At 45.1% G+C, this 57,671-nt stretch carries 49 protein-coding genes (2 of these 49 cut by a window edge); 46 read left to right on the top strand and 3 right to left on the bottom strand.

Annotated elements, in window-relative coordinates; all coding sequences use genetic code 11:
• The 22 genes from MKY95_RS14735 to MKY95_RS14840 all read left to right on the top strand — a co-directional run.
• On the top strand, nucleotides 1–1,899 hold the 3' end of the coding sequence (locus MKY95_RS14735) for a S8 family serine peptidase (RefSeq protein ID WP_339199406.1). The gene continues 3,348 nt to the left of window position 1, outside the view; 1,899 of the gene's 5,247 nt are visible here — the last part of the coding sequence; its start codon lies off the left edge, out of view; it ends in the stop codon at nucleotides 1,897–1,899.
• A 257-nt stretch (nucleotides 1,900–2,156) separates the two neighbouring features.
• The gene (locus tag MKY95_RS14740) at nucleotides 2,157–3,329 is read left to right on the top strand and encodes a GntR family transcriptional regulator (RefSeq protein WP_339199976.1); all 1,173 of its coding nucleotides are present in this window, start codon (nucleotides 2,157–2,159) and stop codon (nucleotides 3,327–3,329) included.
• A gap of 223 nt (nucleotides 3,330–3,552) precedes the next feature.
• On the top strand, nucleotides 3,553–4,854 hold the full coding sequence (locus tag MKY95_RS14745; RefSeq protein ID WP_339199410.1) for a glycoside hydrolase family 125 protein: 1,302 nt from the start codon (nucleotides 3,553–3,555) through the stop codon (nucleotides 4,852–4,854).
• Nucleotides 4,855–4,932: 78 nt separating this feature from the next.
• Complete coding sequence (locus MKY95_RS14750; protein WP_339199413.1) at nucleotides 4,933–6,312, top strand: extracellular solute-binding protein; 1,380 nt, start codon at nucleotides 4,933–4,935, stop codon at nucleotides 6,310–6,312.
• 67 nt (nucleotides 6,313–6,379) lie between these two features.
• Nucleotides 6,380–7,246, top strand: a complete 867-nt coding sequence (locus MKY95_RS14755) for a sugar ABC transporter permease (RefSeq protein WP_101314027.1) — start codon at nucleotides 6,380–6,382, stop codon at nucleotides 7,244–7,246.
• Nucleotides 7,247–7,268: 22 nt separating this feature from the next.
• Nucleotides 7,269–8,093 carry a carbohydrate ABC transporter permease gene (locus tag MKY95_RS14760; RefSeq protein WP_036608291.1) on the top strand — a complete coding sequence of 275 codons (825 nt, stop codon included), beginning with the start codon at nucleotides 7,269–7,271 and terminating at the stop codon, nucleotides 8,091–8,093.
• A gap of 18 nt (nucleotides 8,094–8,111) precedes the next feature.
• Nucleotides 8,112–10,904, top strand: coding sequence for an alpha-mannosidase (locus MKY95_RS14765; RefSeq protein WP_339199418.1), 2,793 nt, complete (start codon nucleotides 8,112–8,114; stop codon nucleotides 10,902–10,904).
• 244 nt (nucleotides 10,905–11,148) lie between these two features.
• Entirely contained in the window at nucleotides 11,149–12,153 is a 1,005-nt protein-coding gene (locus MKY95_RS14770) for a Gfo/Idh/MocA family oxidoreductase (RefSeq protein ID WP_339199420.1), read from the top strand.
• Between the two features lie 24 nt (nucleotides 12,154–12,177).
• Complete coding sequence (locus MKY95_RS14775; protein ID WP_245838080.1) at nucleotides 12,178–13,101, top strand: helix-turn-helix domain-containing protein; 924 nt, start codon at nucleotides 12,178–12,180, stop codon at nucleotides 13,099–13,101.
• Nucleotides 13,102–13,113: 12 nt separating this feature from the next.
• Nucleotides 13,114–14,211 carry a Gfo/Idh/MocA family oxidoreductase gene (locus tag MKY95_RS14780; RefSeq protein ID WP_339199423.1) on the top strand — a complete coding sequence of 366 codons (1,098 nt, stop codon included), beginning with the start codon at nucleotides 13,114–13,116 and terminating at the stop codon, nucleotides 14,209–14,211.
• A 150-nt stretch (nucleotides 14,212–14,361) separates the two neighbouring features.
• Nucleotides 14,362–15,075 (top strand): glycosyltransferase, encoded by a 714-nt coding sequence (locus tag MKY95_RS14785; RefSeq protein ID WP_339199426.1) that lies wholly within the window; start codon nucleotides 14,362–14,364, stop codon nucleotides 15,073–15,075.
• 188 nt (nucleotides 15,076–15,263) lie between these two features.
• Complete coding sequence (locus MKY95_RS14790) at nucleotides 15,264–16,016, top strand: FadR/GntR family transcriptional regulator (RefSeq protein ID WP_339199429.1); 753 nt, start codon at nucleotides 15,264–15,266, stop codon at nucleotides 16,014–16,016.
• Nucleotides 16,013–17,224 (top strand): M20 family metallopeptidase, encoded by a 1,212-nt coding sequence (locus MKY95_RS14795; protein ID WP_076317980.1) that lies wholly within the window; start codon nucleotides 16,013–16,015, stop codon nucleotides 17,222–17,224. The genes MKY95_RS14790 and MKY95_RS14795 overlap by 4 nt, the downstream gene beginning before the upstream one ends.
• Nucleotides 17,221–18,786: an ABC transporter substrate-binding protein gene (locus MKY95_RS14800; protein ID WP_339199432.1), complete on the top strand. Its 1,566-nt coding sequence runs from the start codon at nucleotides 17,221–17,223 to the stop codon at nucleotides 18,784–18,786. Before MKY95_RS14795 ends, MKY95_RS14800 begins: the two co-directional genes overlap by 4 nt.
• A 102-nt stretch (nucleotides 18,787–18,888) precedes the next feature.
• The gene (locus tag MKY95_RS14805; RefSeq protein WP_017688654.1) at nucleotides 18,889–19,806 is read left to right on the top strand and encodes an ABC transporter permease; all 918 of its coding nucleotides are present in this window, start codon (nucleotides 18,889–18,891) and stop codon (nucleotides 19,804–19,806) included.
• 16 nt (nucleotides 19,807–19,822) lie between these two features.
• Nucleotides 19,823–20,752 (top strand): ABC transporter permease, encoded by a 930-nt coding sequence (locus MKY95_RS14810; RefSeq protein ID WP_017688653.1) that lies wholly within the window; start codon nucleotides 19,823–19,825, stop codon nucleotides 20,750–20,752.
• 21 nt (nucleotides 20,753–20,773) lie between these two features.
• Complete coding sequence (locus tag MKY95_RS14815) at nucleotides 20,774–22,792, top strand: S9 family peptidase (RefSeq protein WP_076317978.1); 2,019 nt, start codon at nucleotides 20,774–20,776, stop codon at nucleotides 22,790–22,792.
• Nucleotides 22,789–23,265, top strand: a complete 477-nt coding sequence (locus MKY95_RS14820) for a hypothetical protein (RefSeq protein WP_339199436.1) — start codon at nucleotides 22,789–22,791, stop codon at nucleotides 23,263–23,265. The genes MKY95_RS14815 and MKY95_RS14820 overlap by 4 nt, the downstream gene beginning before the upstream one ends.
• Nucleotides 23,266–23,429: 164 nt before the next feature.
• On the top strand, nucleotides 23,430–23,792 hold the full coding sequence (locus MKY95_RS14825; RefSeq protein ID WP_339199439.1) for an Asp23/Gls24 family envelope stress response protein: 363 nt from the start codon (nucleotides 23,430–23,432) through the stop codon (nucleotides 23,790–23,792).
• Nucleotides 23,793–23,824: 32 nt separating this feature from the next.
• Nucleotides 23,825–24,433 (top strand): N-acetyltransferase, encoded by a 609-nt coding sequence (locus MKY95_RS14830; RefSeq protein ID WP_339199442.1) that lies wholly within the window; start codon nucleotides 23,825–23,827, stop codon nucleotides 24,431–24,433.
• Between the two features lie 250 nt (nucleotides 24,434–24,683).
• Nucleotides 24,684–25,289 carry a pentapeptide repeat-containing protein gene (locus MKY95_RS14835; protein WP_339199445.1) on the top strand — a complete coding sequence of 202 codons (606 nt, stop codon included), beginning with the start codon at nucleotides 24,684–24,686 and terminating at the stop codon, nucleotides 25,287–25,289.
• A 143-nt stretch (nucleotides 25,290–25,432) separates the two neighbouring features.
• The gene (locus MKY95_RS14840) at nucleotides 25,433–25,816 is read left to right on the top strand and encodes a hypothetical protein (protein ID WP_036608246.1); all 384 of its coding nucleotides are present in this window, start codon (nucleotides 25,433–25,435) and stop codon (nucleotides 25,814–25,816) included.
• A gap of 157 nt (nucleotides 25,817–25,973) precedes the next feature.
• Here the strand turns inward: MKY95_RS14840 and MKY95_RS14845 are convergent, their stop codons facing one another.
• The gene (locus MKY95_RS14845) at nucleotides 25,974–27,479 is read right to left on the bottom strand and encodes an MFS transporter (protein WP_339199448.1); all 1,506 of its coding nucleotides are present in this window, start codon (nucleotides 27,477–27,479) and stop codon (nucleotides 25,974–25,976) included.
• Nucleotides 27,480–27,618: 139 nt separating this feature from the next.
• Between MKY95_RS14845 and MKY95_RS14850 the strand changes: the two genes are divergently transcribed.
• The 9 genes from MKY95_RS14850 to MKY95_RS14890 all read left to right on the top strand — a co-directional run bounded on the left by MKY95_RS14850 (nucleotide 27,619) and on the right by MKY95_RS14890 (nucleotide 37,721).
• A complete protein-coding gene (locus MKY95_RS14850; RefSeq protein ID WP_339199451.1) occupies nucleotides 27,619–28,458 on the top strand; it encodes a MerR family transcriptional regulator in 840 nt (279 codons plus the stop codon).
• 383 nt (nucleotides 28,459–28,841) lie between these two features.
• A complete protein-coding gene (abc-f, locus tag MKY95_RS14855) occupies nucleotides 28,842–30,320 on the top strand; it encodes an ABC-F type ribosomal protection protein (RefSeq protein WP_339199454.1) in 1,479 nt (492 codons plus the stop codon).
• A gap of 201 nt (nucleotides 30,321–30,521) precedes the next feature.
• Nucleotides 30,522–31,088, top strand: coding sequence for a helix-turn-helix domain-containing protein (locus MKY95_RS14860; protein ID WP_036608234.1), 567 nt, complete (start codon nucleotides 30,522–30,524; stop codon nucleotides 31,086–31,088).
• 354 nt (nucleotides 31,089–31,442) lie between these two features.
• On the top strand, nucleotides 31,443–32,597 hold the full coding sequence (locus MKY95_RS14865; protein ID WP_076249421.1) for a glycosyltransferase: 1,155 nt from the start codon (nucleotides 31,443–31,445) through the stop codon (nucleotides 32,595–32,597).
• Between the two features lie 37 nt (nucleotides 32,598–32,634).
• The gene (locus tag MKY95_RS14870) at nucleotides 32,635–33,942 is read left to right on the top strand and encodes an aminotransferase class III-fold pyridoxal phosphate-dependent enzyme (RefSeq protein WP_338708741.1); all 1,308 of its coding nucleotides are present in this window, start codon (nucleotides 32,635–32,637) and stop codon (nucleotides 33,940–33,942) included.
• A 42-nt stretch (nucleotides 33,943–33,984) separates the two neighbouring features.
• On the top strand, nucleotides 33,985–35,016 hold the full coding sequence (locus tag MKY95_RS14875; RefSeq protein WP_036608226.1) for an alcohol dehydrogenase catalytic domain-containing protein: 1,032 nt from the start codon (nucleotides 33,985–33,987) through the stop codon (nucleotides 35,014–35,016).
• Between the two features lie 92 nt (nucleotides 35,017–35,108).
• Complete coding sequence (locus MKY95_RS14880; RefSeq protein ID WP_051449724.1) at nucleotides 35,109–36,353, top strand: MFS transporter; 1,245 nt, start codon at nucleotides 35,109–35,111, stop codon at nucleotides 36,351–36,353.
• Nucleotides 36,354–36,446: 93 nt separating this feature from the next.
• Complete coding sequence (locus MKY95_RS14885) at nucleotides 36,447–37,040, top strand: DUF1349 domain-containing protein (protein WP_339199459.1); 594 nt, start codon at nucleotides 36,447–36,449, stop codon at nucleotides 37,038–37,040.
• A 39-nt stretch (nucleotides 37,041–37,079) separates the two neighbouring features.
• Complete coding sequence (locus MKY95_RS14890; protein WP_339199461.1) at nucleotides 37,080–37,721, top strand: HAD family hydrolase; 642 nt, start codon at nucleotides 37,080–37,082, stop codon at nucleotides 37,719–37,721.
• On the opposite strand, the gene MKY95_RS14895 is transcribed toward MKY95_RS14890, so the two are convergent.
• Nucleotides 37,718–38,533, bottom strand: coding sequence for an AraC family transcriptional regulator (locus tag MKY95_RS14895; protein ID WP_339199463.1), 816 nt, complete (start codon nucleotides 38,531–38,533; stop codon nucleotides 37,718–37,720). The two genes, MKY95_RS14890 and MKY95_RS14895, sit on opposite strands and share 4 nt — an antisense overlap.
• 295 nt (nucleotides 38,534–38,828) lie before the next feature.
• Between MKY95_RS14895 and MKY95_RS14900 the strand changes: the two genes are divergently transcribed.
• The 3 genes from MKY95_RS14900 to MKY95_RS14910 all read left to right on the top strand — a co-directional run bounded on the left by MKY95_RS14900 (nucleotide 38,829) and on the right by MKY95_RS14910 (nucleotide 41,706).
• On the top strand, nucleotides 38,829–39,971 hold the full coding sequence (locus MKY95_RS14900) for an FAD-binding oxidoreductase (RefSeq protein ID WP_339199466.1): 1,143 nt from the start codon (nucleotides 38,829–38,831) through the stop codon (nucleotides 39,969–39,971).
• On the top strand, nucleotides 39,968–40,255 hold the full coding sequence (locus MKY95_RS14905; protein ID WP_339199469.1) for a hypothetical protein: 288 nt from the start codon (nucleotides 39,968–39,970) through the stop codon (nucleotides 40,253–40,255). The genes MKY95_RS14900 and MKY95_RS14905 overlap by 4 nt, the downstream gene beginning before the upstream one ends.
• Before the next feature lie 215 nt (nucleotides 40,256–40,470).
• Nucleotides 40,471–41,706 (top strand): cytochrome P450, encoded by a 1,236-nt coding sequence (locus MKY95_RS14910; RefSeq protein WP_339199472.1) that lies wholly within the window; start codon nucleotides 40,471–40,473, stop codon nucleotides 41,704–41,706.
• A 98-nt stretch (nucleotides 41,707–41,804) separates the two neighbouring features.
• On the opposite strand, the gene MKY95_RS14915 is transcribed toward MKY95_RS14910, so the two are convergent.
• Nucleotides 41,805–43,244 (bottom strand): DHA2 family efflux MFS transporter permease subunit, encoded by a 1,440-nt coding sequence (locus tag MKY95_RS14915; protein ID WP_339199978.1) that lies wholly within the window; start codon nucleotides 43,242–43,244, stop codon nucleotides 41,805–41,807.
• A gap of 282 nt (nucleotides 43,245–43,526) precedes the next feature.
• Between MKY95_RS14915 and MKY95_RS14920 the strand changes: the two genes are divergently transcribed.
• From MKY95_RS14920 to MKY95_RS14975, 12 genes are all read left to right on the top strand, one after another.
• Nucleotides 43,527–44,132, top strand: a complete 606-nt coding sequence (locus tag MKY95_RS14920; protein WP_047842851.1) for a TetR/AcrR family transcriptional regulator — start codon at nucleotides 43,527–43,529, stop codon at nucleotides 44,130–44,132.
• A gap of 45 nt (nucleotides 44,133–44,177) precedes the next feature.
• Entirely contained in the window at nucleotides 44,178–44,711 is a 534-nt protein-coding gene (locus tag MKY95_RS14925) for a GNAT family N-acetyltransferase (RefSeq protein ID WP_339199475.1), read from the top strand.
• 73 nt (nucleotides 44,712–44,784) lie between these two features.
• Nucleotides 44,785–45,459 carry a response regulator transcription factor gene (locus tag MKY95_RS14930; RefSeq protein ID WP_282321525.1) on the top strand — a complete coding sequence of 225 codons (675 nt, stop codon included), beginning with the start codon at nucleotides 44,785–44,787 and terminating at the stop codon, nucleotides 45,457–45,459.
• A complete protein-coding gene (locus tag MKY95_RS14935; RefSeq protein ID WP_339199478.1) occupies nucleotides 45,456–46,826 on the top strand; it encodes a HAMP domain-containing sensor histidine kinase in 1,371 nt (456 codons plus the stop codon). Before MKY95_RS14930 ends, MKY95_RS14935 begins: the two co-directional genes overlap by 4 nt.
• Nucleotides 46,827–47,043: 217 nt before the next feature.
• Nucleotides 47,044–48,033 (top strand): alpha/beta hydrolase, encoded by a 990-nt coding sequence (locus MKY95_RS14940; RefSeq protein WP_051447071.1) that lies wholly within the window; start codon nucleotides 47,044–47,046, stop codon nucleotides 48,031–48,033.
• A gap of 232 nt (nucleotides 48,034–48,265) precedes the next feature.
• Nucleotides 48,266–49,186: an alpha/beta hydrolase gene (locus tag MKY95_RS14945; RefSeq protein ID WP_051447070.1), complete on the top strand. Its 921-nt coding sequence runs from the start codon at nucleotides 48,266–48,268 to the stop codon at nucleotides 49,184–49,186.
• 165 nt (nucleotides 49,187–49,351) lie between these two features.
• The gene (locus tag MKY95_RS14950) at nucleotides 49,352–50,683 is read left to right on the top strand and encodes an alpha/beta fold hydrolase (protein WP_339199483.1); all 1,332 of its coding nucleotides are present in this window, start codon (nucleotides 49,352–49,354) and stop codon (nucleotides 50,681–50,683) included.
• Nucleotides 50,684–50,715: 32 nt separating this feature from the next.
• Nucleotides 50,716–52,803 (top strand): serine hydrolase domain-containing protein, encoded by a 2,088-nt coding sequence (locus MKY95_RS14955; protein ID WP_339199486.1) that lies wholly within the window; start codon nucleotides 50,716–50,718, stop codon nucleotides 52,801–52,803.
• A gap of 162 nt (nucleotides 52,804–52,965) precedes the next feature.
• On the top strand, nucleotides 52,966–53,640 hold the full coding sequence (locus MKY95_RS14960; protein WP_339199489.1) for a response regulator transcription factor: 675 nt from the start codon (nucleotides 52,966–52,968) through the stop codon (nucleotides 53,638–53,640).
• On the top strand, nucleotides 53,637–54,998 hold the full coding sequence (locus MKY95_RS14965; RefSeq protein ID WP_339199492.1) for a HAMP domain-containing sensor histidine kinase: 1,362 nt from the start codon (nucleotides 53,637–53,639) through the stop codon (nucleotides 54,996–54,998). Before MKY95_RS14960 ends, MKY95_RS14965 begins: the two co-directional genes overlap by 4 nt.
• Nucleotides 54,999–55,192: 194 nt before the next feature.
• Nucleotides 55,193–57,319 (top strand): serine hydrolase domain-containing protein, encoded by a 2,127-nt coding sequence (locus tag MKY95_RS14970; protein WP_339199979.1) that lies wholly within the window; start codon nucleotides 55,193–55,195, stop codon nucleotides 57,317–57,319.
• Between the two features lie 25 nt (nucleotides 57,320–57,344).
• Nucleotides 57,345–57,671: the start of an alpha/beta hydrolase gene (locus tag MKY95_RS14975; RefSeq protein ID WP_339199494.1), read on the top strand. It continues 615 nt past the right edge of the window; 327 of the gene's 942 nt are visible here — the first part of the coding sequence; the start codon lies at nucleotides 57,345–57,347; the stop codon falls past the right edge of the window.

The following is a 57,671-nucleotide window of genomic DNA, read 5'->3' on the forward strand; positions in this document are numbered from 1 at the left end:
GAAGTTGAAAAACCAGGAACAGGTTCGGTTAATCCACAAAGCCTGCCTGCAAGTGCAACGGTTACCGTACTGGAAACCGGACGTTCGGTGAAGACAGATCCAGCTACAGGCAAGTATAACTTCACACACGTAGCAGGTGATTACACGTTAAAAGCTGAAGCATATGGATATTATCCTCGAACTCAGCAGGTGACGATTACAGATGGCAATGGAGCCAAAGCCAACTTTAATCTGGAAGCAATTCCGCATGGGCAGATTGAAGGTGTAGTAACGGATGAGCGGACAGGACAACCACTGGCTGATGCTTCCGTTCTCGTGGTGGAAGATGCGAATGTAGGTGAAGTTCGCACAGGTTCAGATGGCAGCTTCGATATTCAGGTATTGGAAGGAAGTTATACCCTATCCATCCGGGCTGCAGATTATTACAGTAAAACCGTTACTGTGACAGTCCCTGGTAATGGTACGGCTGAGGCAAATGTTGCCTTAAAACCATTCATCGGTTTCCCTGGGGAAATTGCTTATGATGATGGAACAGCAGAGAACGCACGAGCTTTTAATGCTGCGGATAACGCTTGGGCAGTTCGAATGACACCAGAGCTGGAGAGCGCTCAACTGACAGGTGCATCGTTCCGATTCTGGAACACAGAATGGCCTGTACCTGGAGGCACAGCGTTCCAATATGCCGTATATGATGCATCGGGTGCGGGCGGAGCTCCGGGACGACAACTGGCTGGACCATTTGACGGTACTGCACTTCGTAACGATCAATGGACAACTGTTGAATTCCCGGAACCGGTCATTGTAACGGGTGATTTCTATATCGTGTATGTACAAAGCGTAGCCGGAACAAGTGCTCCGGGACTCGCTACCGATGAGAATGGTACGAATGCTGGTCGAAGCTGGCAGCGTGTAAGCGGAGCATGGAGTACTTCACCGGTAGAAGAAGGCAATTACATGATTCGTGCGGTCGTGAGATATCCGGTAAATGCACCTGTGCTCACAGTACCTGCAAACACGTATACGAATCAATCGACCTTCACTGTGTCGGGAACGTCTCCGGCATCTGGAGCTCAGATCAAGATCTACAACGGCAAGGATCTGGCTGGCACCACAACGGTGGCAAATGGGAAGTTCTCATACGGTGTGAAGCTCCGTTCTGGCATTAATGCGATTACTGCGGAGGCAGTGGTAGACGGTAAAACAACGGACCGTTCACTTCCCGTAGTCATTATTCTGGATCAGACCAAACCACAATTGACGATTCTCACGCCAGCTCAAGGGGATCGCATCAATGCAGAAGTGGTTCACGTAACGGGTAATGTCGTGGAACAATTCCTCGATAAGGTAACCGTTAACGGACAAACCGTACAAGTGGGTAAAGACAGAAGTTTCAGTCACCGTGTATTGGTCAATGAAGGCGAGAACACAATTACCATTACAGCAACCGATATCGCTGGCAACAAAACAACCGTAACCCGCACCGTCTATGTGGAAACGGCGTTGCCAGAACTTACGAATATTACTCCGGCTGAGGATGTTCGAATCACATCAGGGCAGAGTGTTACCGTTTCATTTGACAGTAAACCTGGTCTGCAAGCATCTTTCCGTATTCAGTTACCGCTGAATCTGAATGACCAGGGGGCAGGAGAGGTTCCGTTGGTGGAGACTGAACCTGGTCGTTACACAGGTACGTACACAACACCTTCATCCCTTGTTCTGGAGGGTGGAGTCATTGTGATTCGTGCTCAGGATGCAGCAGGCAACAAAGTAGAGGCGGAAGCAGCTGGACGATTGTTCGTCAGCGCAGCACAAGAACAATCAGTTCCAGAACCAGATTCGAGCCCTGAAGAGAATGGAACGGAAGTGAGTCCACCGTCCGCTGAGGGTCTGCAACCTTAATTATGCAAAGTATGACTTGGACGTTAACTGCATTTTGACCATCTAAGCAAGAAGCCGATAAGCCGAGGTATCCGGGCTTGTCGGCTTTTTGTTGTATCTCGATTCACATCTGACGCCTAAGATTAATGAAGCATCCATTGGGATGTTTTTTCTTTTGCTCTCATATGACAGCAGGTGAGTTGTCTCCTTTCTTCACATTAATGATATAACATGATATATTAGGATGTAGAACATGAGAAGTATGGGTATTTATGGAGGTGCTTGTATTGGGGAAAGACTCGGCATCCAAGCCGATGTATGAACAGATCTTTGAATCCTTGCGCGAACGGATACAGCTTCATCAATATCAAGTGGGTGAGCGTGTTCCTTCGGAGAAGGAATTATGTGATGAATTCGGAGTGAGCCGGATTACAACTAAAAAAGCACTTGAGATGCTGGCGAGTGAACAATTAATTGTTCGTCAGCCGGGACGGGGTTCCTTTGTAGCCGACACAGCAGATATGTTACAGGAAAGACCTAACAGACCTGCTCCGCGTGCTTCGGTTAAAGATCCAGAGAAGAAGCTGCTCATTGGTCTGGTCATTACTAATTTCAGTGATATGTATGGTACAGAACTGTTATATGGTATGGAAGAAGCTTCGCGAGAGCATGATTGTTTTCTTGTACTTAGACGTTCCTTCGGGATTCCCGAGCAGGAGGAACAGAGCATTCAGGAACTGCTGGAACTGGGTGTGGATGGATTGATTATTTTCCCGGCACAGGGTGAATATTTCAGCGATGAGATTCTTAAACTGGTCGTTAACAAATTCCCGTTTGTCCTGATTGACCGGTACTTGAAAGGAATTCCGGCTTCATCTGTCAGTACGGATAATGTAGGCGCCGCGCGAGAAGGGACGAATTATCTGTTCAACCTCGGTCACCGACACATCGCTTTTCTGACGCAGCCTCCGGCGAACACTACACCGATTGAAGAACGAATTGAAGGAATCATTGAGGCTCATCATGATCAAGGGGTGCTGGTGAACAGGGAACTGTGGTTAGAATCTTTTCTTTCGACACTGCCAAGTGTGTTTGATCCTCAAGTCGAGGTCCGTGATGTGGAGACATTGGTGGAACATTTACAGAAATACCCCCAGATTACTGCACTCTTTGCTGCGGAGTATCATATTGCTTTACTTGCAGAACAGGCAGCGGATCGGCTTGGTCTGAGAATCCCGGAAGATATGTCCATCATTTGCTTTGACAGTCCAAACGCTGCCGAAGGAAGCCGTGTAACCCATATGAGACAAAGTCAGTTTGATATGGGAAAACAGGCATTCGAGATGGTGCTTCAAAGTATGCAGAACAACGAAATGACAGTGAACAGAGTTGTTTTACCTGCCCGATTGGTGAAGGGTAAGTCAACGAGTATGGTGAAACAAAAGGGTTAATTATAACAACTTAATATTCATTGTGTTCAATCAGGGGCTTCGTATAAACGAGGCCTCTTTTTGGTGCGGATAAAATGGGGAGAATTGCTTTAAATGGTATATTATTTGGTGTCTTCAAATTAAAATAACATGCTAATATACAAATAAATATATTGACATAACATTATATTCGTTTTAGGATGATGAAAGCGGTTAACAAACTGGATTACATAAGGAGGACAACATGCTGACACCTAGAGATAATCAAGAAATTTCCCCCTCGATATACGACATGATTGATCAGGTTAACAAACGTATGCCGGACCATCCGGAACTCAACCAAATGTTCAAAAATTGTTTTACCAATACGATGGCAACCACAATACAGCGCAAAGAAGATGGAACAACTTTTGTGATTACGGGAGATATTCCTGCCATGTGGTTACGTGATTCTGCTGCTCAGGTGAGACCATATTTGGTTCTCGCTTCAGAGGATGAAGATATCGCCGACATGATCGCTGGACTGGTTGAACGTCAACTGAATTATATTCTCCTGGACCCTTATGCAAACGCTTTTAATGAGACGGAGAGTGGGAAAGGACATCAGGAAGACCTGACGCAAATGAATGATTGGATCTGGGAACGGAAGTATGAGATCGACTCATTGGCTTATCCGATTCAGCTCAGTTATCTCTTGTGGAAGAACACAGGAAGAACAACTCAATTCAATGATACGTTCCGTAAAGCAGCCCAGATCATCATGCAGTTATGGCAAGTGGAACAGCATCATGAGACGAAATCACCCTACACGTTCCAACGTCTGGATGCTCCCGAAACCGATACGCTCACCCGAGAGGGACGAGGTACTGAAACAGTTTACACAGGCATGACTTGGTCGGGATTCCGTCCCAGCGACGATCGTTGTGAATATGGTTATCTGATTCCATCCAATATGTTCGCTGTTGTGGCGCTTCGATATCTTCAGGAAATTGCTGAAGCGGTGTTCGAGGATGAAACGCTGGCAGCGACTGCTAAGCAGTTGGAGCAAGAGATCAACAAAGGTATTCAGGATTATGGCACCGTTGAACATCCGGAATATGGAACCATATATGCGTACGAAACGGATGGGAAAGGCAATCACAATCTGATGGATGATGCCAATGTGCCAAGTCTGCTGTCTTTACCTTATCTCGGATATGTCGAGGAGAACGACGAGGTGTATCAGAATACACGCCGTTTCATTCTTTCCTCGCACAACCCGTATTTTTATGAGGGAACAGCAGCAGCAGGAATCGGTAGTCCGCATACACCGGAAGGGTACATCTGGCATATCGCTTTATCGATGCAGGGGCTGACTACAGAGGATCGCAATGAAAAACTACGATTGCTTCAGCTTATCCATAAGACGGATGCGGATACCGGACTGACCCATGAAGGTTTTTCGGCCAACAATCCACATGAATATACACGTCCATGGTTTTCATGGTCCAACATGCTCTTTAGTGAACTGATTATGGATTATTGCGGATTCCGCGTACAGAAATAGATAGGGAAGCAAGAGATAACCTGCGAGTACATTATAACGTTCGGAGTTCGTTGAATTCCGACAAGAGGAGAGCGAATCATGAGAAAAATATCATTGAAAATGCCGGTAGCAGCAGTTATGACATCCTTGCTCATTCTTACTACAGCCTGTTCGGGCGGAAGCTCAAGCACAGGCACAACCAGTGATGGCAAGAAGGAAGTAACTGTATCGTTCCGTTCTTCAGGATCTGAAGATACACTTACGAAATTCTTCCAATCAGGCTTGGTGGATCAATTCGAGAAAGAAAACCCGGATATCAAAATCAACATTGCGCCTGTACTGGCAAGTGAAGGCGATTATACGTCCAAAATGGTTCTGCAAATGAAATCCCCGGATACGGCACCGGATGTCATTGCTGAAGATACATCCATCATCAAATCCGATGCTGCTGCGGGATATCTGGAGCCGCTGGATACACAGGTTCAGGGATGGCCCGATTGGGAAGAACACATCATCGACAACCTGAAGGCAGGGGTTACCGGAGAAGACGGCAAAGTGTACGGCGTTCCGGCTACCTCGGATACACGCGGAATCTGGTACAACAAGGAACTGTTTCAACAGGCAGGACTTGAAGTTCCGTTCAAACCTGCAAGCTGGGCAGAAGTGCTCGAAGCAGCACGTACGATCAAGCAAAAACTGCCGGGTGTGACACCACTTAATATGATCGTGGGCAAAGCAAACGGTGAAGGTGTCACCATGCAAACACTGGAAATGCTGCTCTATGGTACGGCGGACACGCTGTATAACGACACCAGCAAGAAATGGGTCGTGAACAGCCCGGGGCTGCTGGATTCCTTCAAATTCATAGATCAAGTGTTTAACACGGATAAAACAGGTCCAACCATGCAGGTTGCCCTGAATGGACAAGCTGGCAGTATTGCATTCCAGCAACAGTTCCCGCAAGACAAACTGGCGATGGCTGTAGATGGTAGCTGGGCAGGTTCGACATGGGCCGAGAACGGTGCTGCTCCAATCGCCAACGTTGAAGAGAAAATAGGTTTTGCACCATTCCCGACACAAAATGGGGAAGAACCTGGAGCAACTACGATGTCTGGCGGATGGGCTTGGTCTGTTCCTGCACAAGCGAAAAACAAGGAAGAAGCTTGGAAATTTATCGAGTTTCTGATGAATAAGGAAAATGCGACTGCTCGTGTAGTGGCGGAAGGCAGCCTCAGCCCACGTAATGATTCCACAGAAGTTGAAGGTTATACGGATCGTCCATATACCAAAGAAGCACAGGAACTCTTGAATGTGGCTCACTTCCATCCAGCGAACGATCAATATGCAGCGGTATCCGCACAATTGCAAAGCATTGTTGAGAGTATTGCCTCTGGCAAGCTGACGCCGGAAGAGGGAGTTACACAATTGAAGGACAACGTATCCCGTTCCCTTGGCGCTGACAGCATCGAAGAGAAATAAGGATATCGATATATTCGGAGGGGGAGGCATAATCTCCCCTTTTTCCGGTTCGAATGGAGAGTGACTTATGAAAAGGAAAGCACCAGGTTCATTTCTGTTTCTCATGCCTTCCGTACTGTTATTACTTGTGTTTTTCATTGTTCCCATCATTCTGACTATCTGTTTTGCCTTTACGAATATGGCTCTGACTGGGGCGGCAGCCAAGAGTTTGGAGTTTGTCGGATTCCAGAATTTCATTAATATGTTCCATGATCCGGACTTCCGGATTAGTGTCTGGCGTACGCTGGTCTTTCTCATCTTCTCCGCAGTGATTGGTCAGGTATTGCTTGGATTCATTCTGGCCCTTCTAATGAAGGAGAAAAATGTGACCTTCCGCCGGGTCATCGGCATCATCGTCATTGCCGGTTGGGTGACACCCGAGATTGTTGTGGCATTCTGTATGGTCGCCTTTTTCAGTGACAATGGTTCATTGAATCAGATCCTCGGCTGGTTTGGAGCGAATCCAGTCTCCTGGTTGTTCAGTTTCCCTATGGTGAGTGTCATTATCGCGAATATCTGGCACGGCACAGCCTTTTCAATGATGGTCTATCAGTCGGCACTGGATGATATCCCGAAGGAAGTTGAAGAAGCTGCGATTATTGACAGTGCCACCGGGTTCCAGATTGTCAGACACATTACGATCCCAATGGTAAAAGGGTCAATCGTGACCAACATGATGTTGGTTACTCTACAGACACTGGGTGTGTTCACGCTGATCTATACGATGACCGGTGGTGGCCCGGGTACTTCGACACAAACCTTGCCGATCTTCATGTACAATCAGGCCTTTGTGAACTATCAGTTTGGATACGGCACAGCCATATCTCTGGTTCTGTTGTTCATCGGTATTGTCGCCAGCCTGTTCTACATGCGATCCATGAAAGTGAAAGTGTAACCATGAAGGAGGTTCGATCCCTATGGTCAAACATGGGCTTCAACGCAAAATCCAGTACGGGATTCTAGTTTTTCTAGGGCTCTGTTTTTTATTGCCACTGCTCTGGATCATTCTGGCTTCATTTGACCCGAACGCGCAACAGGGTATCAAAATGCCCAGTACCTGGACCATTCAAAATTTCAAGGATGTACTCGGGGATTCGAGCAATCTTCGTTCATTCGGTGTGGGCCTGATTCTGTCGGGAGGGCAAGCGATATTGGTTGTTCTGGTATCGGTCCTTGCTGCTTATCCATTATCCCGTTATGAAATGAGATTCAAAAAAAGCTTCTTGTTATCGATTCTGTTCATGACAGCTCTTCCGATTACTGCCGTGATGGTTCCGGTATTTCAAATGTTTCTGTTCTTCAAAATGCAAAATAGCATCATTGCCACGATGCTGTTCCTGACCGCATCCTCACTTCCTTACGGCATCTGGATGATGAAAAACTTCATGGATTCGGTGCCAATCGATTTGGAAGAATCGGCATGGATTGACGGAGCGTCCGTGTGGAGTAGTTTGAGACGAATCGTGGCGCCATTGATGTTGCCGGGTATTGCAACGATAGCGATATTTACCTTTTCGGGAAGTTGGGGCAACTTCTTCGTGCCATACATCCTGCTCCAGACACCGGAGAAACTTCCGGCATCGGTCACGATTTATCAATTTTTCGGCAGCCACGGTATGGTTGAATACGGCAGGTTGGCTGCATTTTCACTACTTTATACAATGCCTTCGGTTGTGCTATATATCTTCTCCCAGCGTTACATGTCCAAAGGATTCAGCATGGGCGGGGCAACCAAAGGTTAATGACAGGAGGTACGTAACATGACAACCAAAAAGACGGCACATCTCATCTCGCATACCCATTGGGACCGCGAATGGTATATGCCTTATGAACACCATCATGTACTGCTCATTGAGCTGATGGATAAACTGCTGGATACGCTCGATCAGGACCCGGAATATCGCTATTTCCATCTGGATGGTCAGACGATTATTCGTGAAGATTATTTGCAGGTTCGGCCCGAACAACAGGAGAGGCTCGACCGTTATATTCGTGAAGGACGCATCCATTTTGGTCCATGGTATGTGTTACAGGATGAGTTTCTGACCAGCGGCGAGGCCAACTTGCGCAATCTGCTCATCGGTCATCGTGATGCTCGACCTTTGGGTGTGATATCCAAGACGGGATACTTCCCAGACTCGTTCGGAAATATGGGACAGGCACCGCAGATTCTGCAACAGGCGGACATTCATAACGCGATCTTTGGACGCGGGGTAAAGCCTACGGGATTCAATAATGCGGTGGTTGATGCGGATAGTTACGAATCTCCCTATTCGGAGATGATCTGGCGTTCGCCGGATGGTTCGGAAGTGCTCGGCATTTTGTTCGCGAATTGGTACTGCAACGGGATGGAGGTTCCGGTTGATTCGGAGAAAGCCCGAGCCTATTGGGATAAAAATCTGGCGGATGCCGAGAAGTTTGCCTCGACTCCACATCTGTTGTTCATGAATGGTTGTGATCATCAGCCGATCCAGACGGATCTGCCAGAGGCTTTACGCACGGCGGCTGCATTGTATCCTGATGTTGAATTTATTCACTCCAATTTTGACGATTACATTGAGGCGGTTACGAAGGAAGTCCCTGAGCATCTGGCGACCATTGAGGGTGAGCTTCGCAGTCAGCACACGGATGGTTGGGGAACACTGGTGAATACGGCATCCGCAAGGGTTTATCTGAAACAGTTGAACCAGCAGGGGCAGACGTTGCTTGAAAAAGTAGCCGAACCACTGGCCGCCATGGCCCATATAGCCGGGGTAAAAGATTATCCGCATCATCTATTGACGCATGCATGGAAGATGCTGATGCAGAACCACCCACATGATAGCATCTGCGGATGCAGTGTCGATGAGGTTCACCGTGAGATGGTGACCCGCTTCGCCAAGAGCAGACAACTTGCAGAGAAATTGGTTTCCCAGAGCGCGCAGGCTATTGCTGAGTCCATTCGTGTGCAATCTGCTGAGGCTCGGGGAGAGGAAGCAGTGCTGTTCACTGTGTTTAACACGAGTGGATGGAATCGAAATGGAATCATTGAGATGGATCTGATTGTGGACAAAGCATTTTTCCCGGAAGGTCCTAACCCTCAGGCACTTGCGCAGAAGGTGGAAAAAGATGCACTACCAGTGTATCAGCTGGTCGATTCGGATGGACAAGTGTATTCGGCAGAAATTAACGATCTGGGTGCACATTTTGGCTATGAACTTCCGAAGGATCGTTTCCGACAACCTTATATGGCTCGTAAAGTAAGAGTGACTTTTCAGGCGGTGGATGTACCTTCTCTGGGCTATAAGACGTATGCTCTCATTCCAGTGGAGAAACAGGCAGAGATTGCTGAAGTGCCCGATATGAGCGAACTCATCCAGGTTCAGGGAATGATGATGGAGAACGGTCAATTGCGGGTGACGGTTGAAGAGAATGGTACGGCAACGATTGAAGATAAGGTCTCCGGTGCTGTATACCAGGGATTGAATTCATATGAGAATACCGGTGATATCGGCAATGAATATGTCTACCGTCAACCCGAGGGAGAGACAACGCTGACCACGGAGCATCTGAAGGCGGACCTGCGGATTGTGGAGCAGTCTCCGTATCGGGCAGTTATGCAAAGTGTATTACGCTGGGATATTCCTGCTGGAGCAGATGAACTGTTCGAGCTGGAGAAGCGCCAAATGGTTCCTTTTACAGAACGGAAGGCACAGCGAGTCAAGAACACTGTTCCGTTGGTGATTACGACAACGTATACGTTGGAAGCAGGCAGTAATATGGTCAAGGTAAAAACTGACTTTAACAATCAGGCCAAGGATCATCGACTGCGCGCACTCTTTCCGTCAGGACTGGTGACAGAGGATCATTATGCGGATTCCATCTTTGAAGTTGCCAAACGTTCCAATACACCGGCCAAAGAATGGGTGAATCCGAGTAATGCACAGCATCAGCAAGGGTTTGTACATGTGACCGATGGTGATCATGGCTTGATGATTGCAAACAAAGGGCTGAATGAATACGAGATTTTACAGCATGAAGAGGGCAGTACGATTGCGGTTACGCTGCTGCGTGCCTCTTCGGAGTTGGGAGATTGGGGTGTGTTTGAAACACCGGAAGCCCAATGTCTGGGACCTCAGAGCGTGGAATATGCGATTATTCCATTTGCAGGTGATGCCGCACAGTCAGGAGCATGTGCATCCGCATATGTGTATCCGATTCTGTGGACGACTGTACAGCTAGGGGCACTAGCACGCACGTTTGAGCGAGAAAGTCATGCCGGTGCTGATGGGAAAAAGGTTGAACTGCCTCTGTCGAAGCAATGGCTGGCATGGAATGCACAAGGTTCGTCACTAGCCTTCTCCACATTGAAGATCGCAGAGGAAACCGGAGATTTGATTGCTCGCTGGTATAATCTGAACTCCGAAACCGTTGAGTTGAACGTACAGCCTGGATTCGAATCAGCCTCCGTTTATGAGAGCGATGTGCTGGAACGGGTTAAGGACACGTTGGAGGGGCAAAGCCAGACGGTATCCGGGTACAAGATTGTTACACAAGGTTATACGTTACGGTGAGTTGATTTTTGAAAAGCATAGCTATAGAAACCTCCTGTTCACGTTATTGTGGACAGGGGGTTTTTGTTATGCGACCTCGTTATGTAAAATATATCAGGGATTTGGGCAAGTGTATAAATGTCTAATAACATTCATGTCGTGATTTTATACATTTATTGTCGCGAGTTTCTATTAAAAATAGATTAAGTCTATGATAACTTATAGATAAATGTCAGAATATTATATAGTATGGAGGTAAGACACATTGACCATTCGAATTGGAAAAATTAGTTTGTGGCATGTTCACGCATGGGATTACATCAAGCAAGCACAGGAACATGAGGATACAGTCATCGCCGCTGTATGGGATGAAGATGCCAAGCGTGGTCAGGAAGCGGCTGAACGTTTAAACGTACCATTCTATGCTTCACTCGAAGATATGTTGGCCAAGGATGACATCGACGCCGTTATTGTAGATGCGCCAACTCGCATCCATGAAGAGGTGATCACCGCTGCTGCAAAAGCAGGTAAACACATCTTCACGGAGAAGGTTATTGCGTCGACACAGGCGGAATCCAACGGAATCTTTAATGAGGTAAAGGCCAACAAGGTCAAAATGACTGTCTCCTTGCCACGTCTGAATGCAGGGTATACGTTAACGATTCAGGATGTACTTAACCAAGGATTACTTGGTAAAATAACTTATGTTAGAGCGCGTTTATCACATGATGGAGCAATTTCCAACTGGTTGCCTGAACACTTCTATGAACTGAAGGATTGTCAGGGCGGTGCACTCATTGATCTGGGTTGCCATCCAATGTATCTCGCCAAACTGTTTCTTGGTCAGGAAGTAACTGCGGTTAACGCCAACTTCGGATATATTACAGGCAAAGAAGTGGAAGATAATGCAGTCGCAACCTTGTTTACGGATTCTGGAGCAGTCGGCGTTGTTGAAGCCGGTTTTGTGAATAGCCATTCTCCGTTTACGATTGAGGTTCATGGCACGGAAGGTACACTTCTGTATGGGACACCTGATGAAAAGTTATTGATTCGCACGAAAGCAGTACAGGGACAGTATGATGACTGGACTGAACTTCCTTTGGCAGACCAAAGAGAAAGCGCATTCAATCAATGGGTTGCACATATACAGAATGATACGGATGCAACTGAAAACGTGCAGATCGCTATGGAGCTGACCCGTTTGATGGAAGCAGCGAATCTCTCTGCCAAAGAAGGGCGCAGAATTACTCTGAAAGAGTTGAAGGGTTAGTTTTTATTAAGGAGGTGTGCAATCTTGAGCCTGTATCCTTATGAGAAAATGCTTGAACGGCAGGATCTCCTGGAGAGACTGGATATTCTAATGGTTTGGGGACATTATGAGATTCGTGTGATGCGATTTCATCTGACTTCTTTTCCAGCGGGCCGAGTTGTGGATTTCCATAATCATGCGGAGTTTGAGTTTCATTTTATCCCGAGAGGTAAAGGTAAAGTTATTCTGGATGATCAGACACATGCACTCTCGGAAGGTATGCTGTATTTGACTGGACCAGGTGTCGTTCATTATCAGGAGGCTGATGCTAAAGAGGACATGGATGAACTATGTCTTCATGTGGATATCGTTCACAAGCCAAGAGAACATGTCGATCCCTGGGAAGCAGCAGAATCCGAGGAAACGATGGAAAAGCTGAGAACGCTTCCGCTTACTCCGGTGAATGATTATCATCGGGCGATGCATTGTTTTTTGGAAGCCTATGAGGCATGTGATCAGAAATTGTTAGGTTATTATACGTCGATCAAGCAACTGGTTATCAGCATATTACTCAAAACCGTGCGAGCATACGACACCGGGGGGAATCGACCGGAAGCCCCTGTGCGGGATATGTCGGTGTATCGTTATGAGTATGCAGTGCAATATATGGAGGCGAATCACCCTACAGTGGTCACGCTGGAACATGTAGCAGAGAAACTTCATATTAGCAGCAGACAATTGCAGCGAATTTTCTACCAAGTACAGCCGGAGATGCCGTTCAGCCGTGTGCTGGAGGATATTCGTCTGCGCGCCGTGTGCCGCAATCTGGAAGAAAGTAACGTATCCATTGAACAGATCGCTCTTGCTTCAGGATTCAATAATGCCAACTATTTGCATGCTGTATTTCGCAAACGTCTGGGGATGACCCCGTCGGCTTTTCGTAAAATGAAACAACCAATACTTAAGTGAGGGTGAATATATATGAGTAAAGTATATCGTATCGGAATTATTGGCTGTGGTGGAATCGCGAATGGCAAACATCTGCCGAGTCTGAGTAAATTAGATAATGTTGAACTGGTGGCTTTCTGTGATATCGTTAAGGAACGTGCGGATGAAGCCAAACAGAAATATGGCACTACTGAAGCCGAAGTCTACACGGATTATCAGGAATTGCTCAAGGATGAGTCTTTGGATATTGTGCATGTGCTTACACCGAATATTTCTCATGCCGAGATTTCTATTGCTGCTCTGGAGGCAGGCAAACACGTGATGTGTGAAAAGCCAATGGCGAAGACATCTGCTGAAGCACAGCTCATGCTGGAAGCGGCAGAACGTACCGGCAAAAAACTTACCATCGGATATAACAATCGTTTCAGAGAAGACAGTCAGTACTTGAAGAAGGTGTGCGAAGCGGGTGACTTGGGTAATATTTATTTTGCCAAAGCACATGCGATTAGACGTAGAGCAGTACCAACATGGGGTGTTTTCCTGGATGAAGAGAAGCAAGGTGGCGGTCCGCTGATTGACATTGGTACGCACGCACTTGATCTGACGCTCTGGATGATGGATAACTATCAACCAAAAGTTGTGCTGGGTACGACCTATCATGAGCTTTCACAACGTGAAAATGCGGCCAATGCCTGGGGCCCGTGGGACCCGAAACAATTCTCCGTAGAGGACTCGGCCTTTGGCATGATTGTAATGGAGAATGGGGCAACGATCATGCTGGAATCCAGTTGGGCACTGAACTCACTGGATGTGGATGAGGCAAAATGTAGCTTGAGCGGTAGCGAAGCGGGTGCGGACATGAAGAACGGACTGCGCATCAATGGTGAGAAATTCAGCCGTTTATACACCAATGAGATTGAACTGAGTGCAGGCGGGGTAGCTTTCTACGATGGTAAGAGCGAGAGCGCACCGGATGTTGAGATGAGAAAGTGGATTGAAGCGATTGAGAACGATCAGGAGCCGGTGGTCACACCGAAACAAGCACTGATTGTATCTCAGATCTTGGAAGCACTCTATGAATCTGCTCGCACAGGCAAGGCCGTGTACTTGAATAACGGTAACGAAGCATAGAAAAGGCTTAAAACAATAGATTACAAAACCCTTTGTCCCGTTATTGAGGACAGAGGGTTTTTGGTGTTTTGGATACTAGCTATTGGTCCATACCATACTCTATTTCGGCACATATGATGAGAGAAAAATGAGCTGAAAAGAGGGTATGTCTTGACTAAACACAAAACGGGTCATGGTGTTTCCATTGTTGTGTGTACCAATCGACCGCAATTTTTTGACAACATTCTGCAAAATTACAGTCGCCAGCGTTATCAAAGCAAAGAACTGATCATTGTCCTGAATCATGACAGTATGAATCTGGCATTATACCAAAACCGGGTTCGAAATCTTGCCAATGTTCATGTTTATCAAGTTCCGGAGAGCATTTCCCTAGGACAAAGCCTGAACGCTGGCATGACAAGGGCACTCTTTTCGCTGATTGCCAAATTTGATGATGATGACTACTATTCGCCGTATTATTTAACAGAGCAGGTGAGAGAACTTAGACGGACCAAAAGTGATATTGTGGGTAAACATTCGTGCCTGGTCTATTTGGGCGCATCCAAGACATTGTTGGTCAGATCTCCTGCTGAAAAAAATAAACCGGTTGAATTTGTTCAAGGGGGCACTATTTTATTCAAAAGAGAGATCTTGAAAAAAGTCCGCTTCACGGACCGTTCAATAGGGGAAGATGTGACCTTCCTGAGACAATGCAGAAAAAGAGGATTCAAAGCGTACGCGACCTCTCCTTACAATTATGTCTATCACCGCAGACAGAACAAAAAGAGTCATACCTGGAGAGCGGATGACAGCTTTTACCTGAGGGGAAGCAAAAAACTTGCGGTTACAGAGGATTTCAGACCCTTTGCCAATAAGAAGTTATAGAGGAGAATAACGAAAGCGAAGATGCATCTGCTGCGTGTAGATGCGTCTTTTTTGTGCCAAAATGCTTCAATTTGGAGGTGGTTACAAAAAAAATATGAATTTACTTGAAAAAAAGTATTGCATATAAGTTTAGTCGGAATTATATTAATGGTATAAGGTCTAGACCATATACAGATCGGAGTGTTTAGATGTCCAGTACGTTTTCATTTCGTTTTGAGAAAGTATCTACCAAAAAGGTTAGTGAATTCATTAGGGAACAACTGGAAGAAGCCATTATTTTGAAAGAATTAATGAGTGAAGAACAGCTTCCAGCCGAGCGAGATCTGGCAGAGATTTTTAACGTAAGCCGGATTACTGTTCGCGAGGCACTCTCTTCACTGGAAGAGAAAGGCTTGATAGAGAAAAGGGTGGGTGCCAAAGGCGGAACATTTGTACTGCCTCTGACAGCCAATTCGCATAAACGGACCAGAGAAGAAATTAAACGGGATTGGTCACAGATGCTGAAGGTGTTCGAATATCGAACCATCATCGAGCCAGAGGGAGCTTTTCTCGCTGCTGAGCGGATCACCGCAGGCGAACTGGAGTTGCTTGAGGGTTACATGGAGCAAAGTATAGAGCCAGACTGCACAAGGGAATGGTTCAGGGCGCTGGATGTGAAATTTCATCTAACCATCTCCAAGGCTTCGGGGAATCCATACTGCGAGAGAGCCGTCAGACAGATCCGGACGAAAATTAATCCGGCGCTTGACTTGATGCCTTATGATGACCGGATACGTACCGTCAACCACGGTGTACATATGGAGATTCTTGAAGCATTGAAAGCCCATGATAGCACTAAGTCTAAGGAGACGATGAAAAGGCATATCGAATTCTCAGCGGATGCAATCTATGCCCGTTTGGATTCTGAATCGGACAAAAATGAAGGGAATGACAGCAAATGAATCGTTCAGAACTAATACAGCTGGCTCAGCCACTACAAGCCCAGTTAAGTGCTTGGCGCAGAGATTTACATGAGCATCCGGAGATCGGTTATGAGGAGCATCGCACATCTGCTATCGTAGCTGAGCATCTGGAAAGCCTGGGGTTGGAAGTTACACGCAATGTCGGACAGACCGGGGTTACAGGCCTGCTTCGCGGAGAGACCGACGGACCAACCTTTGCTTTGCGCGCAGACATGGATGCCTTGCCAATCCAGGATCAGAAAGCGGTGGAATACCGTTCGCAAGTAGAAGGCAAAGCGCATCTGTGTGGGCATGACGCTCACACCTCCATCCTGATGGGAGCCGCCCAACTGCTTACTGGTCTTGGAAGACCGAAGTCAGGCAACATCAAATTTATTTTCCAGCCAGCAGAAGAGGGACTTGCAGGTGCAAGAGCCATGATCCAGGACGGTGTTCTGGAGAATCCAAAGGTTGATGCCATCGCAGGATTACACATGACACCTGGACAGGACACGGGAACCTTGGGCGTAAGTCAGGGCGTTGCTTTTGCATCAGCTGATCCCTTGATTATCAAGGTGTTTGGCAAGGGTGGCCACGCAGCTCGTCCGCATGAGGGTATTGATGCAATCGCGGTATCCGCTCAGGTCATCACCGCATTGCAAAATATCGTCAGTCGGATGGTTGATCCACTTGAACCGGCAGTAGTCACGATTGGCAAAATCACGGGAGGTTATATGGGAACAGCCATCGCCCCCGAAGTGGAGATGATCGGTACGGTTCGTACACTCTCACCTGCCATTCGTGAGCGGATGCCAGCTCTGATCGAGCAGGTTGTTAAAGGGGTCTGTGATTCATTCGGAGCAGGATGCGAAGTTGTCTACGGCGATGGATACCCTGTTGTCGTGAATGATCTCGGCATGGTTGACCTGCTAACAGAGACTTGTGATCAGGTTAATGCGGAGAAGGGATGGACTTATATCAAACCCTCCACAGGGGGCGAGGATTTCGCGTTTTATTGTGAACAGGTTCCGGGTGTGTTTTTCAGACTAGGATCTGGGAATGATGAGGAACGTACTCGCTATCCACTCCACCATCCCATGTTTGATCTTGATGAGACAGCGATGCCTTATGGTGTGGGCATGTTGTCTGCAGTGGCACTTGAATTTTTGGCACGGAATACAACTTCTGAGGGGGAGCAATCACAATGAAAAAAAGACAATGGACAGGCTTGTGGATCACGTTACTGGCAGTCGTAATGGTACTCAGCGCTTGCGGAGGAAAATCGACAAGCACAAATGATGGTTCCGCAACAGAAGGAACTGGCAGTGGAAGCGCAAGTACAACACTGACCGTTGCTGCGGCAACCGATATTGAGAGTTTTGATCCGCACAACAACAACAATACTTCCAGTGAGGCGGTTCTGGTCAACGTTTTTGATTATCTGATCAAAAATGACAGTGAACAGAAAAAAGTTGCGGGACTTGCGACATCATGGGATCAAGTCGATGATACAACGTGGAGATTTAAGCTGCGTGAAGGTGTTACCTTCCATAATGGCGATCCATTCACTTCAGCAGATGTAAAATACACGCTGGAGCGCGTAGCCAAGGACGAGACACTGAAACAAAACAGTTATTTCAAAAATATCGTAGAAGTTAAAGTGGTGGATGACTATACCGTAGATATCATCACAGATGGTCCAGATCCGTTGCTCCTGAACCGTCTGTCCAAAATGGGAGCAGGCATTCTGCCAGCAAAATATATTGCGGATAAAGGATTCGATGCTTTCCTGAAACAACCAGTAGGCACAGGCCCTTATAAGTTCAGTAAATGGACCAAAGATGATCGTGTGGAACTAGTAAAAAACGAGAACTACTTTGACGGTGAACCAAAATGGAATGAAGTGGTATTCCGCGTTATTCCTGAAGCCTCCACACGTGTATCCGAATTGCTTGCTGGTGGTGTAGATGTGGCGTCTTCCATTCCCTCCACTGACATTGCCCGGATCGAAGGCGAAGCAGATAAGAAGATTGTCAAAGCGCCAATCCAGCGTGTGCTTCAGTTGATATTCCGTCAGACAGAAGGTAGCATCACGGCTGATCCGAAAGTACGTGAAGCCATTGACCTGGCTATCGACAAACAAGGAATCGTGGACAGCATTGCCGGCGGAGCAGGTATCGTAACCCGCACATCCGTAACACCAGGCAACTTCGGTGCTGAACCTTCATTGTACAAAACGTCACTTTATGATCAAGAAAAAGCTAAACAGTTGCTGCAAGAAGCTGGCTATGCGGAAGGTGAAGCCGAGATGACTATCTCCGTTTCCGCACAATACAAAGAACAGGCTGAAGTTGTTGCAGCAATGCTGGAACAAGCCGGATTCAAAATCAATCTGGATGTCCTGGAAGCAAGTGCATTCAGTGAACGTTACAGCTCCAAATCATTCAAAGAAATCTTCATGATTGGTATTGGTAACTCCTTGTTTGATGCTTCGAATAACTACAATCGTTATATGTTGGAAGAAGCAAAAGGCGAGTCGGATTACAACAATCCTGAAGTAGAGAAACTGCTTCAATCGGCATTGGTGAACATGGACCCTGCGTCTCGTGAGAAAGAGTATCAGCAAGTACAACAGATCTTCTCTGAAGAACGCCCAGCCGTATATCTGTACCAAATGGAAGGTGTCTACGGAACAAATGCTAAAGTGAACTTCGCGCCACGCAGTGACGAGATGTTCTATGCTGACGAGATTACACCTGTTGCACAGTAACATCGGGTATAACAACCGGTCATTGAAAAGATAGGCCGTGAACGGCAGGGACTGGATAACCATGTTCCTGCCGTTCTTTTTTAAAAGGGAGGTGAACAAGGAATGGGCAAATACGTACTTAAGTCACTACTGCAGATCATTCCGGTGCTGTTCATTGTTTCATTAATTGTGTTCATTTTGGTTCGAGTCACCGGTGATCCGGTTGCGCTAATGTTGCCTGAAACGGCTACCGCTGAAGATCGTGCTGTCTTGACGCAGGCACTTGGTTTGGACCAGCCTTTATATACGCAATACGTGAAGTTTCTGGGCAGTGCGATACAGGGAGACTTTGGTCAGTCTTTTCGCTACAATCAGCCTGCGCTAGAGCTTGTGCTGGAGAGATTGCCTGCCAGCTTTGAACTGGCTGTAGCCGCCATGTTTTTTGCTGTACTTATGGCTGTGCCACTTGGAGTCATTTCAGCTGTCAAACGCAATACGTTTACCGATCTCATTATTTCAGGAATATCCGTCATTGGTAAGGCGATGCCAAACTTCTGGATGGGGATTATGCTTATCCTCTTGTTCTCCGTCATGCTGGGCGTATTGCCGGTATCCGGTCGCGGAGGATTGTCACATCTGATCTTGCCTGCATTCACGCTTGGCGTTGGACTGGCTGCGCAGATGACCCGACTGATTCGCTCCAGCATGCTGGAGATTCTCAACCAGGACTATATTCGAACAGCTCGCAGCAAGGGGCTTGGCCGAATGGTTGTCATTGTGAAACATGCGTTTCGGAACGGATTGATACCGGTCGTGACAATTATGAGTTTACAGTTTACAAGTCTGATAGGGGGCACTTTGATTACGGAAACGGTGTTCTCCTGGCCTGGACTGGGTCAATTGCTGGTCGTTGCAGTCAACACACATGATATGGCGATTGTACAGGCAGCGGTGTTTGTCATTGCCTTTATCGTTGTGGTAATCAACATCTTGACGGATGTAGCTTACAGGCTACTCGATCCGCGCATCAAATACGACTAAAAGGAGGTGCAATCATATGACAGGCAGCAATGAAATGCCAATTCCGGGTACAGAACAGGAACAAGACAATGGGCGTGCACCAACGGGATTTCGTTATATCTGGCAACAACTGATCATCAGCAAGACCGGAATGTTTGGTGCTGTGCTTGTATTGTTGGTTGTGTTAATTGCCATAGGTGCACCTCTATTGACGAGTCATGATCCGGCAGCGGTTAATCCGCTTAACCGACTTAAACCACCAGCATGGCTTGAGGGCGGAACGGCCGAATACTGGCTGGGTACCGATAATCTGGGTAGAGACATGTGGAGCCGCATTGTATATGGTGCCCGGGTTTCCTTAATCGTGGGTATGGGTGCCGTAATTGTGTCAGGAATCATTGGCGCCATTCTGGGGCTGGTGTCCGGATTCTATGGGAAATGGGTGGATGCCGTAATCATGCGTGTAGGTGATGCATTCATGGCGATTCCGACTATTCTGTTCATGCTTGTTGTGATGGCAATTGTTGGCCCGGGTATTACAACGTTGATCTTTGTCATCGGGGTGACGAACTGGGTTCCATTCACCCGTGTGGTAAGAAGTGAGGTTCTTAGTATCAAAGAGCGTGATTTTGTTCATGCGGCCAGATCGATTGGCGCGAAGAATGGAAGATTGATTCTGAAACACATTCTGCCGAATATCCTTTCATCCTTTATCGTCATCTGCGGTATGAATGTCGGCACGACAATTATTATGGAAGCTTCACTCAGCTTCCTGGGTCTGGGTATCAAACCACCCGATGTGTCCTGGGGAGGGATGCTCAGTGATGGCAGACAATACGTTGCTACAAGCTGGTGGGTCGCTACATTCCCGGGACTAGCCATTACATTTACCGTACTCGGTGTTATTTTCCTTGGAGATTGGCTGCGTGATGTGCTTGATCCACGTACGGAGACAACCCATAAATAAACGGAGAAGGGAGCCATCAATATGAACCAAAGACCAATTATGCCGGAGGATCTGCGTCATTATCGTTGGATAAGTCACCCGGTGATCAGTTCTAACGGACAAGTGGCTTATGTGGAACAGACCATAGATCAGGATAAAAACGAATATAACACGCAAATTCGAGGGATTTCCCTCGATGGTGATGAAGATATTGCACTTTCGGATGGAACAAAGGATTCCTCACCTGCTTGGTCGCCGGATGGCACACAGCTCACATTCATTCGCTCAGTAGATGGGGGCAAAGGATTATGGACGCTCCATTCAGATCAAAAAGAGCCGGTTATGCTGATATCTCCCGCATGTAAAATATTGAGTTATATCTGGTCGCCGAACGGGCAGTACATTGCGTTTACCAGCAAAGTACAACCGGAGGACCAACAGAAGAAAGCAGACGTCCAACAGGAGTCTGTACCTTTACTGCGAGGTAAAGTCTTCGAGCGTACAACGCCGAAGGCGGAAGGGGCTGGCTGGTGGGATGGTCAATACAGCCAGTTGTTTGTATATGAGATCAAAAGCGGGGAGATCACACAGGTGACTTCCGGGCTATGGAATATCAGTGCTCCGGCATGGTCGCCAGATAGCAAGCAGCTTTCTTTCATTTCGAAGCAAGTAGAGGACGAGGAACTTGATGCGGATCTGCTTTACTTTACCGATGTATACAGCATTCGATTGGGAGAAAGTGATCTGTTCAAAGTGACGGATTCCAGTCTGGCGATAAGCCAATTCTCCTATTCGTCCGACGGGCAGCAGCTGATTCTGATCGCCAGTGATCGTGAGTATGGAAGCGGGAGCCACAACAGCTTATACGCTGTTCCCGTTCATCGAGGTATACCCAGGCCAATCGCACCTCAATTAGATATGCAGATTGGTAACGCGGCGCTTGGAGATATGAAGTCGGCAGGTGCGTCACCTTCTCCTATCTCGGATGCCCATCATCCGGAACGCGGTGTATATGTACTCGGAACACATAACGGGAATGTGGACGTGTACCGTATTCAAGAAGATGGGGCGTGTCAATCCGTTACGGGCGCTGGTGAAAAGGATGTGTATCAGTATACCTTAACGTCAGATGGTACGTCGCTGGTTATCGCTGCGTTGACGGATGAACACCCTGGAGAGTTATATCGCGTGGATATCGACAGTGGTGAAATGTTCAGACTCACCCGCAGAAATGATGAATTCTTGGCTGAATTAGCTGTTAATGTGCCTCTACGTGTAGAGTTTAAGTCTTCCGATGGATGGCCGCTTCAAGGTTGGTTAGCCACACCGGCAATACGTGACACCAATGGGAAACTGCCACTGATTTTGCAGATTCATGGTGGACCCCACGCAATGTATACGGGAACATATAGTCATGAGATGCAGACACTCGTTGCGCAAGGTTATGCTGTGCTGTGGATCAATCCTCGCGGAAGTATGGGATACGGTCAGGAGTTTGCCAGAGCTTGCCGTGGTGACTTTGCCGGAGGGGATTACCGGGATCTGATGGAAGCTGTTGATTATGCCCTGGCTACATACGATTTCCTTGATGCATCACGTCTGGGTGTAGCGGGTGGCAGTTATGGCGGAGTGATGACCAACTGGATTGTAGCGCATACCCACCGATTCAAGGCGGCTGTAACTCAGCGATGCATCTCCAACTGGTTGTCCATGTATGGGACGAGTGATATCGGAATTTCCTATGTCGAGGGAGTCATTGGTGGTAATCCGGCGGAAAACGCTGAATTCCTGTGGTCCCGTTCACCTCTTGCCCATGCACATCACATTGAGACGCCACTTCTGATCATGCACGGAGAGCAGGACTATCGGACACCGATTGCGCAAGCGGAGGAATTATATACTACGCTAAAACGATATGGCAAAAAGACCAAACTGATTCGTTATCCGGGCTCCAACCACAGTTTGCTGAAAAGCGGTAAACCTTCATTACGTATCGATAGCTTCGAACAGGTGAATGCCTGGTTCAATCAGTACCTCGGGAATGAGGAGGGCGAGCAATGAGTCGAACTCAGCTGTCCATTCCTGTAGGACTTCTTGTAGAGAATGTTCTGACAAGTGGGGAACCAAAAGAAGTGATTATTGAATGTTTACAACGTCGAGACTATTCCCGTTTGTTGCCTCTGGTTAAGGAATCCGCGATGGATTTTGATGAAAGACTACAGACAGCAGATGATATCGGAGACGATTGGGAAAAGGCGATACGTCAAGGTTATGAGTTCAAGTTTTTGCATATTAACGGGTTGAAACGATTGCTCGATTTCCGGTTTGACCGTAAGATGGATCGGGATTACGTTCAAGATGAACTGTCACTGAAGCATATTCGTCTGACCCCACAAGAGATTGAACTGCTACAATCGTTAATTGGCAGGCAGTGGATCGTGCAAGCAGAAGAAACAGAGGTAGCAGCAGAAGGCAGAACAGAGAGCGAGTCATCCTCTCACATTCCTGTCCGTATTCAATTGAAATTCCCATAGTATGACTAGAAGAAGCCGCGATGATCGCGGTTTTTTTGCTATGTACAGGTAGAAATGAGGACGGCTAAATTCAAAAGTTGAAATCGGACTCTGCATGATTTATATTTATATTAAATGATATTATTATCTATCAAAAAATGAAGGTGTAAAAAGGAGGACATGGGATGTCCATTCAAAATGTTTTGGGAAAAATTCAAATATCGGATGATGTGATCTCCAAAATTGTCGGCAAGATCGCGAATACTACCAGTGAGATTTCCTCCATGTCGACAGGACTTGTAGAAGGCATCACCAAAAAGTGGAGCGGGAAAAGTCTACAAAATGGCATAGATATCCGCAAGGTAGAATCAAGACTGGAGGTAAATTTAAAGGTTGTCGTTTGTTATGGAACAAAAGTGCATGAAGTCTGCAGGGAATTGCAAAACAATGTGAGATTGCATGTGGAACAGCTGACCGGATTAACCATTGATACGGTGAATGTGATCGTTGAGGGGTTATCATTTAACCAACCTGCTGCCAAGCTTTAATCCAATTTCAGCTACCTAGAGGAGTGACAGCGATGAATAAGATTTCCATAACAAAAGCCAGTCCACAATCATTAGTCGGCGGGCAGCTAAATCAGATGGCACTTGAATATATGGCCTATTCGCTTGCAGGTACCAAGGATAAAGGCATTATAGAAAAAACATTTAACAAGTTATGGCGTTCGAATCAGAACCGATTCAGTCACCAGTACGCTTATGAAGCCAAAAAGGATAACCAAACGCTGGGCATGATCATGTGTTATCCGACTACTATAATGAACAAACTTGCTTTGCCAACGTTCTCCAAGCTGTTTGAACTTCGGAAATGGAGCTTGATTAAGTATAATCTCCAACACTGGAAAGAGTTCTACTCCATGGTGACATTAAAAGAAGCGGAGAACGACGAGTACCACATCGGAACATTGGCTACGTTGCCTGAAAGCAGAGGACTTGGTGTAGGGACACAGCTCATTCATTTTGCTGAGGAGCGAGCTATAACACAAGGTCTGTCCAAATCTTCACTTACGGTTAAAAAGGAAAATCTACTAGCAATTAAACTCTACGAGCATTTGGGATACCAGAGAGTAGGGGAAATCAATAAACCTTCGTTATCCCTGTACAGGATGTCCAAAAAACTGGTGTAATGTTTTCTGATACGAATAGAACAAGCAGCTAACTGGAGAGTTTCATATATAAGCCCACATTGGAACAGTTAAAAGTGTGAGCTGGAGGGGCGCTTTATGCGTCCCTTTTTTAGTTCTTCAAATTTTTCTCATAAAAAAGTAACTTGACTTTTGTGGGTGTTTAAGCAGGTACTTGACAGGGGTGTGGTATAGTATAAAAAGTTCTTTTAATGAAGAAAGACGGAGAAATATACAATGTGGGGTGTAACCAGTGTATCAATATAAGGATCAGGAATATGAAGCAGTACATTTTGAGGGACGTGACCTGCGCTATGGAGAACTCATAAGTTGTGTTTTCAAGCAGTGTACATTTATGAACGCTTCTATGGAAGAAATCGAAACGAGTAACTGTCGTTTTATTGAGTGTAACTTCAAAGGGGCTTCCATGAATGGTTCGATTCATACGGAATCGGCTTTTGAAAACTGCACCTTCGGTGGTGCAAATCTCTTTGCTTCCAAATTCAGCTCCTGCAAGATGACAGGCTCAGACTTTTCAGGTGCGCAAATGGATGGCATTACCCTGAGTCAGGGCGATTGGTCTTACACGAATCTGAGACATACGCGATTGGGGAAACAGGATCTGCGAGGAATTCGTTTCTTTGAGGCTGACTTTACGGACACGGATTTCACCAAAGCGGATTTGAGAGACTGTGATCTTACCCGAGTTGTATTAAGCAGAGCTAAACTGCAAGGAGCCGATCTTAGAGGGGCTAACCTGGAAGGCATCGATCTGAAATCACTGGATATCAAAGGCGTACGTTTGGATCGCGAACAAGCTGTTCTGTTTGTACGCTCGTATGGTGCGAAAGTAGACTAAGTTGAGTTGAACATACACAGCATGAAGCCGCCCTTAAGGCGGCTTTTTTGACTTTGAGGTTTTCCGATTCAAAGAGAATAGGCAGGAAAAAGAGATCTAAACAAGAAGTAGTTAACATAAGTTTCAACTAAAAGGAGGTTATCATGACCGTCACATTAATTATTATTGTCGCTATTATTGTCTTTGGGCTTATAACAGGCACAATCACTACGATTATGGCATTTAAACTGCTACGTAACAATAAAGAGAAACATCACCTTCGCAAGAGCATTCTGATGGACGGAATTCCAACAGAAGCAATAATTCATGATATTGTGCAGACATCATCCAGTAGGGATGGAAGGCCTGGCGTGCGATTGGATCTGACTGTAACCCAAGTTGACGGCCGCACCTTCCCAACAATTGTAGAGACTTATATTCCAATCACACATATTCCCCATTTTCAGAAAGGAAATGTCATTAACGTAAGATACATTGCGATGGGGAATGAACGAAAAGTTGAGGTAGAGGATGCCTACCTTCCGTGAGGTGCCGCATGGTGGTAAGCTTCGGTTATCAGGCATATCAAAAACCATTACCTGAAACAAATCAGGTAGTGGTTTTTGATGTGAATTTAATTGAGTTAATCCTCTTCTTTTGACATATTTCGTATATACCTCGCTTTGTTTCATGAAATGAATTTCATTACGTTTTAACGCTGTGCTTTGGGGCTCGTTTCAACCGCACAGCAAGCCAACTCATAATCAGAGCAGCAATGAACAGAAATACGGTCACACCTGCAATGACAACAAAGAAGGATTGGTCAAATGCAGCAAAGGCGGCATTTTTGAGCGATTCAGCAGACGCAGCAGGCAAGCTTTCGGCAGCGATAAGCGCTTCATCCAAACTGTCTTTCGCATTGGCTGGCACACTAATTCCCACAGGAATCTTCATAGCGAGTGTGTAGAAAAGAGTCGACATGCTGCCGATGATCGCAATACCGGATGCTCCGCCCAGCTCATAACCCACTTCCTCAATGGAAGCGGCCATGCCCGCTTTGTGTGGTGGGGCATAACTCATAATGGAATGTGATGCAGCGGTCATCCCTGATCCAAGACCTGCACCAAGCAGTGCCAAGCCGATAATCTGCCCGGTGAACCCAGCATTGAAATACATCAGATACGTCCCCATGCCAAGGGCAGCGATGAAGAGAGTGAAGCTTTTGATATATACAACATCCACACGGTGCATAATGGCCCCCGTAACAGGTCCGGCAATGAGTGCTGCAACAGGTATGGATACGGTGAATAGTCCAGCCTGAAGCGGTGACATGCCTTCCACCAGCTGAAGCCGCTGAGTGACCATATATTGCACACCCATTTGTGCAAACAAGCCAACCAGTGCGGTAATAAAGCCGGTGCTGAATCTTGGGATTTTGAATAAGGACAGATCCAGCAGTGGATTGGGACTGTTATTCTGACGGCGAATAAAGATGATCAGGGACAGAACACCGATCACAGCAGCAATGATAGCGAGTGTGAGAGATCCTTCGCGTCTTGTGAATTCCTTAATAGAATAGATAATTCCGACCATGGCAATCATGATCTGAATGGAACTGGTGAAGTCCCACTTTTTCGAGGTATCCCCTTGATGTTTAGGGATCATTTTCAAGGCGAATACAAACGCGATAATGGCTATGGGCAGGTTAATCAGAAACACAGAGCCCCACCAGAAATGTTGAAGTAGCAGTCCACCAACAATCGGTCCCAATCCAGCACCACCTGATGCAATGGAACCCCAGATGCCGATTGCCAGTGCGAGTTCTCGCTCATTCGTAAACGTAACTCTGATAATCGACAATGTCGCTGGCATCATCATGGAGGCACCTACGGCTAGAAGAATTCTGCTCATGACCAGCATAGCCGGTACTGGAGAAAAGGCAGCAGCAAGAGAAGCAGCAGAAAAGACGAGCAAGCCCAGGGTAAATATTTTTTTATGACAAAGACGGTCCCCGAGTGTTCCCATTGCAGGAAGAAGACCCGCCATGACAAGGGAGTAACCGTTCAGAATCCATAATTTCTCCGAAGCAGATGCACCGAGATCATGGGTCAAGCTGGGTAGGGCTGTGTACAGGATGGTCATATCCATCACAATGAGTAATAGTGCACTTGAGACAATAACAAGAATCATCCAACGTTTGAATTTAGACATGTTTCCCTCCGACGATATGAATAACTTACAATTCAAGACTAAACTATCGGGTAACCCTATAGTCAAACTTTTCTTTACACACTATAATGCATTTATATTGATAAAACTTAGACTACATATGTACATGGAGGGCCCATAGATGGCTGGACATCACGCACAACATTTTACCACCAGTGAATTTGCCAAGATCTGCGGAGTGACCAAACATACCTTGTTTCATTATGACGAGATTGGGCTGTTAAAGCCTGAATATACCAATGCCAAGGGCTACCGCTATTATGGTATGCAACAAACGTATGTGCTGGATGTCATACATGTGCTGAAGAAGGCAGGAAGCTCACTCCAAGAGATTAAGTCGTTTATTAAAAATCAGAATACACCATTGTTAATTGAGCTGTTTGAACAGAAATTAAAGGCACTTGAGTTGGAGCAACAACGAATCAAACGTATGCAAAAGCTGCTAAGTGGTGCCATTGAAATGACGAAACAAGCCACGGATACTTCTCCTGAAGGGTTGCATATCGAACAATGTGAGCTGGAGTATTTTATTGCTGTACAACTGGAGCAAGGGGATGGGGATAAGGAATTCTTCCGTAAGTTCATTGAATACAGGACCCATTGTGATGAACAGATGATCGACTATGAGTTTCCGGTATGGACGATCTTAACTCAGGAGCACTATGAGGCAGGAGAATACTATCCGGATTACTTTGGCAACAAAATAAAAGCTCCCATTCCAGGGGAAACGATATGGATTAAGCCAAAAGGGATGTATGCCGTCATGAATCATCGAGGTTCATACGAAAGCATGCCAGAGACGTATTCCCTCATGAAAGAGGAGATAGAAAAAGAGGGACTGCAAGTCTGTGGACATGTGTATGCACTGGACCTGCTCACTTATTTTGCAGAAAGTAATCCCGATGAGTACATCATCAAAATTTACGTAGAGGTGTGTAAGCCAGAAAACACAATGGTTTAACGGTACGGGGATGGAAGATGAGATCGAGGCTACACTGTCTTGACCCATATCGTATTCCATGTTAAGTTTTCTGTATTAAATTTTGAACTTTCAAAGGGGGGATAGAGTCATGACTGAATTAGAGGTTGTGGATGTTTATGTGGACCTGTCAACAAACATGAACAGTGGCATGGTTCACAATATGACTAATCAGAATCCGACACTTTGTCCTCCTATGCATAGATCTGCTTGGCGCTGAGTGGTTTATCGCCAGGTTTCTTTATTGTATAAGCGAATCTAAATTCTGATTATGTTCAAATATTAAAGTGAGGGAATCCATGCCATCTTCCATGGTGAAATCCCGTCAGTTTACTTTTATATTTCACATAAAAAGGATGATATGCATGTCTTTAATCAACGTTACCAACCTGACCTTTGCTTATGAAGGCAGTTACGATAATATATTTGAAAATGTTAGTTTTCAGTTGGACTCCGATTGGAAATTGGGTTTTACCGGAAGGAACGGCAGAGGCAAAACGACATTCCTCAATCTGTTGCTTGGCAAATATGAATACAGCGGACATATCTCTGCGAATGTTAGCTTTGAATACTTTCCTTTCCTGGTAGAAAATAAGGGAGCCATGACCGTTGATGTCATCGGCGAGATTCATCCTGAATATCTACACTGGCAAGTTGTGCGCGAGCTTAACCTGTTAAAAGTGTCAGAAGATGTGTTGTATCGGCCTTTTGATACGTTATCCAACGGAGAACAAACAAAGGTGATGCTGGCTGCTTTGTTCCTGAAGGATAATCGGTTTCTGCTCATAGATGAACCTACCAATCATCTTGATCTCCATGCAAGACAAATCGTCAGTAATTATCTTGGTAGCAAGAGTGGATTTATTTTGGTATCTCACGATCGATCCTTTCTGGATCACAGCGTGGACCATATCCTTTCCATCAATAAAAGTAACATCGAGATTCAGAAAGGCAATTTCTCCGCTTGGTGGGAAAATAAAAGAAGGCAAGATCAGTTTGAACTTGCGAGTAATGAGAAATTAATAAAGGATATCAAGCGTTTATCCGATTCAGCCAAACGGACCGGTGGATGGTCGCATGAAGTTGAACAGACCAAAAATGGTACGAGAAATTCCGGCTCCAAGGTGGATAAAGGATATATTGGGCACAAGGCTGCCAAAATGATGAAACGTTCCAAAAATATCGAACAAAGGCAGCAATCTGCGATTCAAGAGAAATCCAAACTTCTCAAAAATATCGAGAGTGCAGAACGTTTACAGATTCATCAGCTGGATTTTCACAAGCAGGAACTTGTTGAATTGGAACATGTGTCGATATCATACGGCTCCAATACGGTGTGTAAGAATGTCAGTATCACGGTTGAACAAGGGGATCGTATTAACCTGTACGGTAAAAATGGATCTGGCAAATCAAGCATTCTTAAACTGATCTGTGGTGAAGATATCCCTTATACAGGTCTTTTCAGAAAGGATCATCAGCTTAAAATCTCGTATGTGTCGCAGGACACGTCCGATCTCGGAGGACATTTATCTGAGTATGCGGCCACACAGGGGATTGATGAAAGCCTGTTTAAATCGATACTTCGAAAGTTGGATTTTTCCAGACTGCAATTGGAGAAAAATATCTCAACGTTTAGCGCAGGTCAAAAAAAGAAAGTGCTCATTGCCAAAAGTCTTAGTGAGAAAGCTCATCTGCATATTTGGGATGAACCACTCAACTTTGTAGATGTCATTTCACGTATGCAGATCGAAGACTTACTCTTGGAATACTCGCCAACCCTGCTTTTTGTAGAGCATGATCGTGAATTTTGTACAAATATTGCAACAAGAATTATCGAACTGTAAGTAACGTGAAAGATAACCATGTTAAGAGCCGCCAAATGGCGGCTTTTAAGCTTTATATTTACAGTACATATATAAGAGGTGACTTGTTACGTTCAAAATGCGATATCGTGAGAATATATGCTATAATTTTATAATCTCATCCAATCATTTGATGGATGACTAGATCAATTGTAGACTAATTCGCCAAGAGGTGTAATACCAATGAAAAAGGAAATGACAACAATCAAACAAACCAGGCTCCATTCCATTTTGGACGAGGCCACCAAATTGCTGATTGAAAAACCGAATGCTTCCATGAATGAAATTGCGGAATCTGCAAAAATCGGAATCGCTACGTTACATCGATACGTGGAAAGCCGCGAACAGCTTATGGTATATCTCGGATTACGCGCAATCGAGGTGGTCAGTGAGACCATGAAAGAAATCCAACTGGATGAGGAGCATTGTGAAAAGTACATACCTGAGCTGATCGAGGCGCTGATTCCATTAGGCGACAAAATTTATTTTCTGGCTCATGACACCACCATTAACTATAATCCCGAGATTGAGGGAGCAGATCTGAAACTGAGAGAACCTGTATTACACGCGGTCGGTCTGTTACAACAGAAAGGTTATTTCCGCTCCGATCTCGATAAAACCTGGATTGTCGATGTGTTGTATTCCATCATGTTCCTGACGTGGCAGCAGGTTGTAAGTGGTCATATCGCGAGAAAAGCAGCCCCTGCACTTGTGGTGGATACGTTTTATCATGGATTTAAGCAGCGATAGCTAAAGGTTAATTCAGCGAGAATCAATAGATTTCCATCAAGCGAACACCCCAAAAAAAGTCGAATGTATCGTTAGATACACAGACTCTTTGAGGGTGTTTTTTTGCGTTCACAACAGCGTTTCTCAGTGCGCAAGCTACAAAAACTTGATTTTCTCACATATTCAAATATTAACAGAGTTCAGAATTTAAGATTTCCAGTTTACAAAAAATGATATAAATTTCTAGTAGATTCAAATCATTACCAAATAAAGACAAAATATTCAAACGAGGAGGCCGGACAGAAGCACATGCAATTGTGCAGTTCAAAGTCAGCTTATGTACTCATTCCATCAACCCAAATCAGGAGGGATTCCATGCTTTACACCATTATTGTGCCAGTCAACCAGGACTATAACATTTTGAACCTGTTCACAGATTCGCTACTCCGGACGGTAAGCCCATCCACTCAGATTATTTTCATCAACGATGGTTCCGGCTCAGCAGTCTTTCAACATCTGGATAAACTGAAGCAAGAAGTAAGAGAAGGTGTGACCATCGAGATTCTTCAGCATGATTTTCCACTCGGTTGCGCCGTGTCGATTAATAGCGCACTGAGCCTAGCCAAGGGAGAGTACATTTTCTTCCTGGATTCTGACACCATTCTTCAACCGAACTGGCAACCGATGATGAAAGAGACACTGGATAGCGATATTACGATTGGCATGATTGGGGGCGTTCTGTTGTATCCGCAAACAGGAGGCGTGCAGCATTGCGGCATTGCTTTTGCGGACACCATCGGCCGACACCTGTTCCTGAACGCATCTCCTGATGATATCCCAAAAGAAACCTTCTCTGTTCAACTGGTGGTGTTTGCCATGTTTGGCATGAAGCGGGAGGTGTATGAGACCATCGGCAACCTCGATGAGAAATTCTTTAACGGATACGAGGACTTTGATTATCAGATGCGGGCACGAGCTGCCGGATACGATACAGTCATTAATCCGAATATTCAAGCATATCACTGGGAACGCAGCAGCGGCATTCACCGCAACTTCAACCGGAAGAACAATCTGGCACGATTCTGGAAAAAGTGGGGCGGTCAAATCGAGGCTGATGTGTGGCCATTCGTTTTCAGTCATCTGAAAGCACAGCTGGAAAGCCAAGAGGAATACCAGCATCTGCCGATTGTCGGGATTGACCTTGCCGAGGTTCGAAGCGATGCCGATACATTCTGGAACAAGCTGGAGGAAGCCGAATTTGCAAATGTAGCCGAAGTACGGGACTATTCAAACCGCTTTAATTCCAACGGGGCCATCTGGCTGCCACAGGTACTGGGCAAGGAATTGATTCATAGTGAGAACCGGTTACTGTTTTTGGTGGACAATTTCGCCCGTTTGCTGGAGAACCGCTACTGGATTGAGATGAGACATGCTCATCGAGCCAAGGATCTGATCATTGATCTGTATGGCAATGTGATCACGATGGATCGCATATACGATGGATGCTGGCCTGGAACCAAAGTTCGGTAATTCACTCACAACGAAAATAAACAGGGAGGTACTTAAGGTGAAAGAAAAAGAGAGCACGCTCGATCGTGCCGTACGGTTTACCCGTAATCTGGAGTGGTTGGAACAAGTCGAGAAGGTAATTCCGAGCGGATGCAGCACTTTAGCCAAAGCACCTGAACGTTTATTTCCGGGCCATACCCCCGTATGTTGTGCAGAGGCTTATAACTCCCGATTTACAGATATCGACGGGAATGAATGGCTGGATTGCGAAATGGCCATGGGTACGGCGCCATGGGGCCATGCCAGACATGAAGTCCAATTAACCGTCATTCACCAGTTGAAAAAAGGGACAAGCTTTTCTTTACCTGCCGACATCGAGCTTGAATGTGCCGAGTTGATTCTGGAGCGGTTCGAGGGTCGTTATCCATCGCTGCGCTTCACCAAGAGTGGTGCTGATGCAGTGAGTGGGGCCGTGCGTCTGGCCCGTGCCGCTAGTGGCAAAAGCAAGGTTATTGCGACAGCTTATCATGGGTGGCACGACTGGTCTGCCTACGGTTATTATGGTGGCCAGACGAAAGAACGTGGCATCCCGGTGGATATCGAGCGTTCAACGATCTGGGTCAACAAGCCTACTACGGAGCGAATTGAGGCTCAGATTACCGCGTCTCCCGAGGATATCGCATGTATTGTTCTATGCCCCAACGAGTGGAAAAAGGATGCGCTGGAGGAAGCCGTAAACCTATGTCGGTCTCTGGACATCATTATCATATTCGATGAGGTAACTTCCGGTATTCGAATGGGCAAGCAGGCTACAGCAGGAGAATATGACATCTGGCCTGATCTGCTCTGTATCTCTAAAGGTATGGCCAACGGTTTACCGCTCGCAGCGGTTATGGGGCCTGAGCACTTGATGTCTTTGTCAGGACAGGTCAGATTCAGTAATGCCCATTCCAGTGAAACGACAGCGCTCGCGGCAGCTATTGCCTGTGAACGATTAATGAAAAATGCGAAAGTATGGCCGACTTGGCGTGATCCGGCAACCCGGATCATGGATCGTCTGGAATCTGAACTTGTGTTACTCGGATTGACGGATCAATTGGAAGTGAGAGGGACTTATGCAAGCTTCTGCATTCAATCCTTGGCTGAAGATAACTTCCAAACCGATCCTTTCCGCGAGTTCATGGTGAAGAGAATGGCTCACTTCGGCATTTTCACCAAAGGATACTTTATTTTCTCTGATGCCCATACACGGGAAGAATTGCTATGGGTCGAGGAAGCGCTGTTGCAGATCCTGTCAGACTGGAAAGAGATTCAGAAGCAGGAACATCTTCATGCGATGCAACTTTCGAAAACGTTTGAAGCTTAATCCATAGATCATAATCAACAATCCACTAGGAGGAATTATTCAATGAAAGCACTCGTATATCAGGATCTCAAACAGGTGACTTACCAGGAGATTGAGGAGCCAACCATTCAAAAGCCAAACCAGGTGAAAATTAAAATCTATGGTTCCGGCATCTGCGGTACAGATCTGAATATTGTCAAAGGCAAAGTGCCTGCGAATAAAGGAACGATCATTGGTCATGAAGGCGTAGGCACAGTGGTTGAGGTGGGCGACGACGTTCGTGGTTTCAAGATCGGTGATCGGGTATTGGTTGATCCCACGCAATCTTGCGGTACCTGTTCATACTGCCGTGAGGGTCTGTTCATCTACTGCGAGAATTTTGATGATTATCAAGTAGGGATGACGACACACGGAACCTTTGCTGAATATTTTGTTGGGGACGAAAAGTATATCTATGCCATCCCGGATTCCATGAGTTGGGAAACGGCCATGATGATCGAACCACTGGGATGTGTACTTCAGACGTTCATGAAAGCAGGAACTAAGCCAAGTGACTCTGTACTCGTCCTTGGTTCTGGAGCAATCGGTTCCCTGTGTCAGCTTGTTAGCAAACGATTGGCAAGGCTTACCGTAGGCACGGAAGTTGATCCATACCGCAAAGAGTTCGCTTCAGGGATCGCGGATCATGTGTTCTATCCTCAGGATCTGACACTGGATAAAGTATACGAGATCAATAATAACAAAAAGTTTGATATTGTAGTGGACGCGGTTGGTAACCAGCTTCATGTAGGGTTTGAGCTGATTGCCAAAGGCGGCAAAATTATTCCTATGGGATATGACGACAGCTATGAGGTGACGTTCAAATCAACAGCCGTGATTAATGATGGCATTAGTATCATCGGTGCAGTTGCTAATCACTCGATGATCAGTACGGCACTGAAATTTGCCCAAAGCATCCCGGAACTGGAACAGATGGTGACAGCCAAGGAACTGCTGAGTGATTATGAACAGGCCTTTAATGGAACGATTGGTTATGACATGCATACTGGAGAGAAGTTGCCGATGAATTCGGTCAAAACAGCTCTTATCCTATAAGAGGTACTATAAGCATGTAGACATTAGCGGGTTTGCCGCTGCGAGAAGTTGGAATTCGCAGCGGTGAAAACCGCAGAAGGAAGGGATATCGATTGAAATTGCTTCAAGATTTGCCGAAGAATCCACGCTACTCCATTTTACTCGAACCGGTATGGGCCATTCCGGGCACGATCGTTCTATTCTACGCTCCTTTATATATGAAGGAAGCCGGACTTTCGGACATAGAAATCGGTTTAATCAATTCGGTGAATCTTTATTTTGCCTTTATCTTTCAATTGTTTGCAGGTTCCATTACGAATAAGCTGGGACGAAAACGAACAACACTGATCTTTGATCTGCTTGCCTGGAGTGTTCCCATGTTCATCTGGGCCTTCTCCCAGAACTTCTGGCTGTTTCTGATCGCTTATTTACTGAATGCAACATCCAAGTTTGTAACGGTCGCCTTTAACTGTCTGATCATAGAGGATGTGGAGGAACACAAACGATCCAAGGTATTTGCCATTCTCAACATGATCATTACAGGGGCTGGGGTACTCACGCCTATTGCCGGGGTGGTCATTGCTGATTATGGTATTGTGCCTACACTCGCCAGCATTTACTTTGTCGGGGGCATCCTCATGACCGCCATGTTCTTCATTCGTAACCGATACACGGATGAGACCGAGGTCGGCAAGGAACTTATGGGATTGCATAGTAAAACCCGCGTGCTTCAGAGCTTGGGTTCCAGTCTGCGCCTGTTTGGCAAATCGTTCTACAAACGGAGACTTTTTCCGATTATTCTGATCACGGTGTTGTCCAATCTGATCTTGCAGCTGAATTTCTTCCAGGTCATTTTCTTCAAGGAACAGTTGAAGTTTGATGACCGTGTCATTTCGTTTATCCCAGTAGTGACTGCGGTAACCGTAATGCTGCTCTATCTGGTCATCATTCCGCGACTGAAACGGCGTTCGGAAGAAAAGTATGTTGGTTTTTCCATCGTGCTTAGCACGGCCGGAGCCATTCTGTTTCTGTTGATCCCTGTGGGGAATATAGGGATGTTGTTTCTCACGCTAATCGTGCTCGCTGCGGGTAACTTCATTTTGCAGACGTACCGGGATTCCCTGCTGATGAACCGATTGGGTACGCATGAGAAAGCCGATATGTTCTCGGCCGTGCAGACCGTCATGACGCTTACAGCCATTCCATCCGGTTACCTGACGGGCCTGCTCTACCATCACAATCCAACACTGTTATTCAGCGTCATTCTTGGTCTATATGTTGTACTCATGGTCATCATGTTCTTCCTGCCAGATCCGCAAAAGCACTCCCAAGTGCTGGAACCTTACAAAAATATGTAGAAAAAGGGGTTTACTGTATCTGGAGCGAATATGTAGTACAGAAAAAAATAGAACTACCTCTAGAACATATTTTAACTTGGGAGGCTGCTAAAAATGACTAACGTAATGACAACAGAAGCACGGAAGCAATGGAGTTGGATGAACGAGCCTGAAACCTGGTCCTATACCGATCAGGGAGGTGTGCTGGTGGAAGCGAAGGCGGACACCGACTTTTTCCAGGATCCAGCGGGGAAGCACATTCGTGCAACTGCTCCTTTCTTGTCCATGCCTGTGCCTGGCGATTTCGAAATCACAACCCAATTAACCGTTGATATGAAAAATCAATATGATTCCGGATGCCTGATGGTGATGGCGGATGATCGTAACTGGTGCAAAATTTGTTTTGAATATGATGGAAAAGTGCCTACCATCGTGTCGGTGGTGACACGTGATGGTTCATCGGATGATTGTAATTCGGTGGAAGTCTCCATACCTAATCCCTATTTGCGTATACGCAAAGTAGAGGGCTGCATATCATTCTTTTATTCACCCGATGGGGATGAGTGGAAACTAATTCGTTATTTCGGCATGCCGATACAAGGGGAACTTCGAGCTGGATTAGTTGTTCAGTCGCCGACTGGAACGGGCTGTACGTGTCACTTTTTATCCGTGAACGTTACTCATCCGGACTTGACCGCACGTTTCTAATCCGCTCCCCTGGCCGATCACTGGAGGGAGAACAGGTTCATGGTAAAAGCATTTATATTTGATTTTGATGGACTCATTGTCGATACAGAGACACCTTGGTATTATGCGTTTCGCGATATTTATGAAGAGCACGGAGTGGAACTTGGTCTGGAGCTTTGGTCGAAAAATGTGGGGACATCCTTTGAGGAATTTCATCCATTTCTGTATCTGGAGCAAGCGCTCCAAAAAAAGATAGATCATGATCATATCAAACTGCTCTCTGAACAAAAATACGAAGTCTATTTGGGACAGGCCGCCATTCTTCCAGGGGTGTATGAATTGCTTCAGTCTGCGAGGGAAAAGGGGATTCAGCTTGCGGTTGCTTCCAGCTCCACACGGGACTGGGTGCATGGTTACTTGCAGAAATTAGACATTTTAGATTATTTCACAGTCGTTCATACATCCGAGGATGTGAAGCGAGTGAAACCGGACCCTGAATTGTACCTTCTTGCTCTCCAGAGTCTTGGGATCGAGGCTTTCGAAGCGATTGTGTTCGAAGACTCACCTAATGGCTTGAAGGCAGCCAATGCAGCAGGTATTCGGTGTATCATCGTACCTAACGAGGTAACGCGTGGTCTGGAATTCGCCATGCATGAACTGCGGTTATCCTCGCTGGCCGAGATCGATATGGAGGCGCTTTAATCCAGATACTGCTTGCGTAGCTCGATAGGGGAGATCCCTTCGTATTTTTTGAACACTGACCCAAAGTAACTGGCACTGTTGAAACCAACAGCTTTGGCTATTTCATGAGCGGTCGTAGCGTTATTTTCGATGAGCATTTCCTTGGCTTTCAACAACCGATATCGCATCAGATACTCCAATGGAGTCATTTGAAATTCTTTTTTGAATATCCGATTGAGGTGCTGCTCGGTAACGTCCATCTGCTCAGCCAACAAGGGGAGAGAAATATCCTCATGATAATTTTGTTTGATAAAAGTAATGAGTTCATCCAATCTTAATCGGGCATCAGAACGTTCGTAAGCACTATAGCGTTCACCTTCAATGGTTAATCTGACCAAAAGCATGTACAGTAATGCGGATACGTGCCAGATCTGATCCTTGTGCCGGGACTGCAGCGCCAACGTAATTTCACGCAACAGGATATGAAGCATTCCATCCGGCTTGAAGGCGCGCAGCTCCCCGATCTGCAAGGTATGCAAGAACCGTGGCAATAAATAGCCATTGAAAGACAGACAATCAAATCGTAATGAATCACTCAGATTGTGGTAACGGTAGGTTACCTCCGGGAACAAAATGAGAGCGGTCCCTTTTTTGATCGAAAATTCATGATTCTTTGCTGCGATTCGCCCTGTTCCTCCGATGCACTGTACAATGCTGTAATCCCGTGAATGGTCGCTCCAATTCATCAATTCATCAACGGTCAACTGGTTTTTCCCTGTAATCATGAGCGGCATATCGGTATCCAGTGGATTCCCCATACTAGGTTTCGGCATCGTCGTGTTATTCCTCTTTTCGTTAAAGGATCATGTGCGTAAGTGGCGTGGTTACAGCGTTAAAAGAAACCTAGAAAGAATTATATTACATAAATGGAATAATTTTAATTGAATGACGGGCAATATATAAAACGTTTTCATACAAATGCTTCAACAATTCTTTATTGGATGAATGAGTATGAACTGTAGTCTGATCAGCCTCTATTTATGGATCTAAAAGTACGCCTGCCTTGCCAACAGAATGCGAAACGGTATACGCTATAACGAATGAGTGATTAAGGAAAGGGATGCAAACATGAAGAAAGTCATCGTAGTCGGATCGGGTATTCTGGGGGCATCAACAGCCTATCAATTAGCCAAACATGGCGCAGAGGTCATCATCGTAGATCGAAAAGATATAGGACAGGCAACGGATGCAGCTGCCGGTATCATCTGTCCATGGCTGTCACAGCGTCGCAATCAGGACTGGTATCAGCTCGCCAAGGCAGGTGCGCGGTTCTATCCTGGCATCATAGCGGAGCTTGAAGGCGAAGGAGAAACGGAAACCGGTTATGCTCAAGTGGGCGCGCTTAGTATTCATACGGATGTGGACAAAATCAACAAGATGGAAGAGCGGGCCCATCTTCGCAAAACAGATGCGCCGGAGATTGGCGACATTACACCTTTTGATGCCAAAGAAACCCGTGATCGTTTTCCTCTACTGGATGAACGTTATCAATCGGTACATATCAGTGGTGCTGCACGTATAGATGGAAGAGCGCTGCGCGATGCATTGATCCGGTCTGCACAGCGAAATGGAGCGGAAGTGATCCATGGAGACGCCACGCTTCAATTCGAAGCGGATCGGGTCATTGGTGTGAGTGTTAATGATCAGAGTTCCCTGGCGGATGAAGTCGTTGTCTGTGCAGGTGCATGGGCTAACGAACTGCTGAAGCCACTCGGCATACACTTTAAAGTGCATTATCAAAAGGCACAAATTATGCATCTACATGTCACGGATGGGGAGGATACAGGCCGCTGGCCTGTGATCATGCCACCTTCTGATCAATATCTGCTGGCCTTTGATCAACAGAAGATCGTGATTGGTGCCACTCATGAAAATGATGTGGAGGGTTATGATACAAGAGTAACTGCAGGGGGCATGCAGGAAGTTTTGAATAAAGGTCTGGAACTGGCGCCGGGGCTAGCCAATAGCACATTCCAGGAGGTAAGAGTTGGGTTCCGTCCGTTCACACCTGGCTTTCTACCAGTAATGGGGGCTGTCCCAGGCTGGCAAGGTCTGATTACCGCGAATGGACTTGGAGCCTCTGGATTGACTATGGGTCCTTTTATCGGGAGTCAACTGGCGAAACTAGCTCTCGGCATGGAGCTGGATATCGATATTGAGCCCTACACTGTTGGCAAAGCAATGGATGAAATTGAAAGAGGTGAGTCATGACATATTCACAACGTGTATCCGATGGAGCGAACTCGTCCGACATCATATATTTGGAGCATCAGATCGGTACGACAAAAGAAAAACTGCGAATGGCTTTGGAGAAACAAGAAACATACAAAAGCGAATTGTCGGAATTGAAGTCATCACCAATCAGGAATACATCCGAAGACAATTCTGAAGAGCAAGTCTTAATGGAGAAGGTAAGCCAAACGAAGAACTTGGTTGAAACCCTGTCTGAACAACTGGAGCAACTACAGGAAGCATTGGCGAAACTAGGCGATTGATCGGCTCGTATGGCTTATCTCACTGAGACATCGACAGAAATAATATACGATACGTATAAAACGAAAACCCCTTATATTAAGGGGTTTTTCTGATTTGGTTCAAATGGTTTATATCAATAAATGAACGAATGGTATAAAATGGAATCAGGTGCTGAACTGTCAATTCAGGTACCCATGTAACCAATCACGAAACTATGCTGAGAGGTGGATTCCAAATGTATAAAGAAGTGATACGTGTTGAGGACATCACGGGGTTTCAGTCCAGATCTGAAGAGTTTTTCCCACTTCACTGGTTTCGAAAAATGCTGTCTGAGCATCCAGTGTATTATCACGAAGATACAGACACATGGAATGTGTTCAGATACGATGATGTGAAGCAGGTCCTCAGTAATCATGAGTATTTTTCGGCCGAAGGAACCCGGACGACCATTGCCGTTGGAGCAAAGAACAATGAAGGCACACCTCCAGACAAATTAAACATATCAAGTATCGATCCTCCCCGTCATCAAAAAAGTCGTTCGTTGTTATCCGCTGCTTTTACACCGCGTAGTCTGAAAAACTGGGAGCCACGAATTCGCAACATTGTAGAGCAACTGGTAGCCGATATTGAGCCAAATACGACCATTGATATTGTTCAAGCGTTGGCCGCTCCACTGCCTTCGATGGTTATGGCCGATCTGCTCGGCATCCCCCTTACAGACAGCCATCGATTCAAGAACTGGGTAGATATTCTGTTTCAACCCATCAATCCCAAGACGGCTGAGGAGAGTGAACTGAAAAAGCAAACTGCAGCTCAAGAGTATTATCAATTCCTGTATCCTATTGTGGTTCATAAACGGACTCATCCTGGTGAGGATATCATTACCGATCTGTTGAACGTGGATGTTGAGGGGGAGAAGTTCACGGAGGATGAGGTTGTTCGCACGACCATGCTTCTGCTTGGAGCCGGTATAGAGACAACGAGTCATATGGTTTCAAATACGTTCTATTCCTTCCTCTACGATGACCCGAGCTTGTATGGCCAACTCAGGCAGAACCCCGAATGGGTTCCGCTCGCAGTGGAAGAAATGCTTCGTTATAGGTTCCATAATGCCAAGCGGCATCGGACAGTAAAGCAGGATAATCAACTGCTCGGAGTGGATTTGAAAAAAGGAGATGTTGTCATCTCCTGGATGAGTGCAGCCAATATGGATGAGCAGATGTTTGAAGACCCCTTTGAGCTGAATATTCATCGTCGGAATAACAAAAGACATCTTACCTTTGGTAATGGCCCACACTTTTGTCTAGGGGCCCCGCTGGCAAGAATGGAACTAAGCATTGCCTTGACTGCATTTGTGGAGAAGATTGCTCGGATTGAACCGGTGGAGTCCTTTGATCTGGAGAATAATCTGGCCACTTCAGCTCCGGGACAGTCATTGACCCATCTGCCAGTGAAGATCGTTGCGGAGTGAGAAGGAATCATACGGGACACAACCTAAAAAGCGGCAGATCAGACGTAAACGTCTTGATCTGCCGCTTTGTTATGCAAGCAAGTATGAGGCTGGACACCTTAATTTGAATTCATAGAAACTTTTTGTCTTACCACCTGTTTGATTTCTTCCTCTTTGGCTTGTTTGGTGCGTTTGATAAAGAAGGAAAGGACCAATCCCACAACAGCGATACCGATGATAACAACATAAGCATCATTGATACCCTGGATCATGGATTCTGTAGCAAGCTGTTTTTGACTGAGACCATTGGCTGCACCAGTCGCCATCATATCCTGTACGTGTGCCGTTGTACGGGAGGTCATGACACTTACGAGTAATGAAGTACCTACAGCGCCAGCCACTTGTCTGACGGTGTTGGAGATAGCTGTACCGTGTGCACCAAGTCTTGGTGGCAGTTGGTTAAGTCCCGCAGTCTGAATCGGCATCATGAGCAGAGCCATACCAATTCGGCGGCCGGTAGACATTAATACCAGGTAACCATAACTGGTTGAATCCGTTAAGTCGATGAAACCAATTGTTGTCACGATGGTGATCACCATCCCGATAACAGCGAGCCATTTCGCTCCAAATCGGTCAAACAATTTTCCGGCTACTGGCATCAGGAAGCCCATGACAAGAGCACCCGGAAGGAGTAATAATCCGGACTCCAGTGCAGTGTAACCACGTGCGTTCTGGAGATACAAGGGAAGCAACATCATGTCAGCATACATGATCATTGTAATCGCGATACTAATGACCGTGGTCAAGGAGAACATGTTGTATTTGAATGCCCGCAGATCAAGCAGCGGAGTTTCAGAAACGAGCTGTCTCCATGTAAACAGGGCAAGAGAAACAATTCCAGCCCCAATGCAGATAAGAACTTCTGCACTTGACCATCCCAGACTTCCTGCTCTGCTGAAACCATAGAGCAATGCGCCAAATCCGATCGTGGAGAGCACCACACTGATTGTGTCGAACTTTGTGTTGACCCGTTCGGATACATTCTTCAGGTATACAAACGCAAAAGCAATGACAATAAGAGTTAATGGAATCATGCCGTAGAACATCGTTTGCCAAGAGTAGTTCTCGAGGACATAACCGGCAAGGGTAGGCCCGATTGCAGGGGCAAAAATGATGGCAAAACCAACCATACCCATTGCAGATCCTCGTTTTTCAGGAGCAAACAAGGTCAAAATAACGTGCATTAAGAGCGGCATGATAATGCCAGCACCCGCTGCCTGAATCATACGTCCTGTCAGCAGTGTGCCAAAGTTATCTGCAAGAGCAGATACGATAGTACCAATCAGGAAAATAAACATGGAAGCTTGGAATAATTGCTTGGTTGAAAAGCGTTGCATGAAGTAGGCCGTGATCGGGATAAGCACCCCGTTCACCAGCATGTAACCTGTCGTTAACCATTGTGCTGTTGCGGCGGAGATGTTAAAATCACCCATCAGTTCCGGTGTAGCAACACTCATGATCGTTTGATTCAACGTTGCAAGGAAGGCTCCCAAAATCATGATAAACAGGATGGGGCCTTTCTTTACGGATAATTCTTCTTGTACTCTAGCCTGACTCAATCCTTTTCATCCTTTCAATCCACACGTGACTAAATTTACAACGTGTTGTATAGTTTACATTGTATTTATTGAATTATATACATATTCGGACAGATTACAATTTACGTTATGACGTGTTTTCGTCGTTTATTTTACAAATAAAATGAATTTGTTGTGTAAATCAAAAATAAACGACTGTTTGTTTAAAATTGTAATGTTTAAAATTTGATGGGAGGGATACACGTGAAAGACGAGAAGAAATCAGCCGTGGACCCAAGAATATTGCGAACACGTCAGTTAATTCGAGGTGCATTTGTTGAATTGCTGCAGGAAATGGATATTGAGAAGTTGTCAGTCAACAAAATTGCCGAACGAGCGACGATCAATCGGGTAACCTTCTACCTGCACTATCGTGATATTACGGATATGATGGAGAAGATGGCGGATGAGATGATTGAGAATATTGAACGGATCGTGGATGAATATGCCCCTCATTTTGAGAAACAAAGAACGGAAGAGGCTTGGCCTGTTCTAGTCAAGTTACTGGAGCATTTTGCAGAGAACGCCTCGTTCTATCAAGTGGTTCTTGCTACAAAGCGCACACCGATTTTTACCGAACGACTGCTTAAATTGTTGAGTACGCTGGTCAAAGCCAAAATTGATCGGGTAGAGATGGAAGATGAACTCGAAGAATCCGGCATTCACAAAGAAATCGCAATATGGTACGGTTCTTCGGCTCTGATTGGAACCATCGTTGCCTGGTTGCGTAATGATATGCCATATTCCCCGCATTTTCTGGCGAAACAATTCTCGTTGATCCGCTCGTACTCTTATAATGACCTGATATAATCATGCTACAATTGCATCTAACGTTAATAGAGGAGGAATAATGTGATGAAATATAGTGCAGAACGTATCTATGTGAGATTTTGGAATGTGGATGATGCCGCATTGCTTCTGGATCTACAGGTTCGCAACCGTGGGGAAATAGAGAACATATCAGCAAGTGATCGGGACGAGTCTTTCTACAGCTTGGAAGGGCAAAGGTCACTCATTGAGAGCTGGAACAAGAAGAGAGAAGAAGGAAATCGCTATTCTTTTGGTATTTTTCTACATACAACGGATGAACTCGTCGGTGAAATTTCTTTGTTCGAGATCATACTGGATTCTACCCCAAAATGGATCGTTGGTTATGTGACGGATACTCTGCATCAAGGAAAAGGATATATGAGCGAAGCCCTGCAATGTGTAATGGAATTTGCCAAACACGAAACTGAAATTACTCGAATCGAAGCTGGCGCTGTGCCCGATAATACAGGTTCCATCCGTGTCCTTCAAAAAGCAGGATTCAAGGAGAATGGGTCACAGCCTGTGCCAATCCAGGGAACGTTGAAAGAACATACGATGTTTGCTGTGGATATACTATAAGCAAGATGTTTTAATATTTACTATACAAGTTGGACTATATATTTAAACGTAACGGAGAGGACAGAAAAAACATATGGCTACTATACTCGTTGCAGACGACGATGCGAACATTCGTGAACTCGTCTGTCTATTTCTCAAAAACGATGGATTCACAACAGTGGAAGCTGCGGACGGTAAGGAAGCTCTCACTATATATGGCGAAACTCCAGTGGATCTGGTCGTCCTTGATATTATGATGCCTGTCATGGATGGTTGGGCACTGTGCAAAGAACTCCGAAGAGCCAATCCCGACCTCCCGTTACTCATGCTGACGGCGAGAGGAGAGACTTGGGAGAAGGTGAAAGGATTCGAACTGGGTACGGATGATTATTTGACCAAACCGTTTGATCCATTAGAGCTGACCGCTCGTGTCCGAGCATTACTGAAACGATACAAAATCGGCTCCACACACACAATCCAGTTTGGCAACGTCATTCTGGACCGTCAGACGTATAAGGTGATGAGAGGTGCAGAGTCGCTTACGTTACCACTTAAGGAGTTCGAATTGCTGTATAAGCTTGCTGGAACACCAGGACAAGTCTATACACGTGAGCAATTAATCGATCAGATATGGGGTATTGATTACGCGGGAGATGATCGAACAATAGACGTACATATTAAACGCCTGCGCGAACGATTCGCCACTACACCTGATTTTCGGATTGAAACGGTGCGTGGGCTAGGGTACAGACTTGAGGTCTATGAATGATCAGATCCTTATATATTCGTGTTGTTCTGACCTTTCTGGTGTCAGTCATCACAGGCACGATTATTTCATTTTTTATGTCAACCTGGATATTCGAAGATCAATTGAATGAAAATGCTCAAATTAACATACGCAACTTTGGCCAGGACGTTGTGCAGATTTATAAGACGCTGCCTGCTGATGAAGCAGAATCATTCGTTAGTAGAATGAAGCAACTTGATTCGTATCATATTCGAATTTATGATGCAACGGGCAAGTTCCAGTCTTATGGGAAGCTTAACGAACATAAATCATCCCCCGTATCGACGGATCAACTCAAGAAGGTGTTAAACGGAGGGGTTGTGCAGGACACACCTAAAGGTATCGCTACCGTTCTTTTGGGGCTACCGATCAAGACGGAAACGGGTACAAGAGCGATGTTTCTAGAAACACTCTCACCGCCCTCAGCCTCTTTTGTGGTCCAGTTTGGCTTGATTTTTGCAAGCTGTTCCTTGATTGTAGGAAGTTTGTTGATTGTGGTTGCTTCTGTATATCTGGTTAGACCGATCAAAAAATTGACCAAAGCGACCAAACGGATTGCAGCTGGAGACTTCAACGTCAAGCTGAACATTAAACAAACGACGGAGATTGGTACATTGGCCCGCAGCTTTGAAGAAATGATGCATGATCTTCAGCAGTTGGAGCAGATGCGCAGGGAATTCGTTACCAATGTTTCGCATGAGGTTCAGTCTCCGCTCACCTCGATATCCGGTTACGCTTCGGCACTGAAGCAAGTAAATCTCTCAGAACAAGAACGAAACCGTTACCTGGATATTATCATCTCAGAAGCAAAAAGAATGTCCAAAATGAGCGATAGCCTGCTGAAGCTGAGTTTGCTTGAATCGCAGTCACAGCAACTACGGCTCACCACCTTAAGCCTTGATGAACAGATCAGGCGGGTCATCGTGGCGCTTCAGCCGCAATGGTCTGGGTGCAACATTCATTTCGAGCTTGATTTGGAGAACGTGAAGGTAACGGCTGATCACGATCAGTTAAATCAGGTATGGACAAACATCATCGGAAATAGCATCAAGTTTTCCGAGGATGGCGGTATGATTAAAGTCAGTATCGAAGAGGACTTCAAAAATGTGACTGTTCGAATATCCGACACGGGCATTGGAATTCCCCTGGAAGATCAGAAGCGTATATTCGACCGTTTTTTCAAGGCAGATCGTTCCCACAGCCGCAAATATGACGGGAGTGGTATGGGACTTGCTATCGTTAAACAGATCGTCTCCCTTCATCAGGGTGACATCCAAGTGGAAAGTGAACCTGGTCAAGGCACGACCTTTATGATTACGTTGCCCATCCATCCACCAACGGATAGTTAGGCTCACAGGTTAGGCCAATGAATAGAATATCCATCGGATTATCTAAACCAAATGTTCATGTCCTATGTAACATGCAAGCTTCCTTGTATGTTACATAGGACATTTTTTTTTGCTTGTTCATACTCCGTTCATATTCCGGTCATGGGGAGTACATCTTTCTTGATTAGGATTTCTTAAGTAGCCTGCCAGGCCAATATACAGATGAGGATAGGAGCAGATGAATGTGAATCAACAAGCAGACAGAGAAGTCCAGAGTAAGAGCAAAACCAAGAAAGTGTTAAACATTTTGTTTAAAGTACTTTGCGCAATCATTATAGCAATCTTACTTTTTGTAGCTATCGTATATACCGTCAATAAAATCAGCAGTTATTCGGAGCAAAAAAGAATGGAGTCGTATGGTCAACATGTATCCGTAGACGGAAAAAATATGAATGTGTTCATTCAAGGCGAAGGCGAGGAAACGATTGTGCTTCTGCCTGGTTTTGGAACAGCGGCACCAGCGCTTGATTTTAAGCCTCTCATCTCCGAGTTATCTCCATATTATAAAGTTGTCGTTGTTGAGCCCTTTGGTTACGGATTGAGTGATCAGACCAAAAAGGAACGCAGCACAGCAAATATCGTCAGTGAAATTCATGAAGCGTTACAGCGTCTACATATTGATCGGTATATCTTAATGGGTCATTCCATTTCGGGGATCTATAGTCTGGATTATGTGAACAAATATGCAGATGAAGTAAGTACATATGTCGGGCTGGACACCAGTGTTCCAGCGATTAGTGAACAGAAGGTTGAAGCATCAGAAATCGTACCGATTACATGGTACCGTAACTTGGGTTTCCCACGTTTGCAATTGAAAATGAGTGATGATCCATATGCTGGGCTACCGTATGATGAACAAACCAAAGAACAATTGAACATTTTGATACAAAAGAACATGTTTAATTCAACTCAATTAAACGAGATTGTAAGCATGTATTCCAATTTTAAAGCAGCTGAACAGTTAACGTTCCCAGTCGATCTCCCGGTTCTTTTCTTTGTTCAAAAGAATCATCCGGCAGTGGACAATTGGGTTCCCGAACACGAGAAGTTAATAGAGAACTCTATACATGGTGAAATGGTGCTGCTGGAAGCAAATCATTATTTATACCGTTCCCATGCCAAAGAAATCGCTGAAAAATTCAGGGGGTTTATGGGAGGAATTCAATAACTCCACTATCCATTAGAATAAGCGCCTGTTTCGTCACGTCATAACATTTCTTTACTTGTTCATATTCAGTTCATATTGACGTCACGGGCAGTACATTTTCATTGGATAAGATTTCATTAGTAGTAAAAAAGACAATCGAACTATCAGTTCAAGACAGGAGAAGATAACACTGACGACGCAGCCTGCGGAAAAGAAAACAAAGAATAGATCAAAGGCCAAAAAAGTGAGAAACATGATACTGAAAATAGTAGGAGCAATCGTAATCGCCATTATTCTATTTCTAGGTATTGTTTATATCACCAATGTGATCAGTAGTAATTCAGAGGCCAAGAAAATAGATTCCTATGGTCAGCATGTATCTGTAGACGGGAAAAATATGAATGTGCTCATTCAAGGCGAAGGCAAGGAAACGATTGTGCTTCTGCCTGGTTTTGGAACAGCAGCACCAGCGCTTGATTTTAAGCTGCTCATTGACGAACTATCACCATATTACAAAGTTGTGGCGGTTGAGCCATTCGGTTATGGATTAAGTGATGCTACTGAAAAAGAACGAACCACAGAGAATATCGTAAGTGAAGTTCATGAAGCTCTGCAGCAACTCGATATTCATCAGTACATGCTCATGGGTCACTCCATTGCAGGCATTTATGGCATTGATTATGTGAACAAATATCCGGATGAGGTCACGGCATTTGTCGGAATTGATAGCAGTGTTTCAACACAACCGGGTATGGATGCCAAATTACCTACTAAAACGTTCGCATTTCTTAAAAAATCAGGTCTCCAAAGATTGGTGGTCAAATTTAGTAGTGACCCCTATGCTGGACTCGCATTTGATGAACATACCGTAGAGCAGATGAACATGCTGTCGAATAAAAACTCGAACAGTTCCACGACTTTGAATGAGATGGACCATATTGCTTCCAATTTTAAAGGAGCCCAAGGTTTAACCTTTCCTAAAGACCTGCCACTTCTTCTCTTTGTACAAGCGAATAATGAAGGTGTAGAAGGATGGATACCGCTGCATGAAGGGCAGATCAAAGATTCAGTACATGGGAAAGTAATCACCATGGATGGCGAACATTACTTGCACCATACGTTATTCAAAGAAATAGCTGAAGATGTTAGAGCATTCATGAACGAAGCGAAATAATAATTCTGTAAAAGTCCGTGATGAGAGAGAGGAATTCAATTGAGATTATTTGAGATACTGTTAGTTCTATCCTGTTTCGCGTTACTCATAGACCTACTATTTATTAAAAGAAGTGCAAAGAAAATAGGTTTGGGTTTGGGTATAGGAAGTAGCGTTATATTATTAGTGCAATTGTTTGTTGAGGGATACAGATGGCAGTTGCTTTTGGTATATATCATGACGGCTCTATTCATAATCATCGTTTTATTCAGACATTCCGATAAGATGGCGAATCTTAAAATAGGGAAGTTCTTGAAATATAGTTTATCTTCCTTAATCGTTATTTTGCTTGTTGGTTCTACCGTCTTGTCTGTATACTTACCTGTTTTTAATCTGCCGAAGCTTGATGGTCCAGAGAAGGTGGGTACTCAAACATTTCATTTAACAGACCAGAACAGAGACGAAATCTTCACTGAAGATCAAAACGATAAGAGAGAACTAATGGTTCAAGTTTGGTACCCAACTGAAAACAGCAATAATAACAAGCGTGACACGCTGTTTCCAAAAGATAAAGAAATGTTCAAAAAGTATATTCAGAGCTTCTCTAATTCTTTAAAACTGCCCGAATTTTTGCTCGACTACTTGAAGTATAGTCAAACCAACTCTTATGAAAATGTAGAAATATTACCTTCTACAAGTCCTTATCCCGTGGTACTACTATCTCATGGTATGGGAACCAGTAGAGTTCTACATGTATCACAGGCCGAGAATCTGGCCAGTCATGGGTATATCGTGGTCACCATCGATCATACGTATAGCACCTTTGCTACTCTTTTTCCAGATGGCCGTGTAACGGATTATAAAAAAAGCACGACTACACTAGATGAACGTACAAAAACAGGGAGTATATGGACGAAAGATGTGGAGTTTGTAATCGATCAAATCGAAAAGCTGAATTCAGGTGCAATCGAAAGTCAGTTTAAAGGGAAAATCGATCTAGATCACATCGGCGCGATGGGGCATTCTTTTGGGGGTGCAACCGCGTTTAATGCAACGTATTTAGATCAGAGAATCAAGGCCGGGGTTAATATGGATGGGTCACTATATGAAGTGGAAAATAGAGATAATATAAACAAGCCGTTTATGTTCATCCGATCGGGAAGTTTTGAAGACTGGTTCGCCAACTTTGAAATGGATAGAAATTCGGATGATGAAGTAACTAAATCTCTTTCAGATGAGCTGCACATTATGAAAAATGTTATGAATCATGGGGGAAAAGTGATCTATGTAGAAGGAACCCAGCACTTCAATTTCACGGACCTTCAGTTCTATTCAGAGCTGGTTAAACTGTCCGGTATCACAGGAGATATCAATGGTAAAAGAGGATCAAACATCGTAAATCAATATGTACTCGATTTCTTTAACAAGCAACTGAAAGGAACGGGTGGAGATCTGATTCAGGGACCAAACGACTTGTATCCGGAGGTGAAATTTGTAGACCCAGAAGAAATCAAATAACCAAAACACTTAAAATTCAGGAGATGATGTGAATGGGACGACAAAAGGGAAAACGAACTTCAATCGCCGTGTTAACGCTGGCATTAACGATGTTAGCTCCAATGTCTGCAATGGCTGCACCTCCTACAAGTAGCAGTGATTTTACGTATGAACCAACCAAGAAAACGGTGATGGAGAAAGCCAAGTTACTCACCGAGAAACATGGAATCACAAGCCTGCAATATGCCCTTATCGATGGTGGCGAGATTGTGGTGTCCGGTCAGACGGGCAAAAACGATAAAAACAACAAGGTGCCTCTTACGCCGGATACGATCTATGGCATAGGATCAACGAGTAAAATGTTCCTCACAGCTTCTGTTATGAAGTTAGTTGAAGAAGGCAAGGTGGATTTGGATCTGCCTGTTGTGAACTATATACCTGATTTTCAGATGAAAGATCATCGCTACAAACAAATCACACCACGCATGCTGTTGAATCATTCTTCCGGTCTGCTGGGAGGCACGGGCAGTAATGCCACATTGTACGGGGATAATGATACGTACTCACATGATACGTTTCTGGACCAATTGGCGAGTCAAAACCTGAAGGCAGATCCGGGCGCGTTCTCGGTGTATAGTAACGATGGTTTTACGTTATCCGAGATTATGGTTGAACGTGTTAGCGGCATGAGTTTTACAGCTTTTATACACCAATATTTTACGGAACCTTTGGACATGAAACATACCAAAACACCACAGGATGTGGTTGACACGGCAGCAATGGCGGGAATCTATTCTCCTATGTATGAGGGTCAGCTTCCACAAGAGAATTATAATGTTATCGCTACTGGAGGCATTTATTCCACCGCTGAAGATCTTGCGAAGTTTTCACAAATCTTCACGGGAGAGGTCCAAGGCATTCTTACCGATAAGTCTGTAGAAGCCATGGCGCAAGAAGAATACAAAAAAGGCATGTGGCCAGAGGGTGGCGATACGTCTATATCTTACGGATTAGGGTGGGATAGTGTAAATCTGTACCCATTCAGTGAATATGGTATCAAGGCAGTAACAAAAGGTGGAGATACCATATCGTATCACTCATCATTAGTCGTACTGCCGGAATATAATCTGGCTGCAGCCGTTACCTCATCAGGTGGGACAAGTGCCAAAGATCAGTTCATTGCGAGTGAATTATTACTCAGCGCACTTGAGGAAAAGGGCATCATTACAGAACGGAAGCCGGAAAAATCGTTTGGTGTTCCAGTGAAGGCAGATATACCTAAAGAAATAGCCACGAATGCAGGTATATATGGCGGCAATAATTCGGTTAAGAAGATCGAAATGAATACTGCTGGACAAATGACTGTATCCACACCTTCAGCTCCAAGTGATCCGGTTCAAAAATACACCTATACAGCAGATGGTACTTTTGTTAACGATGAAGGCACGGAAAAGTTGAAATTTGTTAAGGAGAAGAATGGAAGGACTTATCTGTGGTATCGATCTTATATATCCTTACCAGGACTTGGACAATTGGCTTTCTCCGAATATAAAATGGAAAAGCTGGAAGCCAATGAATTATCCCAGGATATTACGGCCTCATGGGAGCAACGTGAAGGTAAAAAATATTACCTTCTGAATGAGAAATATACATCAACGGTTTATCTCAATTCGGTACCAATTCTCCCTATTCATTTGGACAAAGAGACGCCTGGGTATGTATCCAATACTAAGATTATTGGAGCGAACGAAGCAGTCACGGAGCTGCAAATCCCTGGCCTGGCTGGACGTGATACAAAGGAGATTTATTTTGCTAAAAAGAACGGAGTAGAGTACATTACAGCCGTTGGTAGCATATACGCCAGTGAGGAAATGGTACAACCACTCTATTCGGGGAAACAATCTCTAGCAACGATTCAAGCAGATGGATATGCCAGATGGTTTTCGTTACCAGCAACGGTGAAAGGAAAAGTCATGACGGTTAAAATGCCTGCAACTGGCGCCTTTGCCGTATATGATCAGAAGGGTATTTGTATTAATCACACCGTAGTCAGCGGTCAGAATGAGGTTGTATTACCAGAAAACGGCCGCATTGTATTTGCAGGTGACGTGGATTCCACATTTGAAATTACATTAAAATAGATGTTGTACCGTAGTTAGTTTTATGAAAGAAACTAAGAAAGCAGCCGATCGAAGTAATCGGCTGCTTTTGTTCAATTTAACTATAATTAGTTTGTCACTTCAGTTAGAATTCTTCGCTCTTGCTCAACTGAAGAATTATTCTTTTTTAGGAGAGTGGAAACGATGCCTACGATATTGGTTGCTGACGACGATGCGAACATTCGCAAACTCGTCTGTTTATTTTTGCGCAACGAGGGATTTACATCTATCAACGCCGCAGACGGTAAGGAAGCCCTGGCTATCTATACCTCCACGTCAGTCGATTTGGTTATTCTTGATATTATGATGCCGGTCATGGACGGATGGGCATTATGTGAGGAACTTCGAAGAGCCAATCCGGATCTTCCGTTACTAATGTTGACGGCAAGAAACGAGACCTGGGAGAAAGTACAAGCATTTCAGCTCGGGACAGATGACTATATGACGAAGCCATTCGACCCGCTTGAGTTGATGGCTCGCGTCAAGGCACTGTTGAAACGATACCGTATAGGATTAACGCAGACGATCCAATTAGGAAACGTTATTTTGAACCGGCAGACTTATAAGGTCCTGAGGGGTACAGAGTCGTTCACCTTGCCGCTTAAAGAGTTCGAATTATTGTATAAACTTGCTGGATTACCGGGACAAGTCTATACGCGGGAGCAATTAATCGATCAAGTTTGGGGAATTAATTATACTGGCGATGATCGAACGATAGACGTGCATATTAAACGTCTACGCGAACGTTTTGCAGCTATCTCCGATTTTCGCATCGAAACGGTGCGGGGACTTGGCTACCGGCTTGAGGTGCAGGAGTGATCGGTTCTTTATATACACGCGTAGTCCTGACCTTTCTGGTCTCCGTGATCGGGGGCACAATCCTTTCTTTTCTTGTTACAACCTGGATATTTCAAGATAAATTAAACGATAACTTACAAGGCTCCTTGCTTGACTTTGGCCAGGATATCGTCCGCATTCACGAGACATTGCCGTTACATGAAGCAGAAATGTTTATAAGTGAAATGAAACAACTCAATTCCTATCACATTCGAATCTATAAAGCAACGGATCAATTCCAATCCTACGGAGAACTTAAAGAACAACATCCTTTCCCGGTGACGACGGAACAAGTGAAGAAAGTGCTGGATGGGGAAAGGGTCCAAGTCAATGGGATCGATACGTTCTTCTTGGGATTGCCGATAAAAACTGAAATGGGAAGCAAAGCAATGTTTGTAGAGCCCCTCACTTCCTCTTCCACCTCATTTCTCATCAAGTTTGTTGTAACTTTTATGATTTGTTCGTTAATAGCAGGAAGCCTATTGATACTAATTGCGGCTATGTTTCTGGTGAGACCGATCAAAAAGCTGACAGAAGCGACCCGGCTTATAGCTGCCGGAGATTTCAATGTCAAGCTTAATATTAAACAAAAGGGTGAGATAGGTACTCTGGCTCGTAGTTTCGAAGAAATGATGCACGATCTAAAGCAGCTTGAGCAGATGCGCAGGGAATTCGTAGCAAACGTGTCCCATGAAGTTCAGTCTCCGCTCACTTCCATTTCCGGTTTTGCTATAGCGCTCAAGCAGGTAGACCTCCCGGATGACGAAAGAAGCGATTATCTCGATATTATCATCACTGAAACTGCACGAATGTCCAAAATAAGTGATAGTCTGCTAAAGCTGAGTTTGCTTGAATCTCAATCATTGCAAATGCGGCTCGCCACGCTCAGTCTGGATGAACAGATCAGACAAGTAATCGTCGCTATTCAACCCCAATGGTCGGCCCGTAACATTCAGTTCGATCTTGATTTGCAGCCCACCAAAATCATGGCCGATCATGACCAGTTAAATCAGGTGTGGATCAATATCTTCGGCAATGCCATAAAATTTTCCGAAGATGGTGCCCGAATTAACGTCACGATCAAACAGAATATCAAGAACGTGACGATCCGCATATCGGATTCGGGTATTGGTATTCTCCCGGAAGACCAAAAGCGTATATTTGACCGCTTCTTTAAAGCAGATCGTTCCCACAGTCAGAAATATGAAGGAAGCGGTATGGGACTAGCTATTGTAAAGCAGATCGTCTTGCTTCATCAAGGGGACATTCGGGTGGAGAGCGAATATGGACGAGGAACGACTTTCATAGTCATCTTGCCAATCACAACACCCACAGAGTGATTGGATTTCATGTCTTCTCTTAGCTATGACACCCTGTATAAACCTCCTTGCGTATGATGATGCAAACTTTTTTTGCCTGTTCATCCCCCGTTCATGCTGCAGTCATTAGGGGGACATCTTGGTTTGTTATATTGTCTTTAGCGCCCACTTTAAGGTGGCTTAACACAATGATGAAGACAGGAGTAGATGCAAGAATGAAACCAAGAGAGGTAACAAAACTGAAGATGAGTGTGAGGACAGCAAGAAAGAGAAATACTATAGCTGCTGTGACTCTCATGCTGACGATACTTGCCCCAATGTCTGCAATGGCCGCACCGGCTCCCATGAACAACAGTAACCTTACGTATGAGACAACAAAGAAAGCCGTGATCGAAAAATCCAAATTACTGACCGAGACGTACGGTACGACGAGTCTGCAATATGCACTGATCGATGGTGGAGAGATTGTGGTGTCCGGTCAAACGGGCAAAAACGATATAAACGATAAGGTGCCTCTTACTTCGAACACCGTCTATGGCATTGGTTCAACCAGTAAAATGATGCTTACAGCCGCTGTAATGAAGCTGGTTGACGAAGGCAAGATTGATTTGGATGCGCCTGTTGTGAACTATATGCCTGACTTTAAAATGAAAGATAACCGATACAAACAGATCACACCCCGTATGTTGCTGAATCATTCCTCCGGTCTTCTGGGCACCTCAACCAGCAATGCCACCTTGTACGGAGATAATGACACGTATTCACATGATACGTTTCTGGAGCAATTGGCGAATCAAAACCTGAAGGCAGATCCCGGCGAATACTCAGTCTACAGCAACGATGGCTTTACGTTAGCCGAGATTCTGGTCGAAAGAGTGAGCGGCATTGGTTATACCGCATTTATACACAAGTATTTCACGGAGCCTTTGGATATGAAACACACCAAATCACCACAGGATGTGCTTAATCCGTCAGACATGGCGGCAATCTATTCCCCTTTTTATGAGGGACCACTTCCAAAAGAGAATTATAATATCATCGGTACTGGAGGTCTGTATTCCACCGCTGAAGATCTGGTCAAATTTTCAAGAATCTTCACGGGAGAAGTTGATGGTATTCTTTCCAATAAGTCTGTAGAAGCTATGGCGCAAGAAGAGTATAAAAGAGGCATGTGGCCAGAGGATAGCGATACGCTGATGTCTTACGGGTTGGGGTGGGATAGTGTGAACTTGTTCCCATTCAACGAATACGGCATTAAGGCCGTTATGAAAGGTGGAGATACGTTATCTTATCAGTCCTCATTAGTGGTACTCCCGGAATATAACATGGCTGCAGCCGTTATCTCTTCAGGCGGGTCAAGCTTAACCAATAATTTCATAGCGAATGAATTATTACTCAGCGCACTTGAGGAAAAGGACATCATTACAGAACGGAAGCCAGAAAAATCATTTGGCGTACCCGTGAAGGCCAATATGCCTAAGGAAGTCTCCAAGTTTGCAGGTATATATGGTGGCAATAATTCAGTTATGAAGATCAAAATAAATACGGCTGGACAAATGACTGTATCTTCACTTACAGCTCCGAGTAATCCGGCTCAAGAATACACCTATACAGCGGATGGTACTTTTGTTAACGACGAAGGCACAGAAAAGTTGAGATTCGTTGTGGAGAAAAACGGGAATACCTACCTGTGGTCTCGATCATATATATCCGTTCCAGGACTCGGACAGCTGGCTTTCTCAGAATATAATGGGGAGAAGCTTGAAGCCAATAAATTATCCAAGGAGATTAAGGCCGCATGGGCAAAGCGCGATGGTAAAAAATATTATCTGGTGAATGAGAAATACACATCCATGGTCTATCTCAATGCTTCATCGATCCTGCCTATTCAGTTGAATAAAGAGAATCCGGGATATATGTCCAATAATAAGATTATTGGAGCCAACGAAGCAGCCAATCAATTGCAGATTCCGGGTACTGCCGGACGTGATACGATGGACATTCATTTCTCCAAAAAGAACGGAGGAGAGTATCTTACATTTTCAGGTTATGTATACGCTAGTGAGGAAATGGTGAAACCAATCTATTCGGGTAAACGATCCGCAACAACCATTCAAGCAGATGGATATGCCAAATGGTTTTCGGTACCAGCGACTGCGAAAGGAAAAGTCATGACAGTGAAATTGCCTGCAAATGGAGCCTTTGCTGTCTATGACCAGACCGGAATTTGTATTAATCACAGCGTAGTCAGCGGTAAGAATAATGTTGTTTTACCAGAAAACGGCCGTATTGTATTTGCAGGTGAGGTTGGTTCCAAATTCGAAATTTCATTAAAAAAGTAAATGAACTCAACAGGAGAGAACCATCATGATGAAAAAAATATTAATCATTTTGCTCAAAATATTCGGAGCCATCGTTATCGCTTTTGCATTATTTATTGCCACTGTTTTTATTGTTAATGTATTTAGCAACAAATCGGAAGAAGGGAAAATAAAACCCTATGGTCAGTTTGTAGCAGTTGACGGGAAAAACATGAATGTGTTGATTCAAGGAAAAGGAAAAGAAACGGTGGTATTGCTTCCTGGATACGGAACACCTGCCCCAGCCCTTGATTTCAAACCGCTGATCGATGAGCTATCTCCATTTTACAAAGTCGTTGTCATTGAGCCTTTCGGTTATGGATTAAGTGACATT

Origin of the sequence: Paenibacillus sp. FSL P4-0176 (assembly GCF_037975265.1) — a bacterium.
In the GTDB taxonomy this organism is placed as follows: Bacteria; Bacillota; Bacilli; order Paenibacillales; family Paenibacillaceae; genus Paenibacillus; species Paenibacillus amylolyticus.

Excerpts from the sequence above, each read along its gene's own strand:
- MKY95_RS14745 (WP_339199410.1), top strand. The coding sequence starts at position 3,553 with ATGCTGACACCTAGAGATAATCAAGAAATTTCCCCCTCGATATACGAC.
- MKY95_RS14750 (WP_339199413.1), top strand. The coding sequence starts at position 4,933 with ATGAGAAAAATATCATTGAAAATGCCGGTAGCAGCAGTTATGACATCC.
- MKY95_RS14755 (WP_101314027.1), top strand. The coding sequence starts at position 6,380 with ATGAAAAGGAAAGCACCAGGTTCATTTCTGTTTCTCATGCCTTCCGTA.
- MKY95_RS14760 (WP_036608291.1), top strand. The coding sequence starts at position 7,269 with ATGGTCAAACATGGGCTTCAACGCAAAATCCAGTACGGGATTCTAGTT.
- MKY95_RS14765 (WP_339199418.1), top strand. The coding sequence starts at position 8,112 with ATGACAACCAAAAAGACGGCACATCTCATCTCGCATACCCATTGGGAC.
- MKY95_RS14780 (WP_339199423.1), top strand. The coding sequence starts at position 13,114 with ATGAGTAAAGTATATCGTATCGGAATTATTGGCTGTGGTGGAATCGCG.
- MKY95_RS14790 (WP_339199429.1), top strand. The coding sequence starts at position 15,264 with ATGTCCAGTACGTTTTCATTTCGTTTTGAGAAAGTATCTACCAAAAAG.
- MKY95_RS14795 (WP_076317980.1), top strand. The coding sequence starts at position 16,013 with ATGAATCGTTCAGAACTAATACAGCTGGCTCAGCCACTACAAGCCCAG.
- MKY95_RS14800 (WP_339199432.1), top strand. The coding sequence starts at position 17,221 with ATGAAAAAAAGACAATGGACAGGCTTGTGGATCACGTTACTGGCAGTC.
- MKY95_RS14805 (WP_017688654.1), top strand. The coding sequence starts at position 18,889 with ATGGGCAAATACGTACTTAAGTCACTACTGCAGATCATTCCGGTGCTG.
- MKY95_RS14810 (WP_017688653.1), top strand. The coding sequence starts at position 19,823 with ATGACAGGCAGCAATGAAATGCCAATTCCGGGTACAGAACAGGAACAA.
- MKY95_RS14815 (WP_076317978.1), top strand. The coding sequence starts at position 20,774 with ATGAACCAAAGACCAATTATGCCGGAGGATCTGCGTCATTATCGTTGG.
- MKY95_RS14820 (WP_339199436.1), top strand. The coding sequence starts at position 22,789 with ATGAGTCGAACTCAGCTGTCCATTCCTGTAGGACTTCTTGTAGAGAAT.
- MKY95_RS14825 (WP_339199439.1), top strand. The coding sequence starts at position 23,430 with ATGTCCATTCAAAATGTTTTGGGAAAAATTCAAATATCGGATGATGTG.
- MKY95_RS14830 (WP_339199442.1), top strand. The coding sequence starts at position 23,825 with ATGAATAAGATTTCCATAACAAAAGCCAGTCCACAATCATTAGTCGGC.
- MKY95_RS14840 (WP_036608246.1), top strand. The coding sequence starts at position 25,433 with ATGACCGTCACATTAATTATTATTGTCGCTATTATTGTCTTTGGGCTT.
- MKY95_RS14845 (WP_339199448.1), bottom strand. The coding sequence starts at position 27,479 with ATGTCTAAATTCAAACGTTGGATGATTCTTGTTATTGTCTCAAGTGCA.
- MKY95_RS14850 (WP_339199451.1), top strand. The coding sequence starts at position 27,619 with ATGGCTGGACATCACGCACAACATTTTACCACCAGTGAATTTGCCAAG.
- abc-f (WP_339199454.1), top strand. The coding sequence starts at position 28,842 with ATGTCTTTAATCAACGTTACCAACCTGACCTTTGCTTATGAAGGCAGT.
- MKY95_RS14860 (WP_036608234.1), top strand. The coding sequence starts at position 30,522 with ATGAAAAAGGAAATGACAACAATCAAACAAACCAGGCTCCATTCCATT.
- MKY95_RS14865 (WP_076249421.1), top strand. The coding sequence starts at position 31,443 with ATGCTTTACACCATTATTGTGCCAGTCAACCAGGACTATAACATTTTG.
- MKY95_RS14875 (WP_036608226.1), top strand. The coding sequence starts at position 33,985 with ATGAAAGCACTCGTATATCAGGATCTCAAACAGGTGACTTACCAGGAG.
- MKY95_RS14885 (WP_339199459.1), top strand. The coding sequence starts at position 36,447 with ATGACTAACGTAATGACAACAGAAGCACGGAAGCAATGGAGTTGGATG.
- MKY95_RS14890 (WP_339199461.1), top strand. The coding sequence starts at position 37,080 with ATGGTAAAAGCATTTATATTTGATTTTGATGGACTCATTGTCGATACA.
- MKY95_RS14895 (WP_339199463.1), bottom strand. The coding sequence starts at position 38,533 with ATGCCGAAACCTAGTATGGGGAATCCACTGGATACCGATATGCCGCTC.
- MKY95_RS14900 (WP_339199466.1), top strand. The coding sequence starts at position 38,829 with ATGAAGAAAGTCATCGTAGTCGGATCGGGTATTCTGGGGGCATCAACA.
- MKY95_RS14905 (WP_339199469.1), top strand. The coding sequence starts at position 39,968 with ATGACATATTCACAACGTGTATCCGATGGAGCGAACTCGTCCGACATC.
- MKY95_RS14910 (WP_339199472.1), top strand. The coding sequence starts at position 40,471 with ATGTATAAAGAAGTGATACGTGTTGAGGACATCACGGGGTTTCAGTCC.
- MKY95_RS14915 (WP_339199978.1), bottom strand. The coding sequence starts at position 43,244 with ATGATTTTGGGAGCCTTCCTTGCAACGTTGAATCAAACGATCATGAGT.
- MKY95_RS14925 (WP_339199475.1), top strand. The coding sequence starts at position 44,178 with ATGAAATATAGTGCAGAACGTATCTATGTGAGATTTTGGAATGTGGAT.
- MKY95_RS14930 (WP_282321525.1), top strand. The coding sequence starts at position 44,785 with ATGGCTACTATACTCGTTGCAGACGACGATGCGAACATTCGTGAACTC.
- MKY95_RS14935 (WP_339199478.1), top strand. The coding sequence starts at position 45,456 with ATGATCAGATCCTTATATATTCGTGTTGTTCTGACCTTTCTGGTGTCA.
- MKY95_RS14940 (WP_051447071.1), top strand. The coding sequence starts at position 47,044 with ATGAATGTGAATCAACAAGCAGACAGAGAAGTCCAGAGTAAGAGCAAA.
- MKY95_RS14945 (WP_051447070.1), top strand. The coding sequence starts at position 48,266 with ATGATACTGAAAATAGTAGGAGCAATCGTAATCGCCATTATTCTATTT.
- MKY95_RS14955 (WP_339199486.1), top strand. The coding sequence starts at position 50,716 with ATGGGACGACAAAAGGGAAAACGAACTTCAATCGCCGTGTTAACGCTG.
- MKY95_RS14960 (WP_339199489.1), top strand. The coding sequence starts at position 52,966 with ATGCCTACGATATTGGTTGCTGACGACGATGCGAACATTCGCAAACTC.
- MKY95_RS14970 (WP_339199979.1), top strand. The coding sequence starts at position 55,193 with ATGAAACCAAGAGAGGTAACAAAACTGAAGATGAGTGTGAGGACAGCA.